General features: G+C 70.9%; 34 protein-coding genes and 1 riboswitch. Of the genes, 12 read left to right on the forward strand and 22 right to left on the reverse strand.

What is annotated here, in order from left to right; genetic code table 11:
- Positions 1 to 495 precede the first annotated feature (495 nt).
- On the reverse strand, positions 496 to 3,231 hold the full coding sequence (locus VGC13_RS19245) for a TonB-dependent receptor (protein ID WP_331126907.1): 2,736 nt from the start codon (positions 3,229 to 3,231) through the stop codon (positions 496 to 498).
- A 1,173-nt stretch (positions 3,232 to 4,404) separates the two neighbouring features.
- On the opposite strand from VGC13_RS19245, the gene VGC13_RS19250 reads away from it, so the two are divergent.
- Entirely contained in the window at positions 4,405 to 6,087 is a 1,683-nt protein-coding gene (locus VGC13_RS19250) for a serine hydrolase domain-containing protein (RefSeq protein WP_331126908.1), read from the forward strand.
- Positions 6,088 to 6,510: 423 nt separating this feature from the next.
- On the opposite strand, the gene VGC13_RS19255 is transcribed toward VGC13_RS19250, so the two are convergent.
- From VGC13_RS19255 to VGC13_RS19300, 10 genes are all read right to left on the reverse strand, one after another.
- A complete protein-coding gene (locus tag VGC13_RS19255; RefSeq protein WP_331126909.1) occupies positions 6,511 to 7,590 on the reverse strand; it encodes a porin in 1,080 nt (359 codons plus the stop codon).
- 508 nt (positions 7,591 to 8,098) lie between these two features.
- Positions 8,099 to 9,877, reverse strand: coding sequence for a sensor histidine kinase (locus VGC13_RS19260; protein WP_331126910.1), 1,779 nt, complete (start codon positions 9,875 to 9,877; stop codon positions 8,099 to 8,101).
- A 332-nt stretch (positions 9,878 to 10,209) separates the two neighbouring features.
- Complete coding sequence (locus tag VGC13_RS19265) at positions 10,210 to 10,911, reverse strand: response regulator transcription factor (protein WP_331126911.1); 702 nt, start codon at positions 10,909 to 10,911, stop codon at positions 10,210 to 10,212.
- A gap of 857 nt (positions 10,912 to 11,768) precedes the next feature.
- On the reverse strand, positions 11,769 to 12,587 hold the full coding sequence (locus tag VGC13_RS19270; protein WP_331126912.1) for a hypothetical protein: 819 nt from the start codon (positions 12,585 to 12,587) through the stop codon (positions 11,769 to 11,771).
- A gap of 32 nt (positions 12,588 to 12,619) precedes the next feature.
- Complete coding sequence (locus VGC13_RS19275; RefSeq protein WP_331126913.1) at positions 12,620 to 13,735, reverse strand: PAS domain-containing protein; 1,116 nt, start codon at positions 13,733 to 13,735, stop codon at positions 12,620 to 12,622.
- Between the two features lie 125 nt (positions 13,736 to 13,860).
- Positions 13,861 to 14,472: a DUF4276 family protein gene (locus VGC13_RS19280; RefSeq protein WP_331126914.1), complete on the reverse strand. Its 612-nt coding sequence runs from the start codon at positions 14,470 to 14,472 to the stop codon at positions 13,861 to 13,863.
- Positions 14,469 to 15,659 (reverse strand): AAA family ATPase, encoded by a 1,191-nt coding sequence (locus VGC13_RS19285; protein WP_331126915.1) that lies wholly within the window; start codon positions 15,657 to 15,659, stop codon positions 14,469 to 14,471. The genes VGC13_RS19280 and VGC13_RS19285 overlap by 4 nt, the downstream gene beginning before the upstream one ends.
- A gap of 77 nt (positions 15,660 to 15,736) precedes the next feature.
- Positions 15,737 to 16,729: an amidohydrolase family protein gene (locus VGC13_RS19290; protein WP_331126916.1), complete on the reverse strand. Its 993-nt coding sequence runs from the start codon at positions 16,727 to 16,729 to the stop codon at positions 15,737 to 15,739.
- A gap of 11 nt (positions 16,730 to 16,740) precedes the next feature.
- Positions 16,741 to 17,649, reverse strand: a complete 909-nt coding sequence (locus VGC13_RS19295) for an alpha/beta fold hydrolase (RefSeq protein ID WP_331126917.1) — start codon at positions 17,647 to 17,649, stop codon at positions 16,741 to 16,743.
- The gene (locus tag VGC13_RS19300; protein WP_331126918.1) at positions 17,646 to 19,097 is read right to left on the reverse strand and encodes an NAD(P)/FAD-dependent oxidoreductase; all 1,452 of its coding nucleotides are present in this window, start codon (positions 19,095 to 19,097) and stop codon (positions 17,646 to 17,648) included. The genes VGC13_RS19295 and VGC13_RS19300 overlap by 4 nt, the downstream gene beginning before the upstream one ends.
- Before the next feature lie 145 nt (positions 19,098 to 19,242).
- On the opposite strand from VGC13_RS19300, the gene VGC13_RS19305 reads away from it, so the two are divergent.
- Positions 19,243 to 19,539 carry a hypothetical protein gene (locus tag VGC13_RS19305; protein WP_331126919.1) on the forward strand — a complete coding sequence of 99 codons (297 nt, stop codon included), beginning with the start codon at positions 19,243 to 19,245 and terminating at the stop codon, positions 19,537 to 19,539.
- Positions 19,536 to 20,060 carry a GAF domain-containing protein gene (locus VGC13_RS19310; protein ID WP_331126920.1) on the forward strand — a complete coding sequence of 175 codons (525 nt, stop codon included), beginning with the start codon at positions 19,536 to 19,538 and terminating at the stop codon, positions 20,058 to 20,060. Before VGC13_RS19305 ends, VGC13_RS19310 begins: the two co-directional genes overlap by 4 nt.
- Before the next feature lie 533 nt (positions 20,061 to 20,593).
- Here the strand turns inward: VGC13_RS19310 and VGC13_RS19315 are convergent.
- The 3 genes from VGC13_RS19315 to VGC13_RS19325 form a co-directional block, all read right to left on the reverse strand.
- The gene (locus tag VGC13_RS19315) at positions 20,594 to 21,298 is read right to left on the reverse strand and encodes an RNA polymerase sigma factor (protein WP_331126921.1); all 705 of its coding nucleotides are present in this window, start codon (positions 21,296 to 21,298) and stop codon (positions 20,594 to 20,596) included.
- A gap of 85 nt (positions 21,299 to 21,383) precedes the next feature.
- Positions 21,384 to 22,490: a lysylphosphatidylglycerol synthase transmembrane domain-containing protein gene (locus VGC13_RS19320; protein WP_331126922.1), complete on the reverse strand. Its 1,107-nt coding sequence runs from the start codon at positions 22,488 to 22,490 to the stop codon at positions 21,384 to 21,386.
- Entirely contained in the window at positions 22,487 to 23,629 is a 1,143-nt protein-coding gene (locus tag VGC13_RS19325) for a glycosyltransferase family 1 protein (protein WP_331126923.1), read from the reverse strand. The genes VGC13_RS19320 and VGC13_RS19325 overlap by 4 nt, the downstream gene beginning before the upstream one ends.
- A gap of 335 nt (positions 23,630 to 23,964) precedes the next feature.
- Here VGC13_RS19325 and VGC13_RS19330 point away from each other — a divergent pair, with 335 nt between their 5' ends.
- From VGC13_RS19330 to VGC13_RS19355, 6 genes are all read left to right on the forward strand, one after another.
- Positions 23,965 to 24,180 carry an MbtH family protein gene (locus VGC13_RS19330; protein WP_331126924.1) on the forward strand — a complete coding sequence of 72 codons (216 nt, stop codon included), beginning with the start codon at positions 23,965 to 23,967 and terminating at the stop codon, positions 24,178 to 24,180.
- Positions 24,181 to 24,635: 455 nt separating this feature from the next.
- Positions 24,636 to 27,167 (forward strand): tetratricopeptide repeat protein, encoded by a 2,532-nt coding sequence (locus tag VGC13_RS19335; RefSeq protein WP_331126925.1) that lies wholly within the window; start codon positions 24,636 to 24,638, stop codon positions 27,165 to 27,167.
- On the forward strand, positions 27,167 to 29,596 hold the full coding sequence (locus VGC13_RS19340; protein ID WP_331126926.1) for a serine hydrolase: 2,430 nt from the start codon (positions 27,167 to 27,169) through the stop codon (positions 29,594 to 29,596). The genes VGC13_RS19335 and VGC13_RS19340 overlap by 1 nt, the downstream gene beginning before the upstream one ends.
- 74 nt (positions 29,597 to 29,670) lie before the next feature.
- Positions 29,671 to 30,111, forward strand: a complete 441-nt coding sequence (locus VGC13_RS19345) for a PIN domain-containing protein (protein WP_331126940.1) — start codon at positions 29,671 to 29,673, stop codon at positions 30,109 to 30,111.
- Positions 30,108 to 30,326 (forward strand): hypothetical protein, encoded by a 219-nt coding sequence (locus VGC13_RS19350; RefSeq protein WP_331126927.1) that lies wholly within the window; start codon positions 30,108 to 30,110, stop codon positions 30,324 to 30,326. The genes VGC13_RS19345 and VGC13_RS19350 overlap by 4 nt, the downstream gene beginning before the upstream one ends.
- Positions 30,327 to 30,435: 109 nt before the next feature.
- Positions 30,436 to 31,833, forward strand: a complete 1,398-nt coding sequence (locus VGC13_RS19355; protein WP_331126928.1) for a sigma-54 dependent transcriptional regulator — start codon at positions 30,436 to 30,438, stop codon at positions 31,831 to 31,833.
- 158 nt (positions 31,834 to 31,991) lie between these two features.
- Here the strand turns inward: VGC13_RS19355 and VGC13_RS19360 are convergent, their stop codons facing one another.
- Both VGC13_RS19360 and idi read right to left on the reverse strand, forming a co-directional pair.
- On the reverse strand, positions 31,992 to 34,076 hold the full coding sequence (locus tag VGC13_RS19360; RefSeq protein WP_331126929.1) for a M3 family metallopeptidase: 2,085 nt from the start codon (positions 34,074 to 34,076) through the stop codon (positions 31,992 to 31,994).
- A gap of 763 nt (positions 34,077 to 34,839) precedes the next feature.
- Positions 34,840 to 35,379: an isopentenyl-diphosphate Delta-isomerase gene (idi, locus tag VGC13_RS19365; RefSeq protein WP_331126930.1), complete on the reverse strand. Its 540-nt coding sequence runs from the start codon at positions 35,377 to 35,379 to the stop codon at positions 34,840 to 34,842.
- 408 nt (positions 35,380 to 35,787) lie between these two features.
- Here idi and VGC13_RS19370 point away from each other — a divergent pair, with 408 nt between their 5' ends.
- From VGC13_RS19370 to VGC13_RS19380, 3 genes are all read left to right on the forward strand, one after another.
- A complete protein-coding gene (locus VGC13_RS19370; RefSeq protein WP_331126931.1) occupies positions 35,788 to 37,119 on the forward strand; it encodes an aminotransferase class I/II-fold pyridoxal phosphate-dependent enzyme in 1,332 nt (443 codons plus the stop codon).
- Positions 37,120 to 37,638: 519 nt separating this feature from the next.
- Positions 37,639 to 39,003, forward strand: a complete 1,365-nt coding sequence (locus tag VGC13_RS19375) for an aminotransferase class I/II-fold pyridoxal phosphate-dependent enzyme (RefSeq protein WP_331126932.1) — start codon at positions 37,639 to 37,641, stop codon at positions 39,001 to 39,003.
- A gap of 480 nt (positions 39,004 to 39,483) precedes the next feature.
- Positions 39,484 to 40,563, forward strand: a complete 1,080-nt coding sequence (locus tag VGC13_RS19380; RefSeq protein ID WP_331126933.1) for an exo-alpha-sialidase — start codon at positions 39,484 to 39,486, stop codon at positions 40,561 to 40,563.
- A gap of 157 nt (positions 40,564 to 40,720) precedes the next feature.
- Here VGC13_RS19380 and VGC13_RS19385 read toward each other — a convergent pair whose 3' ends face one another.
- From VGC13_RS19385 to VGC13_RS19410, 6 genes are all read right to left on the reverse strand, one after another.
- A complete protein-coding gene (locus VGC13_RS19385) occupies positions 40,721 to 41,374 on the reverse strand; it encodes a hypothetical protein (protein ID WP_331126934.1) in 654 nt (217 codons plus the stop codon).
- 938 nt (positions 41,375 to 42,312) lie between these two features.
- Positions 42,313 to 43,374, reverse strand: coding sequence for a hypothetical protein (locus VGC13_RS19390; RefSeq protein WP_331126935.1), 1,062 nt, complete (start codon positions 43,372 to 43,374; stop codon positions 42,313 to 42,315).
- A gap of 2 nt (positions 43,375 to 43,376) precedes the next feature.
- The gene (locus tag VGC13_RS19395) at positions 43,377 to 45,560 is read right to left on the reverse strand and encodes a TonB-dependent receptor (protein WP_331126936.1); all 2,184 of its coding nucleotides are present in this window, start codon (positions 45,558 to 45,560) and stop codon (positions 43,377 to 43,379) included.
- Between the two features lie 574 nt (positions 45,561 to 46,134).
- Entirely contained in the window at positions 46,135 to 46,977 is an 843-nt protein-coding gene (locus VGC13_RS19400; protein ID WP_331126937.1) for an ABC transporter ATP-binding protein, read from the reverse strand.
- Positions 46,974 to 47,957, reverse strand: a complete 984-nt coding sequence (locus tag VGC13_RS19405) for an iron ABC transporter permease (protein WP_331126938.1) — start codon at positions 47,955 to 47,957, stop codon at positions 46,974 to 46,976. Before VGC13_RS19405 ends, VGC13_RS19400 begins: the two co-directional genes overlap by 4 nt.
- Positions 47,954 to 48,892, reverse strand: a complete 939-nt coding sequence (locus VGC13_RS19410; protein WP_331126939.1) for a helical backbone metal receptor — start codon at positions 48,890 to 48,892, stop codon at positions 47,954 to 47,956. The genes VGC13_RS19405 and VGC13_RS19410 overlap by 4 nt, the downstream gene beginning before the upstream one ends.
- Before the next feature lie 124 nt (positions 48,893 to 49,016).
- Positions 49,017 to 49,200, reverse strand: a riboswitch (cobalamin riboswitch).
- Positions 49,201 to 49,569 lie beyond the last annotated feature (369 nt).

Here is a 49,569-nt window from a genome sequence, read left to right on the forward strand (position 1 = left end):
GGGCCTCCTGTCATTCTGGAAACGAGGACGGCGCATCCGGGAGCGGGGAGGCGGCAGGAGGGAGCATTCTCCTAAACGGGATCATGCCAGTGCGGGCAAGGCACTGGCGTGTCACCAGTGATGGGGCCGCAAACTTCCCCAGGCCACGCTGAATAACGGGGTAGCACCACCAGTGTTGTACCGGCCTTGGCTCCCGGATGCGCGCCTCATTCTACAAGCCCCAGCCAGCCCCGTCGTCAAGTTTCTGGCGTGATGGAAGGCGCCCCGCGTCTACAGGCGCTGAAAAGAATCATCGTACAGAGGAACAGAGTCAGACAGAGAACCGAGATGATCTTTCACCTCGCTTCTCTGTCTGACTCTGTTCCTCTGTACCCATAAAGGTGTTGTTTTCCCCGATCGGTACAAGGCCCCGGTCGCGGAAAGAAGGAGGACGTGGATGAAGCGTTCATCCACGTCCTCCTCGCCTTTCCTCGCGTACGCCGCGTGGGGCTTACCTCACCGGCGCCAGCTGACGCCGAAGGAGATGGAGCGGCCGGTGCGGTAGCTTTCGCGCACCACGCCGCCCTGCGTGAACTCGTAGTCCGCGTCCAGCAGGTTCTCCGCGTCGACCTTGAACGAGAAGCGGTCGCTCCACCCGTGGCGCAGCGAAAAGTCCAGCACGCCACGCGGCTGCTCGTACACGTCGGGGAGCACGCCGGCGCCCGCGCTGGTGATGCGCCGTCCGAACAGGTTGTAGAAGATGGTGGCGCTGCTGCGGCCGCTGGACGGCGCCCAGGCCAGGCCGGCGTTGATCACGTACGGCGACTGGCCCACCATCGGCCGGTCGGCGTCCTCGCCCACCACCTTTACGTCGCTGCGCACGAAGGTGGCGTTGGTGATCACGCTGAACGACTCGCCCACGGTGCCCAGCATCGACAGCGACTTGCGCAGCTCCAGCTCCAGCCCGTAGTTGAACGCCGACTCGGCGTTGGCGAACGAGACGATGCGGCTCCCCGACGTGGGCAGGTAGATGCGCTCGATGGGCCCGTCGAACTGCTTGGCGAACACGCCCACGCTCACCACCTCGTCGCCCGCCGGGTACCACTCCCACCGCGCGTCGTAGTTCTGGATAAGGGTGCGCCGCAGCCCGCCGTTGCCGCGCACCAGCTCTTCACCGATCACGTCGCGGTAGGCGATGGCCGACAGCTCGCGGTACTCCGGCCTCGCCAGCGTCTGCGAGGCGCTGAAGCGCACCTTCTGCCGGTCGGTCAGGTCCACGTTCACCGCCAGCGCCGGCAGCACGTCGGTGTAGCCGGGGTTCGCCACGTCCGTCGCGCCAAAGGTGGGGTCCGAGGTCACCGTGACCTCCGAGCGCTCCACCCGCGCGCCGCCGATCACGCGGATGCGGTCCGTCACCCCCAGCTCCAGCATGCCGTAGCCCGCCGCCAGCCGGTCCTCGGCCGCGTACGATCCGCCCACGCCCAGCGGCACCACCAGGAAGTAGCGGTCGTCCTCGCCCGAAAAGCGCCCGTCGAAGATCTCCGCGGGCGTCAGCGACGTCGCGTCTTCCGGCAGCCCCAGCGCCGAGATGCTGTACGACGTGTTCTGTGCGTCGCGGTCCGTCGTGCGGAACATGCCGCCAAAGCTGAGCCGGTGCCGCTCGCCGCCCAGGGGCAGGTGGTAGTCGGCCCCGCCCTCCATGCTGTTTTCGGCCAAGTCGCCAAAGGTGCGCACGGCGGCTTCGTTGCTGATCGCGTACCAGCGGCGCGTGCCGTTGCTGGTGTCGAGCACCCATTCCGAGCGGTCCGGCTCCGCGCGCGTCACGCCCGACGAGGTGACGGTCCACTCCAGGCTTCCCCGCCCCACCCCGTGCTCGCCGCGCAGCTGGTTGCTGCGAACCGAGCGCTCCACCAGCCGCAGCCGGTTGACGATCAGGTCCAGCCCGGTAAGCTCGATGCTCCCCGAGTCCGCACGGGCCTCGCTCTCGGACGAGCGGTTGTAGGTGTTGTTGAAGGACAGGCGGTGGTTCTCGCCCAGCGACGCGCTCAGGTTCAGCACGCCGCCCCACAGCACGCCCACGCGGCTCACGTCGCCGGTAAAGCGATCCGTCTCGCGCACCTCGCCCGTCGACTCGTCGCTCAGCAGCACCTGCGCGCGGCGGTGGTCGGCCAGCACCTCGTAGTCGCGCGAGTACGAAAAGCTGCCCACGTACCCCAGGTCGCGCCCCAGCACCGGCCGCGTGCCGCCCAGCGACATCGACAGCGAGCCGTTCATCCCCCCCGTCTGCTGCTCCGGTAGCCAGACGTTGCGGAAGGAGTTCACCATGGCGTTATACTGGTCGCTGCCGATGGTGCCGCCCTGCTGAAAGTCACCGTGCCGCGCCACCTCGGCCGGCAGGCCGCGGCCGGAGCCGAACGCCGTGTAGTCCACGCGCCCCAGCGGTGGCAGCGCCAGCGTCTGGCCGGCCACGTCGGGGTTGTAGCCCAGCGTGCTGCTGATGGAGAACACCGGCTCGGCGGGGTACTCGCGGGTGCGGATGTTGACCAGCGCGCCGCTGAAGTCGCCCGCCATGTCGGGCGTGAACGTCTTGGTGGTCGAAACGGTCTGCAGCAGCCCGGCGGGGAACAGGTCCAGCGGCACCACGCGCCGCTCCGGCTCGGGGCTGGGGATGCGGGCGCCGTTCAGCGCGGCGGTGGTGTAGCGCTCGCTCAGGCCGCGGACGACGACGTAGCGCCCCTCCTGCACCGTTACGCCGCTTACCCGGCGAATGGCCTGCGCCGCGTCGCTGTCGGGGCTGCGGGCAATCTGCTCGGCGCCCAGCGCGTTTACCACGCCCACGGCCGTGCGCTGCTCGTCCAGCGCCTGCGTCACGCTTCCGCGCTCCGCCTGGGCGGTGACGGTCACGCTTTCCAGCAGCAGCGTGGCGGCGGACAGGGAGATGTCCTGCGTGGCCGTGCCGCCCTCGCGCACCTGCACCCCCGTGACCGTCTTGCTGGCGTATCCCAGCGCCGTTACGGAGAGGGAATGGGTTCCGGCCGGCAGCCCGGTGATCGTGTAACGGCCGTCGACGCCGGCGTTGGCGGCCCGCTGCAGCCCCTGCACGGCCACGCGCGCCGCGGCCACGGGGCGTCCGGTGGCCGCGTCCACCACACGGCCGGTAACCTGCCCCGCCTGGGCCGCAAGCGGCGCCGCGGCAAGGAGAACGGCGAGAAAAGCAAACGCGAGAGCCGCGCGCAGCAGGCTCCCGCGCACCGTGCCGGGACCGATCAGTCGGTGAGAGCGTCTCACGGAGAGGGCCTCGTATCTTCGGGGTGATGTCGTCTATTTCCAGATGCGTCCGCCGTTGCGGACTGCGACAACATCTCCCCCGGCCGTCACGCATCCGCACCCCCTCCGTCGCGGCCGTGTCACGATCCCGGCACGTTTCGTCACAGGTCCTCGGGATCACGCGAGGGGCCTGCCTCCATCTCAATCAACAGCGGCTGTCATTCCGAGGCCCGGCCACACCGCCGCCGGCCGTTCGCGCCGCGGGTTGCAGGGCCGAGGAATCTACCCTCGGCCTGCTCGAAGGCAGACGCGGCAGCCCGCGCCCATCGCCGCGGCGGCGAAACCGCCAGACAGGGCCAGTCCCGGGGCGCCACGACACGCCACGAGGAAACGGAAAGTAGATTCCTCGATCGCGCGCAAGCGATTTTGCGGCATCGAGTTGCACGTGGTGCGCTCCCTCGGAATGACAGATCGGGGGTGTGCGGCCAGTGACGTTCAGGCGTGACTTCTGGTTGCACGTGGCGCGCTCCCTCAGAGGGTGTTGCCAAACCTCTCAGCGTGATTGACTTCCTGAGGGAGGCGCCGCCCCGTAACTCGCGTGTACACTGCACCCTGGCGCCGACCGAAGGATCTCGCCAGCAGAACGACGGGGCTGGTTCAGTGCCCTGATCTGGCCCCTGCGCCACCGAAACGAGGTCCTTCGGTCGCGCGCAATCTGCTGTGGGACTTCTGGTTACACGCGGTGCGCTCCCTCAGGAAGTCACCGCTTCGTCATGGATTTGAGGTTTAGCAACACCCTCTCAGGAAGCCACACTCGCTGATTGACTTCCTGAGGGAGGCGCCGCGCCGTAATCTGCTCGTACGGTGCACTCTCGCGCCGACCGAAGGATCTCGCCGGCAGAACGGCGGGGCTGGATTTGAGTCGAGGGTCTGGCTCCTTGCAGGCCGAGAGAAGATCCTTCGGTCGCGCACAAGCGTTTTCGTAGCTTCCATTTGCACGTGGTGCGCTCCCTCAGGAAGTCAAAGCTCATCGATGATGGGAATTCAGTCACACCCTGCATTGGTCACGACGCCGGGCATCCAGTGAATCCAATTCGAGGATTGATACGTTACAGCAGATCAGACGCACCTCCTCCCCACAACCCCGGCGAGCCCCGCATGCGAATCCGTCACCTCCTCCTGATCCCGGTGGCACTGCTGGCCGCGCCCGCCGCCGCGGCGCTGGTGCTGGTCGCCGCGCCGACCAGCGCGCCGGTCCCCGCGCCCATCGCCGCGCAACGCGATCCGGACGCGCGGGTGGACTCCATCTTTGCCGCGTGGAACAACCCGCAGTCGGCGGGATGCGCCGTGGGCGTGGCGCAGAACGGGCGCACGGTGCTGTCGCGCGCGTACGGCAGCGCCAACCTGGAGCACGACATCCCCAACACCCCCGAGACGGTGTTCGAGGCGGGCTCCGTGAGCAAGCAGTTCACGGCGGCGGCCATCGTCCTGCTGGCGCGGCAGGGCAAGCTGTCGCTGGACGACGACGTGCGGCGCCACGTGCCCGAGGTGCCCGACTACGGCACGCCCATCACCCTGCGCCACCTGCTGAACCACACCAGCGGCCTGCGCGACTGGGGAAGCGTGATGGGCCTGGCGGGCTGGCCGCGGGGCACGCGCATCTACACGCACGCGCATGCGCTGGACGTCATCAGCCGCCAGCGCTCGCTCAACTTCACCCCCGGCGCGGAATACTCGTACAGCAACACGGGCTACAACCTGCTCGCGATGATCGTGGAGCGGGTGAGCGGCGTCAGCTTCGCCGAGTTCAGCCGGCGCGAGCTGTTCGAGCCGCTGGGGATGACCAGGACGCAGTGGCGCGACGACTTTACCCGCACCGTCAAGGGCCGGGCGAGCGCCTACACCCTGGACGACGGCGCGTGGCACCTGCAGATGCCGTTCGAGAACGTGCACGGCAACGGCGGCCTGCTGACCACGGTGGGCGACCTGCTGCGGTGGAACCAGGCGCTGGACTCCGGCACCATCGCCGGGCTGGACGCGCTGGAGACGCAGGGCACGCTCTCCAGCGGGCGCCGGATCGACTACGCGCTGGGATTGTACGTGGTGGAGTTTCGCGGCCTGCGCGAGGTAAGCCACGGCGGCGCCACGGCCGGCTACCGCGCGTTCCTGGCCCGCTACCCCGAGGCCGGCGTCTCGGTGGCGCTGCTGTGCAACGCGGCCAACGCCACCCCGGAGCTGGCCACGCGCACGGTCTCGCTGTTCATGGCCGGCCGCCTGCGCCCCGAAGGCCCCCCGGCGCTGGCCCCCGCCGTCGCGGTGCAGCCGGCGGAGCTGGAGCGGCGCACGGGGCTGTACCGCAGCCGCCGCACGGGCGCGCCCCTGCGGCTGGTGATGGCGGACGGAAAGCTGCGGACGGCGGGCGGCACGGAGCTGGTGCCCATCGGCGGGACGGCGTTCCGCTACGGGTCCAGCGCCTCGCGGGTGGAGTTCGCCGACGGCCCGCCGGTGCAGCTGCGCCTGCTTCCCGCGGACGGCGACACGGTGGTCTACGACCCCGCCGCGCCGGCCGACAGCAGCGCGGCCAACCTGGCCACCTATGCCGGCGAGTACCGCAGCGACGAGGCCGAGGCCACCTACACGGCCGCCGTGGTGGAGGGCCGCCTGGTGCTGCGCATGCGCCCCAACGCCACCCTGCGCCTGTCGCCCACCTACGCCGACGCGTTCGCCGGACCGGGTGGATCGGTGGTGCGCTTCGTCCGCGGCGCCGATGGGCGGGTGCAGGCGTTCACGCTGGGCACGGAGCGCGTCCGCGAGCTGCGCTTCGACCGCATCGGGGGATGACGGGCGGGCCTCGGCTCGCGGCCGTGGATCCGTAAGAAGATTGCCTTAGAGGGTGTTGCTAAACCTCAAATCCATGGCGAAGCGGTGACTTCCTGAGGGAGCGCATCACGTCCAGCCAGAAGTCACACTACGGATTGCGCGCGACCGAAGGACCTCGTCCCGGTGGCGCAGGGGCCAGATCAGGACACCGGACCAGCCCCGTCGTTCTGCCGGCGAGGTCCTTCGGTCAGCGCGAAGGTGCAGTGTACAAGCGAGTTGCGGGGCGGCGCCTCCTCAGGAAGTCAATCACGCTGAAGGTTTGGCAACACCCACTTACGCAGAGACGCGAAGGCGCGGAGAGAGGAATCGGTCCTCTCCGCGCCCCCGCGTCTCCGGGTGAGGCCTGCTGTCCTGGATCAGCGGCGATGGATCAGGGGAATTCGATCAGAACGCCACCTGGAACAGCGCCTTCAGGCTGCGCGCGCGTTCGCCGGTGTCCGGATTCCAGAGGTCGTAAAAGAGGCCGAAGCGGTTCAGCCCGCCCAGCCACAGGTTGATCCCCGGCGTGACCAGCGTCCCTCCCGTGGGCAGGCCGAGGGCGTCGCCGTCCACGTCCGGGTCGGCAAAGCTCACGCGGACGAACGGCTCCACCGCCGAGATGGTGGACGATGCGCGGCCGGTGCGGTACGCCACCCATCCCTGCGCCGAGACGAACTCCGCCTCGGCGATCGGGTCGGAGTCGCCGCGCGCCACCTCGGCCACCAGGCGCGGCCCGCCGCGCTCCGAGCCCAGCTCCACGTCCGCCTCCCACGCCGCGCCTTCGGACACCACCGTCCCCTGGATGTCGCTGCCCAGCTCGCGCCCAACGTCGATGCGGCTGAACGAGACGCCCGCGCGCAGCCACGGCAGCGGCCGCGCGGCGAGGCGCGCCACCACCTGGTACGTGTTCTCCTCGGGCACGTCGTCGCGCGCGGGGCCGTTGAAGATGCCCGCCGCGTACGAGATCCCCAGCGGCGCCCCCTTCGGCTCGCCGCGCAGCTGAAGGCCCACGTCGCGGTCCGAATATCCCAGCCCGCTCAGCAGGTTGAAGTGCTCGTATCCGCCTGCCCCGCGAATCCGCAGTCCCTTCTCCGCGCTGGGAAGGCGCACCGTGCTGTACGGCGAGACCACGCCGAAGGGCCGGTGCGCCTGCCCGGCCCAGATCTGGAGCGCCGGGTCCAGCGTAAGCTTTACGTACGCGTCGCGCAGCGACACCCGGCTGCCGGCGAACTCCGGCTGGATCTTGCCGCTCACCACCCGGTTCAGCTGCAGCGTCGCCTCCAGCCGTACGCGGCGCAGCTCGGTTTCCGTGGCCGGCTCGTCATCCACCGACGTGGTGTTGAAGATGGTCTGCACCCGCCCGTTGAAGGTGATGCGCGACGAGTCGGGGCCGTGGACGACGAAGCCCTGCCCCGCGGCCGGCGCGGCCGTGACGAGGAGCAGGGCGGATGTAACGGACAGAAGACCGGGGTGGATGCGGGGCATCGGCGGCGTATTCGCTGGGGTTCGTCGTGCGCCATGGCCGCCACGCGGGCGGCGGGATGCGGCGAGAATAGGACGAACAAGCTACCGAACGATCCCCATTCCGTCACGTCTACGTAACAGGCAACGATTGCGTCACGCGATGTGCCACGGGGAGGTGAACGGGTGATGGGGTGAACGGGTGAGGGGGTGAACGGGTGATGGGGTGATCGGGTGGACGTCGGAGAAACGAGAGCCCTGTGTGATGAGCGGGTAAACCCGCTGCTGGGAAAGCGACAAGCCCCGTCTCGGCTCGCTGACGCTCGCCGAACGGGGCTTCAACTACAAAGGCTCCCACGGAGTGCCGGGTCGGCCAACCCGAGCAGGCGAAGCCCCGCCTGGCGAGCTTTGCGAGCCTTGGGCGGGGCTTATGGCCGTTCTAGCCCCGGGTTTCAACCCGGGGGGCCGACGCGACAACCCGTCCGGCGCGCCCCACCCGTTCACCCGTTCACCCGTTCACCCGTTCACCCGTTCACCCGTTCACCTCATCAGGAACCGGAAGCGTAAACCGGATCGTCGTCCCCCGCCCCAGCTCGCTCTGCGCCTGGACGGTGCCGCCGTGGCCCTCCACCAGGTGCTTCACGATCGCCAGCCCCAGCCCCGTTCCGCCCTCCTCGCGCGAGCGGGCCGCGTCGGCGCGGTAGAAGCGCTCGAAGATCCGGGGAAGGTGGGTGGACGGGATTCCCGAGCCGTTGTCGCGCACCGCCACCTGCACCCACGCGCGGTCATCCACCGTGCCGTCCGCCAGAGCGGACGGCGGCGCGGGGACGGGGGCCGCACTCAGCTCCACCTCGCCGCCTTCGGGAATGTAGCGCAGCGCGTTGCCGAACAGGTTGCTGAAGATCTGCCGCAGCGCCGACGGGTCCGCGTCCACGAACTCGCACTCCGCCGGCACCCGCACCTGCAGCCGCGCGCCCTTGCGCTCCGCCGCGCCCTGCAGCGGCCCCCACGCCTCCTCCGCGATCTCCACCACCGAAACGATCTCCGGCTCCACCCGCCAGCCGCCCGTCTCGATGCGCGACAGGTCCAGCAGGTCGTCCACGATGCGCTGCAGTCGGTCGGCGTTGTGCTTGACCGTCTGCGTGAACTGCGCGCGCAGCTCCGGGGGCAGGTTGGGATCCTGCAGCGTCTCGGCAAAGCCGCGGATGGCCGTCAGCGGCGTCTTTAGCTCGTGCGACGCGTTGGCCACGAAGTCGCGGCGCACGTCCTCAAGCCGCCGCAGCGCGGATACGTCCAGGAACACCATCACCGCGCCGCCGCTGGGCAGCGGCTGGGCCGTCGCCAGCAGGTGGCGGCCGTCCTGGGTGAGCTCCGTGGGCGGCACCGGCGCCCCGTCCAGCGAACGCTTCACCAGCTCGTGAAAGGGCTGCCGCCGCGTCACCTCCTGCGGCGAAAGGCCGCGCGGGTCGCGGCCCAGCGAAAAGATGCGCTGGGCGGCGGGGTTGGCGCGCCGCACCCGGCCCTTGGCGTCCACCGCGATCACCGCCTCGGCCATGGCGTCGATCAGCGCCTGCATCTCGGCCCGCTCGCCCTCCAGCTGCCCCAGCCGCCGCTGCAGCTCGCCCGCGAGCGTGTCGAGCGCGTCCGCCAGCTCGCCCACCTCGTCACGGTGGCGGGTGCGGGCGCGGCGCGTCAGGTCGCCCGCGGCCATGGCGCGCGCCACCCCCGCCAGCTGCCGCAGCGGCCGCGTGACCGCGATGCTGAACCCCAGCGACAGCACGCCGGTGAGCACCAGCGCCACGATCCCCACGCTGAAGATGCCCCGCTGCACCCGCCGCACCGTGCTGTACACCTCGTGCAGCGGCACCGCCAGGCGGATGACGCGCCCCCCGGCCGCCGGCACCGCCATGTACAGCTCCTCCGAGCCCACCGACGCGCTCATCCGCACCGCGCGTCCCAGCCGCCCCGCCAGCGCCGTGCGGATCTCCGGCCGGCCGCGGTGGTTCTCCAGCGCCGCCAGCCCGGCGTCGGGCACCTCCGAGTCGCCGATCACCCGGCCGTCCGGGGCGATCAGCGTCACCCGGCGGTCGGCGATGGAGCCCAGCCAGTCGGCCAGGGAGTCCGGCTGCACGGCGGGGTGGCTCTCGTAGAGGGAACGCGACAGCAGCAGCTCGCGCCGCAGATCCGCCGCCTGCATCTCCGTCATGTGCCGGCGCAGCAGCGCGCCCACCCCCAGCGTGAGCGCGGCCACGACGGCCGCGATCACCGCGATGTAGGTGAGGAAGAGCTTCTGGTCTGCGCGGAGGTGCATGGGGGGGAGAGTGCGTGAGTGCGTGAGTGCGAAAGTGCGAAAGTGGCGCGTCGGACGGTTGGGCGGGAGCGAGTGAACTCGCCGCAACGAAAGCGGAAAGCCCCGCAAACTGCGCGGGGCTTCACCAGGTTGGCAAGCGAGTGGGTATGTCCGGAGCGCGCCGAGAGCCGAGGTCTACACCAACCTCCCCCAGCAGTTTTGGGGGAGGTGGGCGAGTAATGCGAGCCCGGAGGGGGCGCCCCGCCCCTCGCGCCACATCATCCGCCGCACATGGAAGTCCGCCGTTCACCTACTCCCGCACTCACGCACTCACGCACTCACGCACTTCTTCCCTATCTCGGCGGATCGGTCCGGAAGCGGTAGCCAAAGCCGCGCACCGTCTCGATCCAGTCCGCGTGCTCCTCCAGCTTGCCGCGCAGCCGCTGCACGTGCATGTCCACCGTGCGCGTGGCGATGTTCGCGGTGACCTCCCACACCGACTCCAGCAGCTGCCGCCGGCTCTGAACCCGGCCGCGGCGCTCCATCAGCGTCATCAGCAGGCGGTACTCGGTGGGGGTCAGGTCCAGGTCGCGGCCGTCCACCTGCGCGCGCGCCGCGCCCTCGTCCACCGCGAACGGGCCCACCCGCACCACCTTGCCGCCCTTGCCCGCCGGCGGCGCCTGCTGCACGCGGCGCAGCACCGCGCCCACGCGCAGGATCAGCTCCTGCGGCGAGAACGGCTTGCTCACATAGTCGTCGGCGCCCAGGCGCAGCCCGGCGATGCGGTCCTGCTCCTCCTTGCGCGCCGTCAGCAGGATCACGGGAATCTCCTGCGTCTCGGGGCGGCGGCGAAGCTCCTCCAGCACAGCCAGGCCCGACATCCCCGGCAGCATCAGGTCCAGGACGATCAGGTCCGGGCGCTCCACCTCGGCCGCGCGAATGGCCTCGGGGCCGCTGGACGCGGTGCGCACCCGGTACGACTCGCGCGCCAGGTGGTAGGCCACCAGGGCGCTGATGTCCGGCTCGTCGTCCACCACCAGGATGTGGGCGTTCATTCGGCTCGTTTTTTCGGACGGCACACCGCCGGCGGCACCGATCAAGCCGGTGAACACACCCGAAGAATGCTGGTGTCCGTAAGTGCTCTGCAAGTTTTCCCCCCTCTGCGGCGAAGGATCAAGCGAACTGCGCACCGCAGTGTAGGGCCTGCCTGTAACGCCTCCGTAACGGATGTGGAAGCGCCATGCGACAATGTAACGCCGCACCCCTCATCGCGTTCCGTAAGAAGCGTACGGATACGACGTCCGGCGCGAGGGGCTTCGCCCGTCCCCTGAAAATGGGCTTTCCCGATTCCGGCGGCCTGCTGTCATTCTGAGGAAGGCGCGCGCCCGATCCTGTCCAGGCGCACGATCGCCCGTGCGCCGACCGAAGAATCTGCCCGATGGACGCCCGTCCTGTCGGCTACGGCTGGTTCCGCGCGAGGGGCCCGTTGTTTAAGAATCCGACGCTGCGCATCCAGGCAGATCTACGAGCGCTGTCATTCCGAGGCCCGGCCACGCCGTAGCCTGCTTTCACACCAGAGGTTGCAGGGCCGAGGAATCCCCTGTCGGATTGCTGGAGGGCAGACGCGGTAGCCTGGGCTTACCTTGCGGCTACGACACGGGCGGACAGGGCCAGTGCCGGAGCGGTGCAGCGGGGCACCAGCAGCAGACAGTAGATTTCTCAGTCGGCGCGCCGGATTTCGTGCGAGCCGATGGTGCGGTGTGGCGCCTCCTTCGAAATGACATACGGGCGCGGGCGCAGGGATTCTTGAACCACACTCTCAGAATCGTGACAGGTGTTTCCCCGGGCTCGGTAAACCCTGCATGTTTGCGTCTGAGTCGTTCCGGTCCGGATGCGCGAAATCCGCGGAGTCCTACCAGTCCATCCCGGCGGAGACGAGGATGCCCAGGCCGGGGCTGAAGTCGGTGTATCCCTTCACCACTTCCGCCAGCAGCCAGCGCCTGCCCCCCGCGCGAAGACCCAGGCGCACCTCGCCCAGAGACTCGTTGCCGCGGATCTCCCGGTGCCCCGTCCCCACCTGCTGGCCCAGGAGGGTCAGCATGGGCTGCACGGGGCCGGCGGCGTACTCGGCGCGCAGGGCGTACACCAGCAGGTCGTCCTGCTCGAACTCCGGCTGCCGCGTGCCGAAGATGCCCACGCCCGCCTCTGCCTGCACGGCCACGCGCCCGCGCGCCGCGCGCCCGCCCAGCGTGGCGAAGAAGTCGGTGGCGTCGCGGTCCAGCCCCACGGTGTTGTCGGTGGTCGGCAGCCGCGCGCCAAAGCGCAGGGCGGCGGCCACGGGGGCGCCCTCGCCCGTCAGCCGCACGGTGGTGAGCACGCGGTAGTCGCCGGCGTCGCGGCGCGTGCCGTCCTCGTCCGCATTCACCTCCGGCTCCGCGGCGGCGAAGCGCGACTCCTCGTCGAAGATGCGCTGCACCGTGCCGCCGGCTTCCAGCACCACGCGCCCCGTCCGCCAGAACGCGCGAAAGCTGCCCGCCTCCACCAGCGTGCCCTCCGTCCCCGCCAGCGAGGCCCGCTGGTCCGGCAGCCACCCCGCCCCCGCCTGCACCGACACCGCTCGCCCCGCCTGGAACATCCGCCACTCCAGCGGCTCCAGGGGGCGCAGCTGCGCGCCGGCTTCAGCCGCGCACGCCAGCATGGCGCACGCGGCGAGGGGCAGGGCGCGGATCATCGGCCGAAGCCGGGGTGCGAAACGCCGGGGCCTCACCCGGGGGCGGCCGCCGCTTCGGTGAGCTGGCGAAAGGTGAGCACGGCCGCCAGCCGGGAGCCGTCGTCGGCCAGCACGGGGTGCGCGCTCCCCTCCACCAGCGCCTCGGTGCCGTCGGGCCGGCGAATGCGCCACCGGGCGCCGGTGACGGTCTGGCCGTTCACCGCGCGCGCCAGCGGAAGCTCCTGCGTGTCGTGCGGCTGTCCGTCCTCGGTGAACAGGCTGTACGCCTGCGTGTACTCCTCGGGTGCCACGCCCAGCGCGGCCGTGCCGTGCAGCCGCCGCGCCGCCTCGTTGACGATGCGGATGCGCCCCTCGGCGTCGGTGACGATCACGCCCTCGGCGATCTGGTCCAGCACGGCGGCCATCTCGCGAGAGGCGTTGGCCAGCCGGTTGCGCTCCTCGACCAGCTCGGTGACGTCCACGCTCAGGCTCAGCACGCCCGACACGCGGCCGTCCACGTCGAAGAGCGGCTGGTAGATGACGTTGAACACGGCGGTCGCCATCTCGCCGTTGCCGCTGGGGTCGTAGCGCACCTGCATCTCGCGCCCCTCGAAGGGCCGTCCGCTGCGGTACACCTCGTCCAGCAGCTCGAACAGCCCCTGCCCCTCAAGCTCGGGGAGCGCGGCGCGCGCGGTAAGCCCTTCCAGCTCGCGGCCCGTCAGCAGCCGCCGGGCCATGTCGTTCACCACCTCGAAGCGGTGGTCGGGGCCGCGCACCACCGAGATGGCCAGCGGCGCCTGGCGCACCAGGTCGCGAACGGCCTCGCGCACCGCCTCGGTCTGCTGCTTGCGCGCGATCTCGGTGATGTCGGACAGGAACAGCAGCACGCGGTCGTCCGAAAGGACCACCCGCACGTTGTGCCAGGCGTACAGCGAGGGATAGAAGAACTTGAAGACGGCGGCCAGGCGGGTTTGCGCCACGCGCCGCAGTTCGGCTTCGAAGCGGCTGTCGCGGGCGTCGGGGACCGCCTCCCACACGCTGACGCCCACCACGTCCGCGCGGCGGCGGCGCAGCAGCAGCTCGGCGCGGCGGTTCATCTCCAACACGCGCCACTCGGCGTCCAGCACCAGGATTCCGTCCGACACGTGCTCCAGCAGCGCCTCGATCATCTTGCTCCCTGCGTTATCCCTCGTCGACTCTTCGCAATCCTGAAAACTGCCGCCACGGGGGTGCCGGGGCAACCCTTACCCGCGCGCGGCGATCCACCGTCCAGGTTCCGCGGGCGGCGGGCGAGTTACGCGATGGCTTTCAGCAAGTCCTCGAAGAGCCGGTTGCAGTGCGGCGCGCGGGCGCGTACCCGTTCGGGATCCAGGTTCTTCAGGATCTGCGGCGCGTGATCGGCTTTGTCGTACTTTCCCTTGCGCGTATTGCGCGTAGCACGATCAAGGCTCTCGTACACCTGCTGTTTGGGGATTTCCTCGACGTTTGCGCGGTTCGATAACTGGGCGGCAGCGAACTCGCGTCCATAGAACGCGACCAGCGCGGCTTGATCCGCAAGGAACCACGACTCCATCACCTGCACCATCAGGTGGCACTGCCGATCGCCGGCGAACGACAGGTCCCACCGTGTCTCACCGCCACTCAGGTGCTCGCGCGGGGTGCCGCTTACCGGCCGATCCGCGTCGACAAGCAGAAACACAGGCCCCGGATCGGGCTGCGTCTGGAGACGGTGCTGGAACATCCGGTAGGTCTGCTCTCGTGAGCCGCACAGCACGATTCGCCAGCGTATGCGTTGCTCGCGTGCGGCGACTCGGGGTCCGGAAAGGAACTGGCCAAAGGCCTGGCGCAGGTGATCCTTGCTGTCTTTCCCACCGCCACCCTCCACGTAGATCCAGACGTCGCTCACCAGCGGTTTCCTCCAATCTCACCCATGCGCCAGATCTCCCCCAGCCGATAATCTTCCAGCCACACCTTGAGCTGCTCCGGCTGCAAGCGCTCGATGGTCGTGCCGTCGGGCATGCGCTCGCACACCAGGATCGACTCGGGAACGTCCGAGAGTGCGGATACCAGCGCGTCAGAATGGGTCGTCACAAAGAGCTGCGTGCGTTCGGAAGCAGAGCGCAGAAGTTCCGCGATGGTAGGCAGAATGTCTGGATGCAGCCCAAGCTCAGGTTCTTCGATCCCGATCACCGGCGGCGGCGTGGGGTGGCAAAGGATTGCGAGCAGGGACAAAAATCTGAGTGTCCCATCCGAGAGGCGCGACGACGAGATCAGACGCCCACCCTCTTCTTCGATGTACAGTTGGAGCGGTCCACCCTGGATTCTGGTCGAGATGAATCGTGCATGCTCGTAGAACCGTCTCAAATAACCGATGAGTTCGTCTCGTTTGCCGGATGTCTGCAGGAGATCGTGCAGAACCAAACCAAGATTGCTCGCGTCCGGAAGCAGGAAGTCGGAAGGCAGGTCCGTCGGCTGCGGAAGCCGGGCAGATGCTCCGCGGCCGAAGTTCCACTCCTGATACAGAGCGATGCTGCCGAAATAATCTGCCAAGAAGGTGATCTCCCGGTACCGCACCGGGTCTCTGCGCTGAGACAGGATGGACTGGCCCGCCTTTAGATCCTCGGAAGAGAGCAAGCGGGCGGATTCCTCCTCCAGTCGGGAGTGGAGAACACCTTGGCCATTCCGATAGTGATACGAAGGCTCGGCCCTGATCTCATGTGGCGGAGGTGACTCTCCTCTGATCAACTCCCTGGCAACGTCGACTCGGGAGCCCTTTCGGCCAAGTTCAATCCGATACCGGATCTCTTCGGTGGGAAAAGGCTCCGGATCGTCCACGCGTGCATCAAGGATCCCTGGATCGCTCGAGCCGCTCGCCTTCCAGATGTACTCATCAATGCCTCCTCCTTCTCGGAGGGCCCCCTGCAGATCTCTCGCTGTAGCGCGCAAAATCGCGAGTGCCTCCAGCAGGTTGCTCTTACCGGATGCGTTGGGACCGATGAGCACATTCAGTGGAAGCAAATCCACTGAAACTCCTGTCCGTCCGAACGACAGGAAATTTTGGAGCGTGATTTGGCGGAGTAGCGGAGGGCGCATCGGTTTTGGGGCCGCGAGGAATCAGTGACGCGGCCCATAATGCAGTTTGTTGAGTGGTGCGGAAAGGGCACCAACCTTCAGATGGCCGAGTGAGGAATCCACCGGTCCAGGTTCGCCAGCACCTCCGGCGCGCGCGTAAGCACGGCGTCGGGGTAGCCGAGGGCGCGCTTGATCTCGACGTCGCGCTGCATGCGGTTGCGGATGCGCTCCAGCGCCGCCACGCCGCGCGGGCCCAGCTGGCGGACGTACCAGAAGGCGTTGGACGGCACGGGAAAGTCGCTGCCGTGGACGGTGCGCGCGACCAGCTCCGGGTCCCGCGCAAAGACGGGAAGGTGCGGAAAGCGCGATGGGTTGCTGATGCCGGAGTTGTCTACCCACAGGTGCGGAAAGCGCTCCAGCATCCGCTTGAGCATGGGCACCTGGTCCGGGTCGCGCGCGTAGAGCACGGGGGCGCCGGTGTGGGCCACGATCATCCGCACCCCCTGCTCCAGCGGAAACAGGATGCGCCGCAGGTCCTTGAGCTCCGGCTGCACCTCGGCAAAGGTGTTCTCGCTTCCCCCGGAGTGCACCAGGATGGGGATGCCGGTCTCCGCCAGCCGCCGGTAGAAGGGTTCCAGCGAACGATCCGCCGGGTCGATGCCCTGCGTGGCGGGGAGCCACTTGATGAGCGCCGCGCCGCCTTCGACGCACTCCTCCAGCCGCTCCAGCGCGTCGCGCCGGTGCGGGTTCACCGAGGGGCCGGGGATCAGCTCCGGGTGGCGGCGGCAGACCTGGAACACCCAGGGCGCGGGGACGATCATCTGCGAGCGTGCGGGGTCAAGCCGCCCGGCGCGGTCGTACACGCCGTCGAAGCCCAGCGCCACCGCGTGGTCCAGCTCGCTGCGCAGCACCCGGCTCGCCAGCTCCGCCGCCCACTCCGCGTCCGCGTGCCCCGCGTCGCGCGGGCCGTGTCGCAGCCGCAGCAGCTTGTAGGTCATGCGCCGGGTGAACATGGGCGAGACCCAGCACCCGGAATCGTCCGTCCCCTGCCCCGCCAGGTGGACGTGCATGTCGATTTTGGGCGGCGACATCCCTGTTGTCTTCACGCGGCCGCCGTGTCGCGGTGGAATCCCATGATCCAGCGCACCGTCGAGGCGACGGCGTCGGGATCGAAGGGAAGGCCGTAGTGCGTGGCCGTGGCGAGGGAGCGCAGGTTGCCCCCCGCGCGCTGCATCCGTGCGGCGAGCCGCTGGCCCTGCTGGTTGGGCACGATCCAGTCGTTGTGGCTGTAGATGAGCAGGGTGGGCACGGCGATCCCGGCCGCGCGCCGCTCCAGGTCCATGTCCGCCAGCAGGTGCTGGACGGCGGCGACGTAGCTCCACGCGCGCCCGTCCGCGTCCGTCCGGCGAAAGGGGTACGCCGCGCGCTTCACCGGCCCAAAGGCCGGGACCAGCCCCCACAGCCCGTAGTGCCGGCGCTGCGCCAGCGTGGCCGGCCGAAAGAAGCCGCGCAGCTCGCCGACGGCCGTCCGCGCGCCGATCCGCACGTCCACCGGCGCGGAAAGGACGACGGCGGAGACGGCGCGGTCCAGCGCGCCCGAGGCCAGCGCGTCCAGCACCAGCGATCCGCCCAGGCTGTGCCCCACCACGTGCAGCGGCAGGGGCGCCCCGTCCCGCTCCGCCGCCTCCGCCGCCGCGGCGACCGCGCCGCGGACGGTGTCCGCCGCGAAGACGGTCGTGCTCCCGCAGCCGTGGCCGTCCACGTCGAACGAGAACACTTCGCATCCCGCCCCCAGCAGGGCGCCGAACAGCTCCAGCAACGGAAACACGGCGTCGTTCCCCGCGCCGTGCGCCACCAGCACCCGCGCGCGCGGCGCATCAGGCGGGAGCAGGCGCACCGCGCAGACGTCCCCACGCGCCTCGGGACGCGGATAGCGCACGTCCGCCGCGCGCGCGCCCAGGCGGGCCGCCCACGCGGAAAGCCGGTCGCCGTAGCCGCGCACCCGCTTCATCCGCGCGGGCGGGCCTGGTGCGCGTCGCCGGCGGTCCAGCCGGTGCCTTCGGCGTCCGGCGGCACCGTCTGCCCCTGCGCGTCGGCCTGGAGCACGTCGCGCGAACCGGGGTTCCCCTCGTTCAGCGGCAGCGCCTCGTTCTCGGGCGTGCCCAGCGGCTTGCCGGGCGGCGCCAGGTCCGCCCCCACCTCGCCGGTGATCAGGCGGGCGCCGCGCTGCCAGGTAAGGTAGCTCCACGCCCACTGCGTCATCACCACCACGCGGTTGCGAAAGCCGATGAGGAAGAGGATGTGGACCAGCAGCCACGCCATCCACGCCGGCCACCCCTTCATCCGCACCCGCGTCCCCATCTGCAGCACCGCGGCGCGCCGGCCGATGGTGGCCATGCTCCCCTTGTCGCGGTAGCGAAAGGGGACGCGCGGCTCCCCCCGCAGCGTCCGGGCGATGTTCTTTGCCGCCTGCTCGCCCCCCTGGATGGCCACCTGCGCCACGCCGGGGTACGGGTTGCCATCCGGCCCCGCCAGGTTGGCCAGGTCGCCCACCACGAAGACCTCGGGGTGGCCGGGGACGGACAGGTCCGGCTGCACCATCACCCGCCCCACGCGGTCGGTCTGCACCCCCAGCGCGTGTCCCAGCGGCGAGGCGGTGACGCCGGCGGCCCACACCACGTTGCGGGTGCGGATCTTCTCTTCGCCGATGTACACGGCCTCGGGCTCGATCCGCGTGACCACCGAGCCGGTGCGCACCTCCACCCCGATGCGCCCCAGCGCGCGCTGGGCGTACTCGGACAGCGGCTCGTCGTAGGCGGCCAGGACGCGCGGGCCGCCCTCGATCAAAATCACCCGCGCCGTCTGGGGATCGATGCGGCGAAAGTCGCGCACCATGGAGTGCGCCGCGATCTCGGCGAAGGCACCCGCCATCTCGGCCCCCGTGGGCCCCGCGCCCACGACGACGAAGGTCAGCAGGGCGCGGCGCTCCTCCGGGTCCTCCTCCTGCTCCGCGGCCTCGAAGGCCAGCAGAAAGCGGCGGCGCACCTCGGTGGCGTCTTCCACCGTCTTGAGGCCGGGGGCCAGCGGCGCCCACTCGGGGTGCCCGAAATACGCGTGGGTGGCCCCGGTCGCCACGACCAGGTAGTCGTACGCCAGCCGCTGCCCGTCGGCCAGCAGCACCTCGCGGCGGGGGAGGTCGAAGCCGGTGACCTCGGACATCCGCACCTCCGTCGCGCGGTGCCGGCGGACGATGCCGCGGATGGGCGCGGTGATGTCGGCCGGGGAAAGCGCGGCGGTGGCCACCTGGTACAGCAGCGGCTGGAACACGTGGTGGTTGCGGCGGTCCACCAGCGTTACGCTGACCGGCGCGCGGCGCAGGGCCCGCGCCGCCGACAGCCCGCCGAACCCGCCGCCCACGATCACCACGTGCGGCATCCTGAGGATTGCCGTGTCGCTCATCCCGTCCTCCGTCGCCCGGTGCAAAGAGAACCACCGGCGAGAACGATACCGCCCCGGCGGCAGGCGCGAAACGGGTGCCCCACGGTTGACGACGGCGGCCGGGTCGCGTAGACTCGCTCTCCCCATCGATCCTCATCCCCGGACCATGACCACGCCCCACCCCATTCCCGGCTACGCGCTGTCGCCCCCCTCCGAGCAGGACGCGCTCGGCTTTCTTGCGCGCGCCCTGGGGCCGGACCGCGCGGCGCAGCTGTGGGTGGCCACCTGCCGCGAGGCCGGCGTGCCCAGCGGAAACCTGGGGGTGGACGAGCTGGAGCGGGCGGCCCGGGTGCTGGCGGCGCAGGAGGGGGTGGCGGGAGTGATCGGGAACTCGCTGGTGATCCGGCTGCGCACGTACCGCCTGCTGGAAAAGACGCAGATGCGCGCGGGAGGCGGAGCATGACGGACGGCGGCGACGTGCTGCGCGACCCCGCGCGCCTGGCGGAGATCGCCGCGCTGGGGCTCGCCCCGCCCGAAGTGGACGGCATCCTGCAGCGGACGGCGGAAGAGGCGGCCGCGGCGCTCAAGCTGCCCACGGCGCTGGTGAGCATCGTGATGGGCGAGGCGCAGTACTTTGCGGCGGAGCACGGGCTTACCGGGTGGATGGCCGAGGCGCACGGCACGCCGGTGGAGTGGTCGTTCTGCGCCAACGCCGTGCAGAGCGGGCAGCCGTTCGTGGTGGAAGACGCCACCACGCATCCGCTGGTGAAGGACAACCCGCTGGTCACCATCGAGAACCTGCGCTGCTACGCGGGCATTCCCCTGGTGACCGCCAACGGCCACACGCTGGGCACGCTGTGCGTGATCGGCTACGAGGCGCGCTCGTTCAGCGAGGCGGACCTGGACCTGCTCCGCGGGCTGGCCAAAAAGGCCATGGACCGGATCGAGGAGCTGCGGCGAGCCAAGGCGGCCGCGGTGGGGTGATCCGTTCGGCGGGATGACGCAAAGGGATCTGGAGGTCGTGCCGCCCGCCTCCAGGAGCGAATGAATTCGCCGCTGGAACTGCGCAAAGTCCGCCTGCGCGGACTCGGCGGCCAGGCGGCATGCGGCGTCCCCCGCACCTGCGCGCCCGCAACCAGACGCGGCTGACGGTCCGAGGCCCGGCGGCTGCCGCGAGCAGCCCGAAAGCAGATTCCTCAGTCGGTGCCAGAGCAAACGTCGAGAGACGGTTCCCCGCGGCGCCTCCTTCGGAATGACAGATTGGGCGTAGTGGCCTGATACCAGCCTGACGTCAGCCGGTGTCGGATCGGATGAACGTCGGCGAACCTCCAGAAGTTGAAGCCCCGTTCGGCGAGTGCAACGAGCCGAGACGGGGCTTGTCGATTTCCCGGCAGCGGGTTTACCCGCTCATCCGCGCGCGCGTCGGAGACAAGAAACGGCCCGCCTCGACAGGGTGTCGAGGCGGGCCGTTTCTATCTAAACTAATCCGATCTACCGGATCCCCGGCCGCCGCCGGATCACACCGGGACGGGCAGAAGCGTGCGGAAGGAGTTGCGCGCGCGGTTCAGGCGGCTCTTGACGGTGCCCACCGGAATCCCGATCTCCTCGGCGATCTCCTCGTACGTGCGGTCCTCCACCTCGCGCATCACGAACGGAATGCGGTGGTGGTCGTCCATCTTTTCGATGGCCGCGTCGATGGCCTTGCGCAGCTCGCTGCGGTACGCCTCGCGCGACGGGTCCGCCGCCCCGCTGGCGAACTCCACCGGCCGGGCCGGCGCGCCCGACGCCGTGCTCTCGGGACGCAGCTCGCTGAACGCCGTCTCGCGCCGGCGCGAGCGGTTGCGGAACTCGTTCTTGAGCAGGTTGTTCGCGATCGTGTGGATCCACGTCGAGAACTTGCGCGCCGGATCGTAGCTTTCACGCGCGCGGTGAATGCGCAGGAAGGTGTCCTGCGTGAGGTCGGCCACGCGCTCCTCGTCGTTCAGACGCTTGCGCAGGAACCCCTGGATGCGGGGCTCGTAGCGCTCTACCAGGACGCGGAAACCCGCCTCCTCGCCCTGCGTGTACCGCTGGAACAGGTCCTCGTCCGCCATATCGTGCAGCACCGGCGCCTCGGGCTGGCGGCTGCCAAGACGCATGCGGTCCGGCCGCACGCCCGTGGGGGCGTGCTTCGGCGCTTCGAAGAGCGCTGCCGTGCTGCTGAGGTCGATGGTCGTCTTCATGGGATATAATGTAACCTGTCCAGGTACATTTGTCGAGGGTCCGCACCACGTGCCTCTCGCGGTTAACCCGTTGCTAATCTGATGTTTACGCGTCCGCCGGCGACTGCCCCCCGTCCTGGCGGCGGCGCGCCCGCGTGCGCGCGTCGGCGATGTTGAAGGCCAGGAAGATGATGGAGCCCAGCGCCAGCTGAAAGTAGAAGGTAAGCATGCGCCACCCCGCCGTGGCGATGCCGATGAGCCCGGCGGGGAGCAGCGCCTGGTACACCAGGTAGAACGCCGCCTCGGCCCCGCCCGACGCGCCGGGGGTGGGAATGAACATCATCGCGGTGAAGATGACCCACTGCAGCAGAAAGAACATCACCGGGTCCACCCGCGCGCCCAGGAAGTACGCCAGGGCGGTGACCACCGAATAGCGGCAGGTCCACTGCACGGCGGTGATCAGGTAGGTAAGGGCGAAGCGGCTCTTGCCCCGCGCGATCACCAGCTCGTGCACGCTTCGGAAGTCGTGCCAGGTGCGCCGCGACTTGCGCTTGAAGCGCCCCGCCATCCGCAGCCCGCGGCGGCGCACGGCCTCGCCCAGAAAGCCCCGCAGCGCGGCCTTGAACAGCAGCCGCAGGGCGACGATGACCAGCACCGCCACCACGATCACCAGCAGCGCCTGCCCCCGCACCTGCCGCCCCAGCATCCGCAGCACGGGGAGGTCCCACGCGCGGGAGAGGAAGATGGACAGGGGGATGGCCACGCCGAAGAACAGCATGTCCTCGATGTAGCCCAGCGTGACGATGGAGGCGGCGTGCCCCTGCGAGATCCCCTTCTGCACCATCATCCCCCAGCGAAACACCTCGCCGCCGGAGCTGGTGGGAAAGACCGAGGACGACAGCTCCGCGCCCAGCGTCACGCGGAACATGTCGCGAAAGCTGACGCGGTGGCCGATGAAGCGGGCCCAGATCAGCAGCCGCAGGGTGTTGGTGACCCAGGGAAACAGGGCCAGGAACAGCGCCAGGTACAGGTAGCGCCGGTCCAGGTCGCCCAGGTTGCGCAGCACGTCGTGGTCGGTGGCGAACCAGCTGAGCGCCAGGTTGCCCAGCACGCCGAACGGCACCAGGAACAGCGCCGTCCGCAGCACGCGGTCGAAGCTGCGGCCAAGGCCTCCGTTCTCGCTCGGGTCGGGTGGGGCGGTGCTGGGCTTCATGTGCGCGGGGCGGGGCGGTGGCGGCCGATCACGCGGCGGTAGCTTTCGGTGAGCCTTCCATTGATGGCGCTCCAGTCGCGCTCGCGTGCCGCGTCGCGCGCCTGCCGCCCCATCCGCGCGCGCTGCTCCGCGTCGCGCAGCAGCCCTTCGCACTTTGCGGCGAGGTCCGCCGGGTCGTTGGCCCGGGCGATGAAGCCGGTTTCCCCCGGCCGCACCAGGTCCGGCGGCCCGCCTTTGTCGGCCACGACGGTGGGGAGGCCGGACGCCTGGGCCTCGAGCACCACGTTGCCGAAGGTCTCGGTGGTGGAGGGAAAGACGAACACGTCGCCCGATGCGTACCACCGCGCCAGGCCGTCCCCGGACTGGTGGCCGGCGAAGTACGCGTCCGGCAGCGCGGCCTGAAGCTCGCCGCGCATCGGGCCCTCCCCTACGAGCACCAGGCGGTGCCGGTTTCCACGCTGCCGCAGGATGCGGTCCATCTGCACCAGGTCGGCCATGTCCTTTTCCTTTACCAGGCGGCTGACCATCAGCAGAACGGGCGTGTCTTCATCCGCCCCGGCCAAGGCACGCAGCTCCGCGTCGCGGTGGTCCGGGGAAAAGCGGGCCAGGTCGATGCCCCGCGACCACAGCTCGGTGTTGGTGATTCCGTGCTCCGCCAGCTCGGCGATGATGCTGTCGGAGGGGGCGTAGACGCGCTCGCACTTTTCGTAGAACCGCCGCAGCATCCGCCACCCGAACCCCGCCGCCCAGGGAACGCCGTAGTAGCGAAAGTAGCTGACGAAGTGCGTGTGAAAGCTGCTGACGACGGGGATCCCCCGCCGGCGCGCCCACGCCTGCGCCCGCGACGCCATCGGGGTCGGGCTGACGAGATGCACCAGGTCCGGCTTCCACGCGTCCAGCTCGCGCGCAATGCCACCCAGGCGCGGCAGGGTGACGCGGTAGTCGGGATACAGGGGAAAGCGCACGTACCGCACGGGGCGCACGCGTCCGCTCCACGACACCTCCGGCCCGGGGACGAAGGGCGAATGGACGCGGAAGTCGATTCCGTTCCGCTCCAGGAACCCGAAGAGCTGCGCCAGCGTGCGCGACACGCCGTCCACGTGGGGAAGCAGGCTTTCGGTGAAGTACACCACCTTCATTCGCCCGTCCCGCTGCGGGTCCCGTGCTGCGCCTGCCGTGATGGATGCACCGGCGATGCTGCTGGTGGATGGGGGTGGGAAGCCGCGGGCAATCTAAGAGCCGGGGGCCGATGGTGACAGAGTGCCCGCCGCGGAAGCCGGACGCGGGCCGCCGAACGGCCACGCACCCGGCACCGGCGCGGGTGCGGGGGATGCCGCTCGTCCCCTCATCACCCTTGATGCAAAAGGCCGGCTGTGCTAAAATACCAAATCCGACACTGAATGTGATTTTGGCCGCGCTGCGCGATTCACTCTCGCCTCGGCTCCAGCCCCCATCGTCCCACACCGAGGCAGCAATGAACGACGAGCGCGAGGATACCACCCTTTACGCGGTGGTAATGAACGACGAAGAGCAGTACTCCATCTGGGAGGCGGGGCGAGAGCTTCCGCTGGGGTGGACGGCGGCCGGCAAGACCGGGCTGAAGGCGGAGTGCCTGGCCTACATCGAAGAGGTGTGGACCGACATGCGCCCCCGCAGCCTGCGCGAAAGCATGGCGGCCGCGGGCGTCTGATCCACTTTCCGTTTCCGGATGGGCCACGGCCCCCTCTCGCCACGCGGGAGGGGGCCGATGCATTTGTCAGGCTCTACGGAAGAGCGGCCTCATCCCCGATCCTCAAAAAGAATGATCGTACAGAGGAACAGAGTCAGACAGAGGAAGCGAACTGAAATATCGGCTTGGTTCCTCTGTCTGACTCTGTTCCTCTGTACCCCCATCCGTTGTTTTTCCGCATTCGGTGAAGTTACTCGATCGGCTTGAGTGCCGGCGACGATGCGGCCCCTGCCGCGCCGGGGTGCAGCCGCCGGGCTGCACCTGGAGCCGCCCGGCTGCACCCAGCGCAGTGGGAGAATCCATACAAATCTCTATATAACAAGGACTTAGATTTCAGGCGGCTCCGGTCCCGCGGTTGCGTTGGTGGCTGGCGCAGGACGCGATCGACATCGACCGAAATCAACCGGAGCAGGACCATGCGGAGCAAGACCATTCTCGGCGCGGCGGGCGTGATGGCGGCGCTGGCGCTTTTGGCGGGGGAGGCGGGGGCGCAGGCGTTCCCGGCGGAAAAGGCGGCGCAGGCACGCACGGCGGTGGCGGAGTGCACGGCCGCCGGTGCGCGAAAGGACGAGGCGGCGGCGCGGCCCGCCAGTGCGCAGGCGACGGCGCTGCTGCGCGAATGGATGCAGGCGGAGCCGCGCGGGGTGGAGCCGCGGGTGCGCCTGGCCGCCGTCCGCGTGCGGTGCGAGATCCCCTTCGCCGACATGATGGGCGCGGGCGCCCTGGTGGGGCAGGCGAACGGGTTGCTGGAAGAGGCGCTGCAGATCGATTCCACGCACTGGGAGGCGCGCTTTTCCCTGGCGATGAACCACTTTCACACGCCGGAGTTCCTGGGGCGCACGCCGGACGCCATCCGCCACCTGGAGATCCTGATGCGCCAGCAGGGGGACGGGGCGCAGCCGCACTTCGCGGAGACGTACCTGGCCCTGGGGGACCTGTACCGCCGCACCGGCCGCACGGACGAGGCGGCGGCGCTCTGGCGGCGCGGGGCGGCGCTCTTTCCGGCGGACGGGCGCTTCGCCGAGAAGCTGGGGACGGGCGGCGGCGCGTCCGCCTCCGCCCCCGCGGCGCGGGACTCCAGCCGGGTGGTGGTGATGGAGGCGATCACCGTGGAGGCGGGCACGCGGATGGACGACACGCGCAGCGCGGTCGCGCTGAAGCGGGTGGACGTGCTGACCACGCCGGGCGGGACGGCGGACGTGATGCAGGCGTTTCAGACCGCGCCCGGCGCCACCCGCGCCGCGGAGGGGAGCGACCTGTACGTGCGCGGCGGCGACCCCGCCGAGGCGCCGGTGTTCGTGGACGGCGCACGGCTGTTCTATCCCGGGCGCTACGAGACGCTGAACGGATCGACCTTCGGCATCCTGGACAGCCAGGTGCTGGACGCGGCGTACTTCAGCAGCGGCGGCTTTTCCGCGCGCTACGGCGACGCCCTTTCCGGCGTGCTGGACGTGCGCACCATCGGCCGGCCGGGCACGCGGACGCTGGCGGTGAACGCCAACACCGTGCAGCTGGGCACCAGCCTGCGCCTGCCGATGACGCCCAGCCTGGGTGCGTGGGGCACCATCCGCGGCACGGACGCCCGGCTGATGCTGGCGATGCACGGACGGGCGGACGAGTTCGCGCGCGCGCCCGCCGCGCTGGAGGGGATGGCGGGCATGGTGTGGGAGCCGCGCGCGGGGACCGAGGTCAAGCTGACGGCGATGGCCGACGAGGACGCGCTGGCCCGCGAGGTGGACGCGTACGGCTACTCCGGCCCATTCCGCAGCCAGGGCTCCAACCGCCTGGCCGCGCTCAGCGGGCGGACGCTGCTGGGCGAGGCGCGGGTGGCGGTGCGCGGCGCCGTCAGCGCGTCGCGCCGGCAGACGCGCTTTCGCTTCGGCGTGCTGGACCGCGAGCGCACGGACCGCGGCGCCACGGCGCGGGTGGACGCGGACGTGTCGCTGGCGGGCGGCGGGCGCGTCTCCTTCGGCGCGGAGGGGGCGTGGATGGACAACGCGCAGGCCGGCATCGTCCCCTCCACCGACCGCCTTGCCCCCGGCTCGCCCGCGGATGCGCTGGACACGGGCGAGGACGCGCGGCACCTGGGCGGCTACGTGGAGGCGGAGCGCGCCCTCTCATCCTCACTGGCGGTGATCGCGGGGATGCGCGCGGACCGGCTGCCGGGGGAAGACGCATGGAGCGCGGACCCGCGCCTGGCGCTGGCGTATCGCGCGGGTGATTGGACGCTGCGGCTGGGCGGCGGCGTGTTTCACCAGGGGCGCTGGCGCACCCGGTACCGCGTGCCGGACGCCGGCGCCCCCGCGGGCACGCCGACGGCCGCGCGGCACCTCGTCGTCGGCGCGGAGCGGGGCGGCGAGCCGTCGCTCAAGGTGGAAGGCTACGTGAAGCGCTACGCCGGCTACGTGGCGGACGGGGACGGGCCGCGGATCGAGGCGGGGCGCGTGGCGGGGGTGGACGCCATCGTGCGCTGGAGCGAGCAGCGCCGGCTGAACGGGTGGATCACCTACTCGTACCTCGATGGACAGGTGGAGCTGGAGGACGGGCGCACGGCGCCGGGCGCGGTGGACGTGCGCCACTCGCTGACCGCGGTGGCGCGCTGGAGCTTCCGGCCCGGCTGGGAGCTGGGGAGCACGCTGCGCATTGGATCCGGAAAGCCGTTCACCGACATCACCGGCGGCCGCGAGGGCCCGGACGGCCGCGTGGCCCCCGTCTACGGCGCGCCGAACGGGGCGCGGCTCCCCACCTACCGGCGGCTGGACGCGCGGGTCACGCGCTACCTCCCCATGCGCGCGGGCGTGGGCGTGGTGTACCTGGAAACGCTGAACCTTCTGGACACGAAGAACGTGTCGGGGTATACCTACGGCGCCGGCTACGCGGAGCGCCGCCCGACGCTCTCGTACTTCTCGCAACGCACCCTCGTCCTGGGCCTGGGGCTCACCTTCTGATGAACACGCTCGCCGCGGCGGTGGCGTTCTTTGCGCTGGGCGTCACCTTCACGGGCACCGCGCTGCTGCTGCTCTTCAACCCGCGCGCCTCGTCCGTACGCTGGTTCTCCCTCTTTCAGCTCTCGCTGATGGTGTGGCTGGCCGCGCAGGGGTGGGCGTACGCCACGGACGGCTGGGACCGGCTGGGGCCCGTGGTCAGCGGGGCGGTGCACATGGCGCCGGGGCTGTTCCTGGCCTTTTCCATCCATGAGAACCGCGGGTCCGCCCGCGGCGCGGTGGCGGCCATCCTCCTGGGGCTGGCGCTGCTGCCGCTGGACCTGGCGTCCGTCGGCGCGCGCGAGTCGGAGCTGGTGCTGCTGGCGTGGACCGTGGGCGCGTGGGGCGTGGCCAGCTGGCTGTTCGTGCGGAAGATGAAGCGCGATCCCGGAAGCCCGCGGGAAAAGCGCATCGGCCGCACGGTGCTGATCCTGATGACGATGGTGATGCCGGTCGGCGTGCTGGGCGGCATCCTGACGCGCGGCGAAACCACCGTCTTCGTCATGCCGCTGGCGATGGTGTGGATCCAGGGGCTGCTCTTTTACGGCGTGGCACGGCTGCGCTTTTACGACATCGAGATCCGCGCCGTGCGCACCGGCGAGCTGGCGGCCGCGGCGGCCGAGCAGGAGCGCCTGGCGGTCGTGGGCGAGCTGAGTGCCTCGCTGGCGCACGAGATCCGCAACCCGCTCACCGGCGTGCGCTCGCTGGCCCAGCGGCTGGCGGAGGAAGAGATCCCCGAAGACAAGCGCCGCCGCTACGCCTCCGTGATCCTGGAGGAAGTCGGCCGCGTGGAGCGCCTGGTGGCGAACCTGCTGGGCATCGCGAAGCGGGCGCCGCGGGTGCGGGATGCGGACGCGCGCACGCCGCTGTCCCCGCTCTTCGACGACCTGGCGCTGCTGGTCACCGGCCGCGCGGACAGGGCGGGCGTCCGCATTTTGGTGGATGCGCATGGGGCCACGGCGCACTCCGCCCGCGAGCCGCTTGCCCAGGCGCTGCTGAACCTGCTGCTGAACGCGGTGGAGCACACGCCCGCCGGCGGCACCGTCGCCCTGGCCGCGCGGACCGCCGACGGCGGGACGACGATCACGGTGCGCGACGGGGGCCCCGGCGTGCCGCCCGGGGAGCGCGAGCGCATCTGGGAGCCGTTCCACACCGGCGGCGGCGGCACCGGGCTGGGCCTCGCCGTGGTGCGCCGCGTGGCGCGGGAGGAGGGGTGGACGACCGAGGTGGACGATGCCCCCGGCGGCGGCGCCGAGTTCCGCATCGTCATCCCCACCGCCGTCCCGGCGGACCAGGGGCGGACGCTGGAGCCGGCGCGCGCGGCGGGAGGCGCCGCGCTGGTGCTGGCCGCCTTCGCCATGCCCCTGCACGCGCAGACGGCCGTGCCCCCACCCTGCACCATCGCGGCGGAGCGATCGCACGCGCTGTGGCAAACGGCGGGGGTGCCGGGGCTGGCGGTGGCCGTGGCGACGGACGGAGAGGTGACCTGGAGCGCCGGGTACGGCTGGTCGAACGTGGAAGACAGCGTCCGCGCGACCCCGTCCACCGTCTTCGGCATCGGCAGCGTGTCCAAGCCGCTGGCCGCCGCGGCGCTGATGCGGCTGGTGGAGCGAGGGGTGGTGGAGCTGGACGCGCCGGTGCAGCGCTACGCCACGTCGTTTCCTGAAAAGGACGCGCCGGTCACCCTGCGCCAGCTGGCCGGGCACCTGGGCGGCATTCGCCACTACGGGCCCCAGGACTTCGGGCGGGCGGCGCGGCCGCGAACGGCGACGGAGGCACTGGCCATCTTCGCGGACGATCCGCTGGTCGCGGCGCCGAGAACGCGCCACGCGTACTCCAGCTACGGCTTCGTGCTGCTGAGCGCCGCCATGGAGTCCGCCGCCGGCCGCGACTTCCTCTCGCTGATGCGCGACGAGGTCTTCGCGCCGCTGCGGATGGAGAGCACGGGTGTGGATCTGCTGACGGACCTCGATTCCGCGCGCGCCGTTCAGTACACCGGATGCACGGCGGCCGGCTGCACGCGCTCGCCGTACGTGGAGTACGCCGGCACCTGGGCGGGCGGCGGATTCACGTCCACTGCCATCGACCTGGCGCGCTTTGGCGGGCAGCTGCTCGAGGGGAGCTTTCTGCGGCGCGAAACGCTGGAGATGATGTGGACTCCCCAGCGCACCGCCGCGGGCGACGACACCGGCTACGGCATCGGCTGGCGCACGGGCCGCGACGCCGCGGGGCGCCGCATCGTGCACCACGGCGGCCGCACGCACCAGTTGCGCGCCTTTCTGCTCCTGTATCCCGACCACGGCGTCGCCGTCGCCGTCCTCGCCAACGGCCCCGCCGACTTCGCGGAGGACGTGGTGGCGCGCATCGCGGAGCCGTTTCTGGCACGCTGCTGATCGCCTGATCTTTACGTGCGGTGGCAGGTGAAGTCTCGTTGTCTCGTCTGTGTGCTTTGTTTACCTTCCTGTGCATGCGTATCTATCTAGACACATGCACGATCCAACGGCCGACCGACGATATGCGGGAAGATCGCGTTCGGCTGGAGGCGCAGGCGATCACGGAAGTGGTTGCACTCATCGAAGCTGGTGAGGTCGAACTTGTAAGCTCCGCCGTGTTGAAGATCGAGCACGAGCGCAATCGTAACCGTATGCGCCGAGGGGCAAGTGCGCAGGTGCTCGCGCTAGCCACCGAAGTCGTTCAGATTGACGAAGCCGTAGATCAGCGCACGCAGTCGTATCGGATGCTTGGGCTAAAGGGGCTTGATGCAGCACACCTGGCGTGCGCGGTGCAGGCGGGAGTGGACTTCTTCTGCACCTGCGACTACAGGTTCTTACGCCGCGCCAAGAAATTGGAAACCGGCTTGACGCGGGCGGTAAGTCCGTTAGAGTTGATTCAGGAGGTACAGCGATGAGTACTACCGTGAAGCCGTTGTCGGAAATCACCGAGGAGGCGATCGCCATTCTCAGCCGTGAGATGGGCGTAGCGAATACGCTGCGCTTCCTCAGCCAGTTCACCGCTGGAAACGGAAACTATACGGAAGAACGCGACGTTCTCGAACGCGATCTTTCCGTCGAGGAGATCTTTGCGGAAGCTCGCCGCAGACAGGCTGTTGACGCTTCACGTTGAGCGGTAGCGCGGCTCTACGGCTCTCGCCTCGTGCGCTGTACCACTCAGCAGGCCCGTCGAGCAATCGGCGGGCTTTCTCCATCGCCAATCCCTCATTCCGCCCCCACTGATGCGCATCCTGGTCGTTGACGACAAGCGGGCGATCCGGTTCTCGCTGGCGGAGCTGCTGGAGAGCGACGGGCACGACGTGCGCGAGGCGGAGCACGCGCCGGCGGCGCTCGCCGCCCTGGACGAGGCGCCGGCGGACCTGGTGCTGAGCGACCTCACCATGCCCGCCATGGATGGCCTGGCGCTGATGGAGGAGGTGCGGACGCGCCACCCGGACACCCTCTTCGTCCTGGTCACCGCGCACGGCGACGAGCGCACGGCCGTGCGGGCCCTGCGCGAAGGGGCGTACGACTACGTTCCCAAGCCGTTCGACAACGAAGAGATCCGGGCGCTCGTCCGCCGCGCGCGCGAGGTGCTGTCGCTGCGGGCCGAGAACGCGCGGCTGCGGCGCGAGCTGGCCGGCGAGTTCCGCGGGCTCATCGGTGACTCGGCGCCGCTGCGCGAGGTGGTGCGGGTCGTTCGCCGCGCGGCGCCCACCGACGCCACCGTGCTGGTCACCGGCGAAAGCGGCACGGGGAAGGAGCTGGTGGCGCGGGCGCTGCACGACGAGAGCCGGCGCCGCGCCGGCCCGTTCGTGGCCCTGAACTGCTCCGCGCTTCCCGGCGAGCTGGTGGAGCGCGAGCTGTTTGGCCACGTGCGCGGCGCGTTCACGGGGGCGGACCGGGACGCGGAGGGATTGTTCGAGGCCGCGGACGGCGGCACGCTGTTCCTGGACGAGGTGGGCGACCTGGCCCCCGCCGCGCAGGCCAAGCTGCTGCGGGCGCTGGAGGAGCGAACGATCACGCGTCTGGGATCCACCCGGCCGGTGGCGGTGGACGTACGCGTGGTGGCCGCCACCAACCGGCCGCTGGACCAGATGACGGCCAGCGGCGCGTTTCGCGAAGACCTGCTGTACCGCCTGCAGGTGATTCCGCTGCACATCCCTCCCCTGCGCGAGCGGCGCGAGGACGTGATGCCGCTGGCGCTGCACTTTCTGGCTCACTTCGCCGGCCGCTACCGGCGCCCCATTCTCGGCTTCAGCGACGGGGCGCGCCGGCTGCTGCTGTCGTACGGGTGGCCAGGGAACGTGCGCGAGCTGCGCAACGCGGTGGAGCGGGCGGCGGTGATGGCTGAGGGAGAGCGGGTCGAAGCGGGCGACCTGCCGCCGCAGCTGGCCGAGAGCCGTGCACCGGTGGACCCGGTGGACGCCGCCCTGGCGGACCTGCCCTTTGCCGAGGCACGCGAACGGGCGGTGGACGCGTGGGAGCGGCGGTTCCTGGCGGCGGCACTGGAGCGGCAGGGCGGCAACGTGAGCGCCACCGCCCGCGCGCTCGACCTGCACCGCCAGAGCCTGCAGAAGCGGCTGCGCGCGCTGGGCCTTGCCCGCGAGGCGCCCGGCGAAGGCGCGGGCGCCGCGTAGCGGGACCGCGGATCCGCCGGCGGTTACGGGGTCATAAAAAACAATCGTACAGAGGAACAGAGTCAGACAGAGGAAGCGAGCTGAAAGATCAGCCTGGTTCCTCTGTCTGACTCTGTTCCTCTGTACCCATAAAAGGTGTTGTTTTTCCGAATTCGGGATCAGGACGCGATGTCCGCCTCCGCCGCGACCTCGTCCAGGCCCAGGTCGCGGCGCAGCAGCGCCTCGGGGTCCGGATCGCGGCCCATGAAGCGGCGGAACAGCTCGTCCGGCTCTTCCGCGTCGCCCTGGCTGAGCACCGCGTCCACGAAGGCGCGGCCGGTTTCGCGGTTGAACAGCCCCTCGCGCTGAAAGCGGGTGAACGCGTCCGCCTCGAGCACCGCCGACCACATGTAGCTGTAGTATCCCGCCGCGTACCCACCGCTGAAGATGTGCGAGAACGCGGTGATGAAGTGGTCGCGCGCGAAGTCGGGGCGGGGCGCAAAGCGCTCCATCACCTGCTGCGCCCGGACCACGGGGTCGCCGTCCACGGCCGGGTCGTAGCGCACGTGCAGCTCCAGGTCCACCGTGCCGTAGCTGAGCTGCTTCATCTGCAGGTGCGCGCCCATGAAGGTGCGCGCCGCCCGCATCTTCTGGTACAGTTCCTCGGGAATGGGCTCGCCCGTCTGCCAGTGGCGCGCGAACAGGTCCAGCGCCGGGCGCTCCCACGTCCAGTTCTCCATGATCTGCGACGGAAGCTCCACCCAGTCGCTGGGCACGCGCGTTCCCCCCAGCGCCCCCACCTCCACGCGCGACAGCACGTGGTGCAGCAGGTGGCCGAACTCGTGAAAGACCGTCTGCACCTCGCGGTGGGTGAGCAGCGCGGGGCGGCCCCCCTCCGGCGGCGACAGGTTCCCCGCCATCAGCGCCAGGTGCGGCTTCCACCCGCCCTCCCGCGGCCCGCCCACGACGAGGCCGTTCATCCACGCCCCGCCGCGCTTGCTCTCGCGCGGAAACCAGTCCGTGTAAAAGCTGCCCAGCAGCGTGCCGTCCTCGTCCACCACGTCGTAGAAGCGCACCTCCGGGTGCCACACCGCCTCCAGCTCGCGCGGCCGCACGCGCACGCCGAACAAGCGCTCGGTAAGGCCAAAGAGCCCTTCCAGCACGCGGTCCATGGGGAAGTAGGGGCGCAGCAGCTCGGCGTCCATGTCGTAGCGGGCCAGCCGCAGCCGCTCGATGGCGTACGACACGTCCCACGGCTCCAGCGGGTCCAGCCCCAGCTCCGCGCGGGCAAAGGCCTGCAGACCCTCCATCTCCCGCAGCCAGATGGGCCGCGTGCGCTCCGTAAGGTCTTCCTCGAAGGCCACCGCGCGCGCGCCGCTCCCCACCATGCTTTCTTCCAGCGCCAGGTCCGCGTAGTCGCGAAAGCCCAGGATCTCCGCCAGCTCGCGGCGCAGCTCCAGGATGCGCCGGATGAGCGGGCGGTTGTCGTGCTCGCCGCTGGACGCGCGGTTCATGTACGCATGGTAGATGCGCTGGCGCAGGTCGCGCCGGGCGGCGTACTGCATGAACGGCTGGTACGAGGGCTGCTGCAGCGTGAACCGCCATCCGTCGATCCCCCTGGCCTCCGCCGCCGCGCGGGCCTGCGCCCGCGCCGAGTCCGGGAGCCCCTCCAGCTCCGCCTCGTCCGTCAGCACCAGCTCCCACGCGTTGGTGGAGTCGAGCACGTGGTTGGCGAACTCGGTGGTCAGGCGCGACATCTCCACCCGCAGCGCCTCCACCCGCTGCTTGCGTTCCGGCGGCAGGTCGGCGCCGGCGCGCTCGAACGAGCGCACCACCTTGTCTAGGTGCCGCCGCCGCACGCCGGCCAGGGCGCGGGCGTCGTCGGTGGCGGCGTACGCGCGGACGGCGCTCCACAGCTCCGCGTTCAGCGGAATGCGCGCGGAGTAGGCCGACACCTCCGGCAGCACCGTCTCGTACGCCGTGCGCAGCTCGGGCGAGCTCATCACCGCGTTCAGGTGCGAGACGGGCCGCACCACGCGCCCCAGCCGCTCGCCGATCTCCTCGAGCGCGTGGATGGTGTTTGCGTACGTCCGCGGCTCCGCCAGCGCCGCCACCGCGTCCACGCCCGCCTGCGCGTCGGCCAGCGCCTGGCGCACGGCGGGCACCACGTGCTCGGGGAGAATGCGGTGAAAGGGGACCGGCGTTTCGCCGGAAAACAGCGGGTTGGCGTCCAGGGCCGCGGGCGCGGCGATCGTATCGGTCATCGAGGGCTCTTGTTGGTCATGTTTTCGGCGCCGGGATCGGGAGCGCGGGGTGCACGGACGGGGAACCGCTGGGTTTGGGCGTGTCCCTCCGCTGCGCTCCGGGCCGGGCTGCGCGCGCCGTAGGCAACGATACAGCTGTTGCCAACGGCGCCGAGCCCCCGGCGCGCCAGGGTTCCGCCCGTTTCCGTCGGTTCGTGCACGGCGCGCCGGTGTCTCGACCCTGCGGGCGCGCATCCCTCACGCGGGTACCGCGACCCATCCGCGCCGGACCGGCCACGTTCTCCGGCTACGTCTTCCGGCCTCATCGCGCCGAGCGCGGAGCGGACCGCGGGTTCGGCCCACGCTGCGCGCCGCGGGCACCCGCACGCGCCGGGCCACGCCGCATCGCAGCGACACGCGCGCCCAAATACCGACCGATCGGGCCGGGTCCGCCAGCGGGAGCGAATGAATTCGCCGCTGCAACGGCGCAAAGTCCGCCTGCGCGGACTCGGCGGCCCGGCTATGTGCGGCATCCCCAGCCCCTGCGCGTCCGCTCCCAGGGCGATCCTCGAACTCCGCCGCCTCGCCCCACGGTCTCGGCTACAGTCCGCGAAGGCGGACTTCGCGATCGTCCAGCGGCGAATTCATTCGCTCCTGGGGCGAGCTCGCGCTTCTGCCTGCCGTCGGGCGCGGATGCGCTGCGTCCGGGCCCATCGCGGGCTTCCATGGCGGGGCGGACGGTACAGCGACTGTCGGAAAGTGGGGCGACGTGTCGTGGAACGGGTCAGCGTGCGGCTGCGTGGAGGGCGCGCAGCCGCTCCGGCCAGTCCGGGCGGGCGAAGACCATCCGGAACCAGGGGGTGAACGCCTCCGGGCTGCGGCGCACCTCGTCGGCCACCTCGTCGACGCCCGCCCAGCGCCATCCATCCACCTCGTCCGGGCTGGGCACCGGGTCGCCCTCCCACTCGGCGGCGAAGACGTGGTCGTACTCGTGCTCCACCAGTCCGCCGCCCACGTCGGCGCGGTAGGTAAAGGCGAACAGCGGCGTCAGCGCGCTGTCGATCCCCATCTCTTCCCGCAGCCGGCGCCGGGCGGCCTGGTCCACCGGCTCGCCGGGGCGCGGGTGCGAGCAGCAGGCGTTGGTCCACAGGCCGCCGGAGTGGTACTTGGCCGTGGCGCGGCGCTGCAGCAGCATCTCGCCCCGCGCGTTCAGCACGAAGACGGAGAGGGCGCGGTGCAGCCGCCCCTCCAGGTGCGCGCGCTGCTTTTCAAGCGTTCCCACCTGGACGTCGTTCTCGTCCACCAGCACCACGCGCTCTTCCATCCGCTCCGGCTCTTCCCCGCCTCCGTGGACTCCCCCCTTTCCGGCGGCCGCCGGCGGGAGCATGTACCAACCTTCGACGTTTGATACCCGCAACCGCCGCGCCGGAGCCGCGTTCGTCATGAAACGCGAGCGTAGGAGAAATCCTGACACGCGCAGGGGTTCGTTCCGTTGACGCCAGCGCGAGCTTCGGGTAAGATTCAGTATCCAATCACGACATGCCAGAGGGGGGTGCGGCCGCGCACCCGGGTTCCCTCGTTGCCGCGGAGGTTCTCTTCGCGGCGGTTTCCGGCTTTTCAGCGACTCGGCAGCCGCGCCCCGGCGGCGCATGCGGCCCGTCCGCGCGTGCCGGCGATGCGTCCTCCTCTTTTTCGCCCTTCGCGTTTTCGCGGGAGCTCCATGCCGCACGAGATGTTCGAATCCCCCCTGTACACCCACTTCGTCTCGCACTACGCGCAGCCCACCGGGCCGGACCTGCTGGGGCGCACGGAGCCGTTCTTCGCGTGGCAGGACGCCCGCCGCCAGGCGGGGCTGTGGCCGTACTCGCGCAGCCTGGACGCCGCGCCGCGCGCCGCCTGCGCGGTGCGCGGCGAGACCGGCGCCGGCGCGGTGGGGCTGAACTTTCTTTCGCAGGACTACCTGTCGCTCTCCACGCACCCGCGGGTGGTGGAGGCGGCGCACCGCGCCCTGCGCGACCACGGGCTGCACAGCGCCGGCAGCGCCATGCTGGGCGGCAACACGGCGCCGTCGCTGGTGCTGGAGGACGCGCTGGCCGAGGCGCTGCACATGCCGCACGTGGCGCTGTTCTCCACCGGCTGGGGCGCGGGGTTCGCCACCATCACCGCGCTGGTACGGCCCGGCGACCACGTGGTGATGGACACGCTGGCCCACGCCTGCCTGCAGGCCGGCGCCGCCGCCGCCACGCGCAACGTGGTGCGCTTTCGCCACCTGGACAACGAAGCCGTGCGCCGGCACCTGCGCAAGATCCGCTCGCGCGACGCGCAGAACGCCATCCTGGTGGTGACGGAGGGGCTGTTCTCGATGGATTCGGACGTCCCCGCCATCGAGGAGCTGCAGGGCATCTGCCGCGAGTGGGGCGCCACGCTGCTGGTGGACGCGGCGCACGACTTCGGGGCCATGGGGCCGCGGGGCACCGGCAGCGTGGGCGCGCAGGCCATGCTGGGCAAGGTGGACCTGGTGATGGGCGCCTTCAGCAAGACGTTCGGCTCCAACGGCGGGTTCCTGGCCACGCACTCGCCGGCGGTGCGGCAGTTCGTGCGGGTGTTCGGGGGGCCGCACATCTTTTCCAACGCGCTGTCGCCGCTGCAGGCGGCGGTGGTCACCGAGTCGCTGCGCATCGTCCGCTCGGCCGAGGGCGACGAGCTGCGCGAGCGGCTGTTCGAGAACATCGGCACGCTGCGGGGCGAGCTGCACCGGCGCGGCATCGAGACCCTGGGCGCGCCGTCGCCGGTGGTGCCGGTGGCCATCGGCGGCGCACCGGTGGCGCGCGTGGCGGCGCGGATGATCTTCGACCACGGCGTGTTCGTGAACCTGGTGGAGTACCCGGCGGTGCCCCTCCGCGGGTCGCGGTTCCGCATGCAGGTGATGGCGGACCACTCGCGCGAGCAGGCGCGCGCCGCCGCGGCCGTGGTCGCCGAGGCCATCCACGACGCACGTGCCCTCGTGGAGGGCCCGCACGCGTTCGCGGTCCCGTTCGCCGGCCTGCAGCAGACCGCCGCGTAGCTCCGCCGGCGTCCGCCCTGAAGCGCCCCGTCCGGCCGATGCCGGGCGGGGCGTTTTCGTCTTCGCGCCCCCCCGGGCACAGGCACCGGAATTCCGCGATTTCTCCGTTTTTTCTTCCGAATCCGTGCGGATGCAGGCCAGCGCGGTTGGAGACATTGTACGTGCGCATTGGACAAATAGATCTCACTGGATCGGCAACAGTGCTTTATACGCCAATGGGAGAACAACATTTCATGCGTCCCCGACGCGACAAAATCGCTCATAAACCCTGTAAACACCTCGGTTTCGGAGCAATGCAAGTGGTGTAGTGAAGCGCCCGCTTGACGACATCAGGGCTTGTTGTTACAGTTTGGACGAGTCCCGCCGCACGTGCAGCCGCACGTTCTTCCGGCACTTTTCTACAAATCACCTCCCATCCATACCGGGAGCGCATTTCCGGCCCGGGCACCTGCCCGGGACACCTGTTTGCGCGCGTGCCGACCTGCTCCGCCATCGTTTCACCCCCCCTCGGGAGCCTACATGTCGAGCGACCTTTTTACGTCACCCCTGTACACCCACTTCGTCTCCAACTACGCGCAGCCCACCGGCCCTGACCTGCTGGCGCGCACGGAGCCCTTCTTCGAGTGGCAGGATGCAAGGCGGCACGCGGGGCTGTGGCCGTACTCGCGCAGCCTGGACACGCCGGCGCGCGCCGCCGGCGCCGTGCGCAGCGAGACGGGGGTGGGCGCGGTGGGGCTGAACTTTCTGTCGCAGGACTACCTGGGGCTTTCCACGCACCCCATGGTCATCGAGACGGCGCACCGCGCCATTCGCGAGCACGGGCTGCACAGCTCGGGGAGCGGCATGCTGAGCGGCAACTCGGCGGCCACGCTGGCGCTGGAGAGCGCGGTGGGCGAGGCGCTGGAGACGCCGCACGTGGTGCTGTTCCCCACGGGGTGGGCTGCGGGCTTCGGCACCATCAACGCGCTGGTCAAGCCCGACGACTACGTGGTGATGGACACGCTGGCGCACGCCTCCCTGCAGACGGGCGCCAACGCGGCGACGCGCAACGTGGTGCGCTTTCGCCACCGGGACAACGAGGCGGTGCGCCGGCACCTGCGAAAGATCCGCGCGCGCGACACGGCCAACGGCATCCTGGTGATCAGCGAGGGGCTGTTCTCCATGGATTCGGACGTGCCGGCCATCGAGGCGCTGCAGGCGATCTGCCACGAGCACGGCGCCACGCTGCTGCTGGACGTGGCGCACGACTTCGGCGCGCTGGGGCCGCGGGGCACGGGGAGCATCGGCGCGCAGGGCATGCTGGGGAAGGTGGACCTGGTGATGGGGGTGTTCTCGAAGACCTTCAGCGCCAACGGCGGCTTCCTGGCCACCCGCTCGCCGGCGGTGCGGCAGTTCATCCGCGTGTTCGGCAGCCCCCACATCTTTTCGACGGGGATGTCGCCGCTGGGCGCGGCGGTGGCGCGCGAGTCGCTGCGCATCGTCCGCTCGCCGGAGGGCGACACGCTGCGCGCCAGCCTGATGGCGGCCACCACCACGCTGCGCGGCGAGCTGAACCGGCGCGGCATCGAGACCATCGGTGACCCGTCGGCGGTGGTGCCGGTGGCGGTGGGCGACGCCCCGGTGGCGCGGCTGGCGGCGCGCGCCATCTTCGAGCGCGGCGTGTTCGTGAACATGGTGGAGTACCCGGCGGTGCCCATCAGCGGCTCGCGGTTCCGCATGCAGGTGATGGCCAGCCACACGCCGGGCCAGGCGTACGCCGCCGCCTCGGTGGTCGCCGACGCCATCCACGAGGCCCGCGACCTGGTCGAGGGTCCGCGCCCGCTCGCCATCGCCCCGGAGCCGGCGCAGGCCCCGGAGGACGCCACGCTGGTTTCGGCGTTCTGATCCAGCCCCGGCACAAGATGGGTCTCACACAGAGGGAGCAGAGGACGCAGAGGAACGACTCCGCGTCCTCTGCTTTTCTGCGTGATACCGGCTCCTGAAAAAGAATGATCGTACAGAGGAACAGAGTCAGACAGAGAAAGCGAGCTGAAACATCATCTTGCCTCCTCTGTCTGACTCTGTTCCTCTGTACCCATCAAGGTGTTGTTTTCCCGGATTCGGTATGAGACAGGTCTTTGGGCGGATCGGGATGATCGTCCATCCACGGTCTCCGCGTCCTTCTGCTGCACAAGAACGGAGCGGGGAGCCGCCCCCGCACGGTGCGCACGCGGCGGCTGGACGAGCGGTCAAAATCCGCCTATCTTACATCATCCCAAACACATGCGCGGCGCCTTACCTCCGGCACCGCGCTTGCCTTTTCGGCGCGGCGCGGCCCTGATCGGCCGCGCTACGCATCTTCTTTCCTTCCCCCGTCCAGGTCTCATGCACAACCACACCCCTCGTCTCGCGGCCCTGCTGCTTGCCGCCGGCGCGCTGGCCGCGTGCGGCGACGATCCCGTTCGCGCGCTGGGCCCGGCGGAGGCCGGCGCGGCGGTGCTCGCGGCTACGGCCGGCGGCGCGCCCATCTACGCGGGCACGCAGAACGACTATCAGCCCAGCCTGATCCGCACGCGCGACGGCCGGCTGATGATCGTGCTGGAGCGGCTGGCCGCGCGCACCAACTCGGGCGACCTGTTCGTCTCCACCTCGGCGGACGGCGGCGCCACGTGGAGCGTGCCCTCACTGATCGTGGGCACCAAGCTGAACGAGCGGCATCCCTCGCTGGTGCAGCACGCGTCGGGCGCGTTCAGCCTGTTCTACATCGTGGTCGACGCCAAGGGCGCGTACCGCATCCACCGCGCGACCTCGGCCAACGGCACCACGTGGACGCAGCACGGCGCGGTAAACCTGGGCTGGTCCACCGCAGGCGACATGAATCCGTCCGTGATCCTGGAGGCTGACGGGTCGCTGACGATGGCCTACCAGCGCTACACGGGCACGGCGTACGTGGGACACATCGCGCGCAGCCTGGACGGCGGCGCCACGTGGGACGGGCTGCGCACCACGGTGAGCAACGGGGCCAGCGCCATGCTGCCGCGCGTGGCAAAGCGCGAGAGCGACGGGATGTACATGGTGACCTTCCAGGCCACCGGGCCGGGGGGGCAGATGGCCATCTACGCCAGGACCTCGGCCACTCCGTACGACTGGAGCACGCCGCGCGTGCCCGTGAGCGAGGGGGAGAACGCGCACGACTCGCAGCCCATCGTGCTGCACGACGGGCGCTTTCTGGTCACCTACGGCGCGGTGGCGGGCGACGCGGGCTACAACCTCTACTACCGCACCACCGACGGGGCGGCGTGGGGCGCGCCGGTCAAGCTGACCACGGACGCGGACCAGTACGACGTGCAGCCGCACCCCATCCTGCACGCCACGCCCGGCCACGTGATTCTTTCCTGGGGCCGCCAGCGCGCCGCCGGCTCCGACTACGACATCTGGGTGAACCCGGACCTGGCGGTGCAGTAGCGACGAATAGGGAATAGGGAATAGGGAATAGCCGGCAACGGCGGGGCCGGATGCCGCTACTGCTGGGCCAAGTTCCCTGCGCAAGGGTCTGCGCAGCAGGTGGGGAACTCACACGGAGTCAACGGAGTTAACGGAGGGAAGACCTCCGCTGACTCCGTTAACTCTGTGTGAGGCCTTCCTTTTGGTCATTCGAGAGAGGCAGGTGGAGCCGCGCGGCCTCGGTGACGGCGGCGGCGATCCCGTCGCGGTTGCGGGCCAGGCGGATGGAGATGCGCTGCTCGCGGCCGTCCGCGGTGACCAGGCGGACGGATTCGGGGGTGGCGTCGATGGAGCGTAGCTCGCTCCAGCGGGCGGCGGCGCGGCGAAAGCGGCCGGCGCGGAGGGAGATGCCGTCGTCGTCCACGCGCAGCGACCACTTTTCGCGCAGGCGGCGCTGGATGCGCGGGTGCAGAAAGGCGAGCCCCAGCGCGACCACGCCGCTCAGCAGGGGCGGCGAAATCAGCTTGCCGCCAGCGCTCCACCGCGCGTACCACTCCATGAAGAGCACCGCCGCCGCGGCCAGGTTCAGCCAGCTGATGCCCGCGGGCCGGTGCTCGTCGCGCTCTCTCACCTCGCGCACGATGGCGCCGGCCAGCGCGGCGGCGCCCACCAGTTCCACGGCCCCGAGCGCCGTCTGCGCGGCGCTGGCGCCGGGGAGCGTGTCCATCGCCGCCGCAAGCAGACCGAACGCCGCGACGCCGTGCCCGAACAGGTCCATTCGCTGGGCAAGCATCACCCGGCGGTCGCGGATGGGGATGATCAGCGGCTCCATGCGGCGGTCTGCGCGGGATGACGTGCGGGCGGATGCTGGCAATCTGCGCGATCCGCATCCTCCGGAAAAGCAGTGCGGCCCGGCGGATGATCCGCCGGGCCGCTGATGCTTATGCCGCTTGGAGATTAATTGAGGTTGAAGCAGGCTGCTTTTCGTCGGCCGCGCAGGCTCTGTCTGGCTCCGACGTGACCGCGAGCCCGGTGCGGGCTGCCGCGTCAGGGCACGAGCAGTTCGAGAGTAGATCCCTCGGCCCTGCAGCCGCTTGCGTGTGCGGACGGTTCCGTGTGGCCGGACCTCGGGATGACAGATTTCTGGTGTGCGCGAAAATCTGTCATTCCGAAGGAGCGCCGCGCTGACCCTTCCCGCCCGCCAGACCCGGCGCGCGACTGAGGAATCTAGCGTCGGGCCGCTCGGAGCCGGCTCCGGCGCGCGGGGCCATCGGCTTCGTCCGGCCGTGTCACGGCCGCGGGTGCGGTGCGGGCTGCCGCGTCAGGGCACGAGCAGGCGGAGAGTAGATCCCTCGGCCCTGCAGCCGCTTGCGTGTGCGGACGGTTCCGTGTGGCCGGGCCTCGGGATGACATATTTCTGATGTACGCGAAAACGGTCATTCCGAAGGAGCGCCGCGCTGACCCTTCCCGCCCGCCAGACCCGGCGCGCGACTGAGGAATCTAGCGTCGGGCCGCTCGGAGCCGGCTCCGGCGCGCGGGGCCATCGGCTTTGTCCGGCCGTGGCACGGCCGCGGGTGCGGTGCGGGCTGCCGCGTCAGGGTTCGAGCAGGCCGAGAGTAGATCCCTCGGCCCTGCGACCACTCGGGCGAACGGACGGTTCCGTGTGGCCGGGCCTCGGGATGACAGATTTCTGGGGTGCGCGAGTCGGGACAGGCGTGTCGCCCGCCCCGTTCACCCGTTCACCCGTTCACCCGTTCACCCTTCACCCCTTCAGTCCTCCTCCTCCGCCTCCGGAACGTCGGCGAAGGCGATGCCGAACGGGCAGATGCCGACGGTGACGGTGCGGTCCACGGTGGCGTCGCCGGTCAGGCGGTGCATGACGCCGGGGGTCTGGCAGGTGCCGGGGTTCACGGTGTGCAGCCGGCCCGAGGGGCCAAAGCCCAGCCCCGCCACGATCCCCGACCCGCCGGGCGTGAGCGGCGCCGTCAGCGGCACGCGGAAGGTGCGGGTCTGCGGGTTCCACACCACGATGCCGGTGCCGTAGATGCCCACGTACAGCTCGCCGCCGGGCGACGCGGCGATGGACGACGGGAACTCGCCGAAGCCGGTGTGGTGCGACTCCTCGGCCAGCGTCTGCAGGTTGATCACCGACAGCGAGCCGTTGTTGGCCCCGAACGCGCCGGAGTTCAGCACGTACAGCCGGTTGCCCACGAACGCCGCCGCGGACGGGTTGACGCCGCTGAGCTGCACCGTGCGCACCACCCCCAGCTGCGCATCCAGCACCGTCACCGAGCCCGGGCCGGCGGGGGCAAAGTTGACCAGGTTGCCGTTGAGCACGTACACCCGCGCGCCGTCGGCCACGATGGCCTGCGGATAGGTGCCCACCTGCACCTCGGCCCCCGCCGTGCCGCGCAGCACGTTGACCGGCGTCACCGTGTTGCGCCCCGAGTTGGCCACCACGGCGATGGAGTCGTTCACGAAGTCCGAGCCGGTGGCGCCGGACTGCGCCGGCAGGGCCACGCGCGTCTGCAGCGTCCCGGTGCGCAGGTTCACCACCGCGGCGAACGGGTAGGTGCCCAGCGGCACCACCGCGTACGCGCCGCGGGCCGACACGCCCACGGGCGTTCCCTGCGCGCCCAGCCCCACCGCGCGTGCCTGCGTGCCCGTGCCGCCGTCCACCGGCACCAGCGACAGCGAGTTCTCGACGCTGTTCACCGTAAGCACCAGCCGCTCGGCGATGCGGGGCGTGTTGGGCCCGTCGCCGTCGCACGCCGCGGCCAGCAGCGGAAGGGCGGCCAGCGCGGCAAGCCGGCGGAAGAAGCGGTTCTGCATCTCTATCTTTCCTGATGGGATGAGTAGCCCGTGCGCGCCACGCGCACGTCCAGCCGAACCCGGCGTCCGGGCTCGGGATAACCAGCGATCAGCGAATCTCTTTCATCCAGCGCGCGGTCCACGTCCACCGCGGCCGTCATCGTCCATCCCCCCACGCGCCAGTCGCGGCCGGCGCGCAGGGCCGTGCTCCAGAAGCCGGGAAGCGCGTTCACCCGCGCCGCGGCGGGATGGCGCACGCCGGTGTAGCGGGCGAACGCGTCCACCCGCCATCCCCCGCCCCGCCACTCCACCCCGGCGGACCCCGTGTGCCGCGGGCGGTACGGAAGCTGGATCCCCCGCACCCCCGGCTCGTCGTACGTCACCCGCGCCAGCGAGTACGCGCCCGTCAGCCGCACCCCGGCGCGCGGCAGCAGCACCTCCGCCCGCGTGTCGATCCCCCGGCGCAGCGCGTCGACGTTGCGCGGGCTCCAGCGAAAGGCAAAGTCGGGAAGCCACAGGATCATCCCCCGCACGTCGCCCGCGAACGCCGCCGCGTGCGCGCTCACCTCCGCCCCGCCCACCACGGTGGACGCGGACGCGCCCAGCTCCCACTCGTTGGGCACGCGCTCGGGACGCAGGTCCGGGTTGGGCTGCACGCCCACGCCCGCGCGAAAGAACTGGTCGCCCAGCGAGGGCGGGCTGTAGCTGCTGCGGTTGGCCAGGTGGATGCGGACGATGCCGAGCGCCGCCCCCGCCGTCAGCGAGCGGCTCAGGTAGACGTCCTCCGTCACCCCGTCCCGGTCGATGCGCCCCTCCGCCGCCAGCGTGATCCCCCGCCCGAAGCCCGCGGACGCGTGCGCGAACGCGCCCACGTCCGTCCGCGCCCGCGGCGCGGAGGCGGAGAGCGCGCCCGCGTCCACCCGTTGCGTGGAGGCTTCCAGGCCACCGCCCCAGCCGCGGAACAGGGAATAGGGAATAGGGAATAGGGAATAGCGGGCAGGTGAGTCACCGGCTCCACTCGCCGGCACCCGCTCCATCTCCACGCGGAGGGAGGCGGTGCGCACGCGCGTGGTGTCGTCGTACTCGGTGCCGATGGGCGGGTCCGGGTCCGAGAACCGCACCCGCTGCGACGCGCCGGAGAGCAGCGCCGAGACGCCGCCCCGCTCCGTCGAGCGCCGCCAGGAAAGCGAGCCGCGCCCGCGCTCCATCTCCTGCCGCGCCAGCTCCGACGGCGTGTGGTCCTGGCCAGGCAGGCCCCGCCGCAGCGCGTCCCATCCGCCCCGGGCGCGCAGCTCGCCCCCCGCCGCGCGCCCGGCCAGCGCCGCGAACGCGCTCCACTCCGCCAGGTCCGCGTTGCGCCGGTGGACGATGGTGGGATCATCCACGGAGCGCGGGTGGTCGAACCCGCCCTCGATCCGCCGCGCCTCGCCGCCCGCCTGCATCACCCAATCCGCCACGGGCGCGCCCCACTCCGCGCGGCCGGCGCGCTCTTCCAGCGTCCCCGCGGAGAGCTCGGCCATGCGGCGCACCTCCGCCGCGCGGGTCTCGATGAGCACCACGCCGGCCGCGGCGCGCGGGCCGTAGCGCGCGGAACGGCCGCCGGGAAGCACGGTCACGCGGTCGATGGACTGCGCGGAGACGCCGCTCAGGTCCGCCTCGCCCGTCACGGGATCGTTCAGCGGCACGCCGTCCACCAGCACCAGCACCGCGTCCGCCGTGCTGCCGCGGATGCTCACCGTCTGCGCACCCGTCGCGCTGGTCGAACGGACGAGGACGCCGGGGACGCGCTCCAGCACCTCCGCCGCCGTGCGCGCGCCGCCGGCCTCGATCTGCTCCCGCGACACGCGCGTCCCGCCCGCCGGCTCCGCCTCGGCCGTGACCCGCACCGCCTGCAGCGCCACGGCGGCCGGCGCGAGCTGCACGTCGATCCACGCCTCTTCGCCGTTGCGCACCTCCGCCTCCGCCAGCCGCGCCGCGTATCCGGCCCGGCTGACGCGGATGCGGTAGCTGCCCGGCTCCACGCCGCGAAAGCGGAAGCGCCCCGCGCCGTCCGTCCACGCGCGCACCCCCAGCGCCGGCACCTCCACCGCGGCGGCCTCCACCGGCGCCGCGGTCCCCGCCTCCACCACCCGCCCCGCGATCTCCCCCGGCCGCTGCGCCGCGGCGGGAAGGGCGCACAGCAGGAAAAGGAGGATCGCCCCGCCCACGGTGAGAAGGCGGGTCAGGAGCCGGGACGCTACGGACGGCTCCAGTGCACGCCCCCTCCGCTCGCCCAGGCTCGCACCTCCCCCAATAACGACTGGGGGAGGTTGTTGTGAGGCAGGGAGCGGCGAGCTCCGGACGGGGTGGAGCGGAATGATGGGCCGCCCCCCTCCCCGGCCCTCCCCCGCAACCTGCGCGGGGGAGGGTGACGCGCCCGACGACCTTTCCAGAACGCGATCGAATTCTCCTCTCCCCCCTGCTGTTCGGGGGGGAGAGGCCGGGAGAGGGGGGGCGCCGTCGGACGCAGTTCGATGCACGTCGCCGCGCGCGGACATGCGCTCGATCCCCTCCGGAGCGCGATCGGATTCTCCCCTTTCGGTGAGGAACGAGCGGGGAGGGGCCGGGGGAGGGGCACCCCGCGGACGCAGTTCGATGACTTTTGTAGCACTTCGATCTCCGCCCGTCGCTTCAACCTCCCCCAGGGTTTTTTGGGGGAGGTGCGAGCCTGAGCGAGCGGAGGGGGCGCCGCGCGGAACCAACCGATGCGCGTCGCCACCTGAATCGCGGAAGCCACCCTCCTCACGCCGCATCGGCCCGCCCTTCCGGGTGCGCCATCCGCACGCACTGGTCGCCGGCCAGCGGCACCACCTGCGGCGCGCCCGCGTCCGGCCCGGGTCCGGGGTGCGGCACGATCTCCACCGGCCACCCGTACACGCGCTCCACCGTCTCGCGCGTCAGCACCTGCGCCGGCGTGCCCTCCGCCGCCACGCGGCCGTGGTCCAGCAGCACCAGCCGGTCCGCGTAGCGCGCGGCCAGGTTCAGGTTGTGGGTCACCAGCAGCACCGTCTTTCCCGCGTGTCCCAAATCGCGCAGCAGCTCGAAGATCGCCATCTCGTGCGCCACGTCAAGCGCCGCCGTGGGCTCGTCCAGCGCCAGCGTGGGAGCCTGCTGCGCCAGCGCGCGCGCCACCCGCGCCCGCTGCCGCTCGCCGCCCGAAAGCGTGGGCACCGGGCGCGCGGCCAGGTCCCACACGTCGCAGCGGCGCATGGCCTCCTCCACCGCGCGCCGGTCGGCATCCCCCTCGCGCCGCCACGCGCCCAGGTGCGGGTAGCGGCCCATGGCCACCAGCTCGCGCACGGAAACGGGGAACACCGTCTCCTCCCCCTGCGGCACCACGCCCACCGCCCGGGCCAGCGCATCCCGCCCCCAGTCGCCCACCCGCTTTTCGCCGAACGCCACCGTCCCCGCGGAGGGGGGAAGGATGCCCAGCAGCAGCCGCAGCAGCGTGGACTTCCCCGAGCCGTTGGGCCCCAGCACCGCCGTCGTGGCGCCGGCGGGGACCTCAAGCGACAGGTCCAGCACGGCGGGACGGGCGGATTCCGGATACCGGTACGTAAGCCCGGTGCAGCGCCATCCGCTCACGCGCCCCTCCTGCGCAGGATCCACAGAAAGAACGGCACGCCCACGAACGCCGTCACCACCCCGATCGGCAGCTCCACCGGCGCGGCCACCGTGCGGGCGATCACGTCCGCCAGCACCAGGAAGGTGGCGCCCAGGAGGACGGAGGCGGGGATCAAAAAGCGGTGGTCCGGCCCCCACAGCATCCGCACCACGTGGGGGATCACCAGTCCCACGAAGCCGATCACCCCGCTCACCGCCACGGACGCCGCCGTCAGCAGCGACGCCGTGCCGTACGCCGCCAGCTTGGCGCGCTCCGTCCGCACCCCCAGGTACGCCGCCGTCTCTTCCCCCACGGAGAGCAGGTTCAGCGGCCGGGCCAGCCCCATCAGCACCAGCAGCGCGGGGCCGCCGGCCAGCGAGAGCAGGCCGATCTCACGCCAGGTGGCGCCGCTGAAGCTGCCCATCATCCAGAACAGCGCGGCGCGAAAGCTCTCCGCGCTGCTGAAGGTAAGGACCAGCAGGATGCAGGCGTTGAAGAACGCCCCCGCCACCACGCCGGCGAGAAGAAGAACGCGCGTGTCCAGCGTTCGCCCCGCCGAGGCCGCCAGGCGCAGGACGAGGACGATGGAGAGCGCCGCGCCGACGAACGCCGCCAGCGCCACCGACCCGCTGGCCGCGCTGGCGCCCAGCACGATGACGCCCACCGCGCCCACCGCCGCGCCGCCCGACACGCCCAGGATGTACGGCTCCGCGAGCGGATTGCGGAGCAGCGCCTGGAAGGTGGCGCCGCCCGCCGCCAGCGCCCCGCCCACCAGCGCCGCCAGCAGCGACCGCGGCACCCGCAGCCGCCGGACGATGGCCACCGTCGCCGGATCGCCCGTGCCGCGCAGGGCATCCACCACCTCGCCGGTCCCCAGGCGCACGGCGCCCAGGCGCACGCTCAGCAGCAGCGCGCCCGCCAGCACGGCGGCCAGCAGCAGCAGGCGCGCGACGGGCTTCACCGCCCCGCCAGGTCCGGATGCAGCGCGTCGCGAAAGCGCCGCGCCGTGTCGCCGATTCCCGGGCCCATGCGGTTCACCGCGTCCGCGGGAAGCGCGTGCACCGTCCCCGCACGAAAGGCGTTCAGCTCGCGCCATCCGGGACGCGTCCGCAGCTCCGCGACCCGCGCCGCGCCGTCCGCGCCCACGGGAAGCAGGATCACCTCGGGCTGGCGGCGGACCAGCTCTTCCATCGACACGTACTGCGGCTGCCCCGTGGCGTCGGGGAACGCCGTGCGCCCGCCGGCGATCTCCATCAGCTGCACCGTGAACGTCCCCGGCCCGGCGGTCATCAGCGGCTCGTCGCCGATCACGTAGAAGGCGGTGCGCGGCGGACGCCCGGCCACGGACGCGCGGACGGCCGCCAGCTGCGCGCGCACGGCGGCGGTGACGGAATCGGCGGATGCGTCGCGCCCCGTCACGCGGCCCAGCACGCCCAGAGTGCGGTAGATGTCGGTCGTATCCGTGGTGCGCACGGCCAGGAAGGGGATGCCCATCTCCCGCAGCCGGTCCCGCACCGGGTTGGCGCCCGCGGAGTGCCAGCCGATCACCAGGTCCGGCCGCAGCGCCACCAGCCGCTCCAGCGAGGGGTCCAGCGCGCCGCCCACGGACGCGACGGAGTCCACCCCCAGCCCCACGTCGTAGTCCGACCGCCCCACCAGCTGCGGCAGCGCGCCGATGGCCACCAGCGTCTCGGTGGCGTTGGGCGCCAGCGAGACGATGCGGCGGGCGGGCGCGGCCAGGCGCAGCGTGTCGCCCGCGTCGTCCACCACGGCGATGGCGGGGGATGTGGATGCTTCCGGCGCGCGGCCGCCGCACGCGGACAGCGCCAGCAGGGCGGCCACGGCGGCCGCCCGCGTCGCACGAAGGCGCCGCGGCGTGCGGGGGGAAAACGACAAAAAGCCCGTCCTTCCGGCTGCACGCGGAAGGGACGGGCACGAATGGCGCGGGCGGTGCACGCATGCGCGTGCCCTGGCCGGCGATACTCGCTGACCCCGCTCCCCTCCCGCGAGGGGTTTGCTGATTGCGGGAGCAGAGAGGGCCGCGTCTCCTGGCTCGAGGCGGTCGCCGCTCGCCTTCCCGGGCTGGTGCCCAGTGGCTTGGTTTGAGCGGGACGGGGCCGGCGAAACGTGCCGGGCCTCTTACAGTGGCGGGGCCGCGCCGGATTTACACCGGCTTCCGTGAGGCCCTCTCGCTTCTATGTGGACGGCAAGCTAGCGGCGGGTGCGCGGGATGTAAAGTGTCACCCCGCGACCGCCGCCGTGCGCCTCAGTGTTTCCCTTTCCGGGTTCCTGACGGAAGCGCCTGACTTCCCGAGAGTGTGTTCAAGAATCCGACGCTGCGCATCCAGGCAGATACACCAGCGCTGTCATTCCGAGGCCCGGCCACGCCGTAGCCTGCTTTCACACCAGAGGTTGCAGGGCCGAGGAATCTACTGTCGGATTTGCTGGAGGGCAGACGCGGTAGCCGTGCCTGCTTCGCGGCTACGACACGGGCGGACAGGGCCAGTGCCGGAGCGATGCGGCGGGGCACCAGCAGCAGACAGTAGATTTCTCAGTCGGCGCGCCGGATTTCG

Origin of the sequence: Longimicrobium sp. (assembly GCF_036399255.1) — a bacterium.
In the GTDB taxonomy this organism is placed as follows: Bacteria; Gemmatimonadota; Gemmatimonadetes; order Longimicrobiales; family Longimicrobiaceae; genus Longimicrobium.

What these genes read in the sequence shown, in the direction of transcription:
- VGC13_RS19350 (WP_331126927.1), top strand. Translation starts at nt 30,108, where the DNA reads ATGAGTACTACCGTGAAGCCGTTGTCGGAAATCACCGAGGAGGCGATC.
- VGC13_RS19255 (WP_331126909.1), bottom strand. Translation starts at nt 7,590, where the DNA reads ATGCCCCGCATCCACCCCGGTCTTCTGTCCGTTACATCCGCCCTGCTC.
- VGC13_RS19250 (WP_331126908.1), top strand. Translation starts at nt 4,405, where the DNA reads ATGCGAATCCGTCACCTCCTCCTGATCCCGGTGGCACTGCTGGCCGCG.
- VGC13_RS19285 (WP_331126915.1), bottom strand. Translation starts at nt 15,659, where the DNA reads ATGCGCCCTCCGCTACTCCGCCAAATCACGCTCCAAAATTTCCTGTCG.
- VGC13_RS19325 (WP_331126923.1), bottom strand. Translation starts at nt 23,629, where the DNA reads ATGAAGGTGGTGTACTTCACCGAAAGCCTGCTTCCCCACGTGGACGGC.
- VGC13_RS19360 (WP_331126929.1), bottom strand. Translation starts at nt 34,076, where the DNA reads ATGACCGATACGATCGCCGCGCCCGCGGCCCTGGACGCCAACCCGCTG.
- VGC13_RS19340 (WP_331126926.1), top strand. Translation starts at nt 27,167, where the DNA reads ATGAACACGCTCGCCGCGGCGGTGGCGTTCTTTGCGCTGGGCGTCACC.
- VGC13_RS19265 (WP_331126911.1), bottom strand. Translation starts at nt 10,911, where the DNA reads ATGAACGCCCACATCCTGGTGGTGGACGACGAGCCGGACATCAGCGCC.
- VGC13_RS19315 (WP_331126921.1), bottom strand. Translation starts at nt 21,298, where the DNA reads ATGAAGACGACCATCGACCTCAGCAGCACGGCAGCGCTCTTCGAAGCG.
- VGC13_RS19375 (WP_331126932.1), top strand. Translation starts at nt 37,639, where the DNA reads ATGTCGAGCGACCTTTTTACGTCACCCCTGTACACCCACTTCGTCTCC.
- VGC13_RS19290 (WP_331126916.1), bottom strand. Translation starts at nt 16,729, where the DNA reads ATGTCGCCGCCCAAAATCGACATGCACGTCCACCTGGCGGGGCAGGGG.
- VGC13_RS19345 (WP_331126940.1), top strand. Translation starts at nt 29,671, where the DNA reads ATGCGTATCTATCTAGACACATGCACGATCCAACGGCCGACCGACGAT.
- VGC13_RS19390 (WP_331126935.1), bottom strand. Translation starts at nt 43,374, where the DNA reads ATGCAGAACCGCTTCTTCCGCCGGCTTGCCGCGCTGGCCGCCCTTCCG.
- VGC13_RS19320 (WP_331126922.1), bottom strand. Translation starts at nt 22,490, where the DNA reads ATGAAGCCCAGCACCGCCCCACCCGACCCGAGCGAGAACGGAGGCCTT.
- VGC13_RS19380 (WP_331126933.1), top strand. Translation starts at nt 39,484, where the DNA reads ATGCACAACCACACCCCTCGTCTCGCGGCCCTGCTGCTTGCCGCCGGC.
- VGC13_RS19270 (WP_331126912.1), bottom strand. Translation starts at nt 12,587, where the DNA reads ATGATCCGCGCCCTGCCCCTCGCCGCGTGCGCCATGCTGGCGTGCGCG.
- VGC13_RS19260 (WP_331126910.1), bottom strand. Translation starts at nt 9,877, where the DNA reads ATGCACCTCCGCGCAGACCAGAAGCTCTTCCTCACCTACATCGCGGTG.
- idi (WP_331126930.1), bottom strand. Translation starts at nt 35,379, where the DNA reads ATGGAAGAGCGCGTGGTGCTGGTGGACGAGAACGACGTCCAGGTGGGA.
- VGC13_RS19335 (WP_331126925.1), top strand. Translation starts at nt 24,636, where the DNA reads ATGCGGAGCAAGACCATTCTCGGCGCGGCGGGCGTGATGGCGGCGCTG.
- VGC13_RS19370 (WP_331126931.1), top strand. Translation starts at nt 35,788, where the DNA reads ATGTTCGAATCCCCCCTGTACACCCACTTCGTCTCGCACTACGCGCAG.
- VGC13_RS19385 (WP_331126934.1), bottom strand. Translation starts at nt 41,374, where the DNA reads ATGGAGCCGCTGATCATCCCCATCCGCGACCGCCGGGTGATGCTTGCC.
- VGC13_RS19305 (WP_331126919.1), top strand. Translation starts at nt 19,243, where the DNA reads ATGACCACGCCCCACCCCATTCCCGGCTACGCGCTGTCGCCCCCCTCC.
- VGC13_RS19295 (WP_331126917.1), bottom strand. Translation starts at nt 17,649, where the DNA reads ATGAAGCGGGTGCGCGGCTACGGCGACCGGCTTTCCGCGTGGGCGGCC.
- VGC13_RS19310 (WP_331126920.1), top strand. Translation starts at nt 19,536, where the DNA reads ATGACGGACGGCGGCGACGTGCTGCGCGACCCCGCGCGCCTGGCGGAG.
- VGC13_RS19355 (WP_331126928.1), top strand. Translation starts at nt 30,436, where the DNA reads ATGCGCATCCTGGTCGTTGACGACAAGCGGGCGATCCGGTTCTCGCTG.
- VGC13_RS19330 (WP_331126924.1), top strand. Translation starts at nt 23,965, where the DNA reads ATGAACGACGAGCGCGAGGATACCACCCTTTACGCGGTGGTAATGAAC.
- VGC13_RS19300 (WP_331126918.1), bottom strand. Translation starts at nt 19,097, where the DNA reads ATGAGCGACACGGCAATCCTCAGGATGCCGCACGTGGTGATCGTGGGC.
- VGC13_RS19275 (WP_331126913.1), bottom strand. Translation starts at nt 13,735, where the DNA reads ATGATCGAGGCGCTGCTGGAGCACGTGTCGGACGGAATCCTGGTGCTG.